This window comes from Nocardia neocaledoniensis (assembly GCF_003182135.1).
Taxonomy (GTDB): Bacteria; Actinomycetota; Actinomycetes; order Mycobacteriales; family Mycobacteriaceae; genus Nocardia; species Nocardia neocaledoniensis.
The window spans coordinates 1-57,671 of sequence record NZ_QGTL01000016.1 but is presented as its reverse complement, the minus strand read 5'-3'; the positions used below and the strand labels follow the sequence as shown (position 1 = coordinate 57,671).

The window sequence follows — 57,671 nt, the reverse complement described above, 5'->3', positions numbered from 1 at the left end:
ATATGAGCTGGCGCGGCGGCGCCGAAACCCTGGTGGCGTTGATCGCGGTGGTGGGCATCTGGACGTTCACCACCTTCGAGATCACGATGCTCGACGTCGAACGCAAGAGCACCCGGCTCGTCACGGTGGTGGTGATGGCGTTCGGCCTGTTCGCCAACGCGGGGATCGCGCATGCCTTCGACGACAGCCCGTGGCTGTTCGTGGTGCCGATGCTGGCCGCGTTGATCGGGCCGTGTGTCTACGCCGCGCTCACCGCGCCCGGCGACGCGCTGCGCGGGCATTTTCTGCGAGTACTGCTGTGGTTCGCCGTGTCTACCCCGCTGTGGTTGATCGGCGCGGCCGCCGAACCCCGAACACGCCTGTGGTTCTGGGCGGCGGCCGCCACGATCGACCTGCTGGGAACATGGTTCGCCCACCCGATCCCCGGGCGCCGGATCGACTCGCGCCGGCTCGAGTTCGACGCCGAGCACATGGTCGAACGGATGCGGCTGTTCCTCATCATCATGCTCGGGGAGACGGTGCTGACGCTGGGCCGGGTGATCACCGAACACCACGACGACGCCCTCGTCCTGACCCTCGCCCTCGGCTGCTTCGTGGCACTGGTGTGCCTGTGGCAGATGTACTTCGGCCGCGCCGAGCGCGAGGTGGTCCGCCACATCACCCACACCACCGACCCGATCGCCGCCGTGCACCTCGGGCTCAGCGCGATCTACGGGGTGGTGGCCGGACTGGTCATGTTCGCGGCGGGCGCGGAAATGCTGCTCGGTCACGCGCACACCGCGCCCGCCGGAATCGCGGGCGCGCTCGTCCTGACGGGTCCCGCCGTCTACCTGCTCGCCCAAGCCGTCTACTTCTACCGGGAGACGCGCAGCGACTGGCTCCCCCGGGTGGTCGGTGCCGCCGTGCTGATCGCCGCCGCGGTCGTCGCCTACCGCCTGCCGCCGTGGCTGGTCGTCGCGCTGCTCGTGCTGATTCTCGGCGGGCTCGCCGCGCGGCTCTCCCGGGCGAGTGCGTCCGGGACAGCCGCGCCCGCGTAGCACCGACCGCGATCGATCGATTTCCTTGCGTCTCGACCACTGAAGTGACATATACTATTAAATATATTTAAAGCCGATGGGTCGTTCCCGCGTCCCATCGACCTGTTGTCCATGCCAGGCATGGAGGAAGCGAGAGACCATGTTGCGATTCGACGGGAAGGTCGCCATCGTCACGGGCGGCGGCCGGGGGCTCGGCCGCTCGCACGCGCTGCTGCTGGCCTCACGGGGAGCATCGGTCGTAGTCAACGACTTCGGATCCTCGGCCGCGGGGCAGGGTTCCGACACCTCTCCGGCCGACGACGTGGTCTCGGAGATCATCGCGGCGGGCGGCAAGGCCGTCGCGAACTACGACAATGTGACCACCGGCGCCGAAGCGATCGTGCAGACCGCGATCGATGCCTTCGGGCGGATCGACATCGTCGTGAACAATGCCGGCATCAACCACATGACGCCGTTCGGGCCCGAGGCGATCGAGGGCATCCGCAAGCACATGGAGGTCAACTTCCTCGGCACGGCGGCGGTGACGGCCGCGGCGTGGCCTCATCTCGTCGCCTCGGGCGCGGGGCGCGTGGTCAACACCGCCTCCCCCACGCTTGTCGGCTTCGAACAGCAGAGCGCCTACGTCGCCTCCAAGGGCGCCATCTTCTCGTTCACCCGCACCCTCGCCATGGAAGCGCTGAAGGTCGGTATCCGCGTCAACGCGATCGCCCCCACCGCCTACACGCGCATGGCGGCGGAAGCGGAGATCCCCGACGATCTCAAGAAGAAGCTCGAGAGCACGATGACCACCGCGATGGTCTCCCCCACCGTCGCCTACCTCGCCCACGAGGACTGTTCCATCACCGGTGAGACCCTGCTCAGCCAGGGCGGGCTGATGCAGCGCTTCGCCCTGACCATGAACGCCGGCTACACCAACACCGAGGTCACCCCGGAGGACATCCAGAAGAACCTCGACACGATCCTCGACGACACCACCAGCAAGCCGGTGGGCATCATCGGGTCCGAGAACGAGGGTTCGCTGCTCGACCTGTTCGACTGAGAACGCACGACAGCCGTCTTCCCCCGGGCTGGATACGCCCGGGGGAAGACGGCTGTTTCGTTCGGCCGATCAGCTCAGATGCTTGGTGAAGAACGGCACCAGGCTCTCCAGCGCTTCGCTGGTCGGGCCGGGCTGGTCGTACAGGTCGTAGTGCGAGGCGCCCTCGACCACGACGAGCTGCTTGTCCTTCGACGCGGCACGCCCATACAGCTCCATGCTCAACCGCTGCGAGGCGAACGCGCCGACCTTGTCGCCGATCACGACGCACAGCGGCTGGGTCAGGAAGACCTCGACACGGTCGTAGGCGTCCCAATCCGCCAGCGCGGCCTGCCGACCGAAATTGAAGCTGGTCTTGCCGCCGGGAGCCTGCCCGCGATCGGTCTTGTAGTACTCGGTGGCCTCGACGATGTCGATATCGGTGACACCCGCCTGGGCGGCCGCTTCCGGCGACGGCGGGAGCAGGTCGTTGATCACCTGTGCCTGGCCCCGAGCTTCGGCGGTGCGCTGTGCGGCGATGGCCTCGAGCATGCCCATCGGGTTGTACTCCGAGAAGCCCTCCCGCATCAATCGGCCCACGTTGCTGCCGACCACGGTGCCCAGCGCCTTGATGCGACGGTCGATCTTCGTGGCCGCCACGGCGTAGCCCGCACCGCCGCAGATCGCGAGCACACCGATGTTGTCCGCGTCGACGTAGGGCAGCGTGACGAGATGGTCGATCACGAAGCTGAAGTCGCTGGTCCGGAAACCGGGATCCTCGACCGACCGCGGATCGCCACCGCTGTCACCCTGGAAGCTCGCGTCGAAGGCGGCCACGACGAAGCCCGCCTCGGCCAGCGCCTTGCCGTAGATGTTGCCCGAGGTCTGCGCCTTGCAACTGCCGGTCGGGTGCGCGGAGACGATGGTGGGATACACCTTCGACTCGTCGAAACCCGGCGGGAAGTAGATGTCGGTCGCGATGTCCCACGCCCAGCCCTTGACCTGCACCGTCGTGATGTCGTCTGCCATGACGTTCCTTTCCCATGCTGTAGCTGTTCACTGGCTACGACCAAAGCTACGGCGCTGCGGAGACCCGTAGCAGGGCAGAACAGTGCCTAGGAACGATCCTTCCCAGGCGAGGGCTACTCCGCGGACGTCCCCGAGATCTGCCTGATCAAGCACCCGACAGACGCCGCGACCGTGGGAGCACCGAGCGTCCGCGTGGCTGCGACAGTGATGCGGCGCACCGCCCTCGATGTCGGTCAGGGTACCGTTGGCGACCTCAGGTGCCAGGACTTCAGCGGCGTTCATGCGTGTAGAACTATCGGCTCGCGAAGTTGGATGCTTGATATGGTTCGTGTCGCCCTCACGATCGGCACTGCGCTAGCGATCTTGCGGCAACCCACCAGGGCGGCTGCGGGCTCTTCCCGGAAGCGACACCGGCCTGACCGCGCGCCGACCAACTCGGCCCGGTCTTCGAGGTCGAGACACCATATCGCCCAAGCGGTTTCGTTGGCTTCGTTTGTCGTATCGACGCCAGGGTATGGCCCCGCCTGTACGAGTCACCGAAGCGGTCCGTGACGACAACAGACGCGGACCGGGGAAGGAGTACCTGTGAGCACGGTCGCCGCAACTGTCGATGTGGACGTCCCGATCCGCACGGCCTACAACCAGTGGACGCAGTTCGAGACATTCCCGCAGTTCATGGAAGGAGTGGAGCAGGTCCGTCAACTGGACGACCGGCACACCCACTGGCGCATCCACGTCGGTCCCTCGACGCGCGAGTTCGACGCCACCATCACCGAGCAGCACCCCGACGAACGCGTCGCGTGGAAGTCCGACAGCGGACCCGATCACGCGGGCGTCATCACCTTCCACCGCCTCGACGACACCCATACCCGGATCACCGCGCAGATGGAGGTGGACCCGGACGGCTTCGTCGAAACCGTCGCCGACAAGCTCGGCGTGCTCGAGCACCGCGTGAACGGTGACATGAAGCGCTTCAAGCGATTCATCGAGGGCGAGGGACACGAGACCGGAGCCTGGCGAGGCGACATCCCACGGCCCGACGCCGGGATCTGAGCCGGTTCCGACCCGGCTTCGCCGGCAGAACGACGCCCCCTGCTCGCAACGAGCGGGGGCGTTCATCATTCACAGACCGACTCCGCCTCCGCGATGACCAGATCATCGGCCTCCTCGACCACTGGCTGGCCCAGAATTCGGTGGCTCCTCACCGAGCAGAACCGACGACTTGGGACCTAACGTCAGGCGCTCGAACCGGGAACCGATCCACAGCTCATAGCGTCCTGGCCCGAGCAGCTCGGCCTGAAGCGGTCCTACAACGACGAAACACGGATGGTAGTCGCCGAAGCGACACCATCCGTGTGCGTAAAACGTGTCCGGAGGGGGACACATTCGCTATCCACAACGATCGGTCTCACCCGTCGTCGCACGGCGAAGTCGCTAGCAGCCCAGGAACAAGTCGAGGGGACCAGTGGGCTCGCGATCGACTGAGAACGACGACCTTTCGACCGATTGCCCATCTCTCAGCCAGGTGGCTACGCGCCCACACAGCCCTCTTCCGCCATTCCAGCCAGTGTTGGCTGGACGGATCCTTGGAACGAATCCAGCGCGGCCGCCATCGCTGAGATTGACGCCAAGGCCGTCTGTGCGCCAGGTCCGAGGGGTTCTCCCTGTCGGCCTGACAGGATTTGAACCTGCGACGACCTGGCAACGGTTCCCGTTGACCCGAAGGTACCTGTTGGTACCCAATACTATTGGTAGTCAATATACTTCGCCTCATCGATGCGCTGGCCGATTCCCACCGTTTCCATCGAATCCGGTCAAAAATGCGTGTTTGTTGTGTCCCGCCGGATACTGCTCAGCTACTCACGGACCAGCAAGAATCGCCCGGGCAGTACTCTTTTGCTCGGCAGGCCTACCCTCCCGTCCATCTGCTGGCAGCCGTCTGTCTACCTGCAGTTCCCGGCGAAGGAGTGGCCACGCCCCTATCAGTTCGGTGTAGCCGGCGGCGCTGAGTTGCACCTGCCAGGTGTGCGTGGCGACGGCGTCCCGATAAGACGTGTGGGTGAGATCCCCCTGTGCGAAAAGACGAGACCGGGCGCGCCATCGTCCGTCGTGTCCGACCCAGGTGAACGGACTCTGTGTGTCATGTCGCCAACCGAGTTGCTCTCCTACCGCGGGATGGAGGGCCAACCAGGTCATCTCGACTGCGTCGCTGAAGTACTCATGTCCGTGCACGACGAGTTCTTGCGCTCCCCATTCGAGGTCCGGAGACTCGGGGTATTGCTGGGCGCCGTCGAAGTTCGGTTCCCACGGACATGCCTGGGGTCGAAGTAGAGGCCTGCTCGGTGAGTCGTGGAAGGTGTAGAGGGAGCGGTCCTCCTCAGGCAGGCCCACGTCGAGAATCCGCCAGCTACCGCTCTCGGCGAGAATGTGGTGGGTGCTGTTGAGGTAGCCGTCGATGTATCGCTCCGTTGCCAGGGCTGTCTCCGCGCACCATTGTCGGAAGTCGCGCGCGGGTGACGTTTCGGCTACGAAGGGTAGTGGCATGGTGTCGGGCATAGAGTTTGGCTGGATGCCGACCAGACGCTCGTCGATGAGACCGAGGTGATGGGATCTCGGGGACGGGATGTTGTTTAGCAGTCCGGCGTCGGCGAGTTCGGCGAGCACGGTTGCCAAGCCGCGGCGGCCGGCCATGTAGGCCCAGGGCCGGTAGCCAAGCCGCTGTTGACGGGTACTGAGCAGGTCAGCTTGTCCTTGATGACCCGCAGCGATCCACCGATCACTGCTGGAGGCGGCAACGCGTGCCGCCCGGTAGAGCACGGCTGGCACCTGCAGCTCCGACCATCGGGCCAGCAACTTCAGTACCTGATCGAAAGGTGCGACCAACTGCTGGGGATCATGCAGGTCCAGGTAAGGCACGCCGCGGTGATCCAGTTCGGGCATTGTTCGAGGCGCAGGTTTCGGCAGTACCAGGTTGTAGGCGGTCGGCAATATTTTGGCGCTCGGACGAGGTATTTCTATGCCATAGTCGTGGCCGACATTAGCTGCAAGGTCACGGCAGATACCGTCCGGACCGACCGCTGCTCTACCCACTGCCTCAGCCAACGCCGCTGACACTATCCTGACTCGCTCAATGGGTCGGGCCGTTATCAGGCTCAGCAGAGCGGCTTCCGCTCTCCAACCGCCGGTGTCGATTGCTTCAGCGAGAACCGGCTGGACTGATTCGCGGTGACGGTGGTGCAGAGTCTGCAGCGCCTGTCGGGCGCCGAAGTCGATCGGGCGGATCGGGTGGCCGAGGAATTGCATCACCCACCGCGCGAGCACCACCACGGGGTTAGTAGTTGTGACCGTGGTGAGGTCGATCGGGTTTTCGGTTCTCCCGACCGGCGGGGTGATGATTCTATCGAGATGGGACTCCACCTGCGGCCATGCTGCGGCGATGAGATCGTCCCCTGCGACAACTGTGATGATGCGCCGGATGTCATCAGGCGAGAGATTCCCTGACAGCGAGCCGGATGCGAGAGAGTTGGCGACGTCGTGCCGTGCGAGCCGCACAAGTTCTCGACGGCGGTCGGCGAGTGCCGCGCCGAGCAGAGCTAGTCGCGATCCTCCATCGGCGTGGCGCAACCATCCCCATCCGCCGGTGCGGCTCAACTCATCGGTGAGGGTGCGTTCAGCAACAACTACATCACCTGAGCGGGCTGCAAGTGCTATCAGGGTTCCCAATGCGGCCCCGCGTAGACCGATACGGGTGGCTTGCTCGATCAGAGCTCGCGCGGTTGCCAGAGGCACCGTACCTGTCGACGTCAGACGCTGGACAGTCTCATCCCAGCCTCCCATCGGTGCGGTGCCGGCAATCGAATCGGCCGTGCGCATCAGTGTCAGGAGTGATCCGGTCGAGTTAATCTGTGGTTGGTCCGATTCCACGCGTGGCGTACCCGAGGAGATCACGTCCGACGAAGCCTGGTGTGGGGCGTGAACTGGCAGAGGGATCGGGCAGACTGCCGCAGCATCCGTGAGTGTCCGCATAGCCGATCCATCGAGATCTTCGCGTGACTCCAGGGTCTCCTCGATGCGGGCAGGTGGCGCGGTCGCGATCGGATACAGCAGTCGAGCGGCGATGGTGGCCGCATCAGCAACCGGGATCTCGGGATGTCGACACGCGGCCCCTGTGATGGCCTCGATCATCTTCTCTTCACTGAGAACTCCAGCGTTGCACAGCCGTTCAGCCAGTTCGCACCCCAATGCCGGGCGTTGAACGAAGGTGAGTTCGAGCAGTCGCTCGGCGGCATCGGATGCCTGCAGCCCTGCAACATCGGCCGCTACCGCCAAGCGTTCGGCATACCGGCAGGCAGCGGAGTCGAACTCGACGGGTTCCAGCAATCCTGACGCGGTGGCCTCGGCGAGCCAGTCGACCCATTCGCTCAATTGCTGGTCGTGATCGCTTGCGCCGAGACTCATCGATGCTCGCACAGCCTGTTGGACGCACCGAAGCGCGGCATCGTGCTCCTGCGCGGCTGCCCACGCCTGCGCCTGGGCGAGATATCGAGTCGCCCGGCTGTACGGCTCATCGTGAAATGCGTCGATTTCGGTGTCGAGTCTTCTGAGCCATTCCACAGCCCATGATCGAGACTGGGGATCGGTGATCAACGCGGCCGTGATGACCGCCTGCCGTTGTTCGGGCGACCAATAAGATCTGCGGTCAAGATCAGTCCACGCAGTGTCATATTCGGCGAGAAGCCGCATCAGTCCATCATGTCCCCCGGACTTCACCGCGACCTTGATGGTGCGAGCCTGCAGGTCGCGGAAGACGCTCGACAATTCACTCAACGCCATAGAGTGCCGGTCGCGGCCGGGAGACAACTCGCGGAGTCGGATAATGGGACGCGCCATCGACGCGACATGAGGGGTCTCGTCGAGTCCGAGTTCTGCCAGGCGCTGCTGGCCTTCCAGATCGGCGAGCGCCCTCAGTGCCAGCCGCAAGCGCTCCCGATATGGGTCATCGGTCACGTTAGACGGGGCCAGCGGCTGCTCCAGGGAGGGATCTCGTTTCATCCTGCGCAGCCGGTACAGAGCTATCCACGTTCCGTAAGCGGACAGCCCCTCCTCCCGCGTGTAGCTTCGCGACGGCCAAGCTGGCACCGTCCCCGGCGGGACCAGGGCGTCGACCTCGGGCGAGGCGGAGTATCCATGCCGGACGAGGAGTTCAGCACTTGCTACACGGATTCCCAGTCCTACTGCATGGCCGGAGCCTGCCTCGGTGACATCTACATCGCTATCGTCTCCCTCTGATGTGACCCCAGCATCGATCGCTGCTATCTCACCAACGAGCTGTAGCACCCGCTCCGATACCCGGTCCTCCGAGGCCGCCTGTGCTCTGCGCAGCCGCGCGTTCGCTCGCCAGGACGGTCCTGCTTCGCTGTCGATCCGGGCTATGAGACGGTCGATCTCCATCTCATCACGGCTTTCCACCGCTCTGGTCAAACAGACCATGTGCGTGACATTGCGGCCGTATGCGCGGTCTTCCGCTTCGCCGTCATCGGTGAATCGATCATCTGAGGCATCAGTGATCGTGGCGGCGTTGTCTGTTGCGCGCGTTTCCGGCAGGTGATGGTCCAGTTCGGCGAGAACGGCGTCGGTGCCCGACAGCAGCCAGGTCACTTTGGCCCAGTCGGCGATCGCCGTATCAGATCGTCTCGCGGTGTCGCGAAGGCCTGTGATTCCGCCACAGGCGCGAACGATTTGCCGTGCGGCGTCGAAGTCACCCGCAGCGGCAAATTTGACGGCAAGCCGCACCGCATCGGCAGGTTCGACACGAAGAGTGTTGGCCCGCACGATGTGCTCAAGGGCGATCCGGCGGTCGCTCAGGAGAAGGGTTTTCGCCAACTCCGCGGTCTCAAGGACGTAGTCGCGTGCCCAGATTTCATTGAGGAATATCAGCAACGACACCAGCATAGGTGCGTCATCGATGGAGATGGCCGAGCGCATAGCCAGCAGCGTGTGATCGCGGACCGTTTCGATTGGACGTAGGTTCACCAAAGATTGCAGGAGCTTGTCGGGAGTCGCGAGCTCTAGAACACGGTCGTGTTGATGCGCCAAATATCGATGTGCGATCTCCTCCTCACCGTAGAGGCGCCACTCATCGTGTGCGTCGGCACAGACCTCGGCCAAGCGCTGGTGGAAGTAGCGATCACTGTCAGCGTTGACCGAGATGCCGACACGGGCCGTTTCCTCGACAAGGAACAGCCGGAAACTGTTGTGAATGAATTGGAGATCGTCGCCGGACTGGCGGAAGTACGCGGCCGTCGTCTCGGTGAACGTAGCGACGACGGCGGGATCCGCCCACGTCGCCAACCACGATGGATTGATCGGAACGCGCAGTCGCGCGACCATACCCAGCAGATCCCGAACCTCCGGATTCGACCCTACGCTGAGGAAGTATACACGATAGCGTGCTTGGATGTCTCCACCGTAGTCGGAAGCCTCGTGCAGGAGAACCCATGCCGACACTCGGCGTGCCTGCGGGTCTTGCTCTTGTAGTGCGGCCAATTCCTGGAGCAGATAGGTCAAGGCCAGTGGATGACCTTCGCCGACTTCGGCTGCCTTCTCGATCTGGTTGTCATACATCCAGGAGCCCACGCCGCTCAGCTCTATGAGTTGGCGCGACTCCTGAGCAGACAGAGGCGGCACGACGACCGTGCGACCGGGCAGCTCCAGGGCAGTGCGTATCTCGGGCCGCAGCATCGACACGCTCTGCGTGCCCAGGACGACGAAAACGCCCTTTGGTAGCGCCGCAGGTGCCGGCAGTTCCTCGATGAAGGACCGCGTCGGGTTCTGCTCCCGTGGTACGTGATCGAGGCCGTCGATCACGAGAATCGTCGGTTCCCGTCGTTGTGCCCACCGCCGCCCTGCCTGTTCCAGCTGATCAAGCAGTACTGCTCGACGGCTGTGCAGGTCGTTCGCGATCCCCCTGCGTGGCAGGCCGCGCGCCTCCAGAGCTAGCGATACGTCGTGCAGATAGCTGTCGGCTTCGCCGCGACTGCTGAGAGGATTCGGGGAGTCTGGCACGAAGGCGTAGTAGTAAACCACAGTGCCGGGTAGCTTCATGCTGGCCAGCAGCGTCGACTTGCCCGACCCTGCGGGGCCGATCAACGCCAGGTAGCCGCCGTCGAACTCGGCGATACGCTCTTCCAAGGCGTTTCGCGCGGCGTGGTTAGCTGTGTAGACCGCCGGGATCGGGAACCGGTGTGGATGCCGGTAGGCGAGCCGGTCGGTCCAGCCCAGCCGGTTCAGAAGCTCTTCACGGCTGAGTTGCTCGGGTCGCTCAGGCTCGCGGACAATATCCCACAGTGTCACCATAAGGTGTTCGACATCGTCGTCTACGCTTCCCTGGTCAGGCAGAAGTAGCGGATCAACCGCTTGTACTCCGAAACGCAGCTCCAATGCCCCGATGAATCCGACGAACTCCTCATCGGTGAGCGGGGTTATCTTCCGCAACGCCGTCCAGACCGGATCCCAATCCGTGACCGCAGGCAGCGTGGCCAGCTCACTCCACTGTAAGCAGCCAGCGGAAATTGCTTCCCGGACAGGGGAGATGCCGTGGATGACAAACCGCGCCAGGGTGTGGGGCACCGACGCCCTAGCCAGGCCAAGGGGAGTTTGACTGCCTGCAACAGAATTCGAAGCAATGTCGTTGCTGCACAGGTAAATCGTGAGAGGACCCGCCGTTGTCGTGCGTAGCCTCTGCCAAGCCGTCGCCAATTGCGTGAACAGTCCAGGCTTCGCAGGTCGACCTTTCTGGGCCTTCTCCCCTGTGGTGAGATCGCTCCAAGTGAAGGATCCTGGCACCTGCGACCATTTGACCTGAAGCGCGTGGCGGCGCCCCCCTGACTGGAACTGGAAGTCATCAGCGACCCCTGCGTTGGGGTCGGCGACTCGAATCCACTCCAGAGTGGCCAATTTTGCGAGAACGATGCGTGCTGCCAGCTCGAACTGGCCTCCGAAGCCGACCAGCGCAGCCACTTCGCCCTTGCTCGGTTCCACGTAACCCACCCCCATCGCGGTGTCTAGGTCCATCCTCGCGGTCAACAACCGTTCAGCGTAGCCCTTCAATTGCCATTGCATCGTCAGCGTTTCGAAACCGGTGCCGTACGATGGCAATGCAGTACAACAATCGCCTTCTTCCACCGCCGCAGACGAACACCCCGAGCCTCGCATCCACGTCGAGCAGAACAGAAGCTCGCTCATTCCGCCACTGCCGGTACTGCATTGACCGTCGGCGGTGGTCGCTGAACAGCCCCGGTGAGTCCAGCTGACCCATCGGTGTGACAGCCCAACCGGCGCGGCGTGAGCCTGTCCGCGGGCGCCTGCGCGACATGGCTGGAGCTGACTCCCAGCCTCTTGGTAGAGGGGGACCGTCGCGATCCGCAGCATGCGAACCGAGGAGGTAGCCACAAAGACTAGCCTTCGTCGCAGGGTAGCCTTCGCAGCGGGACTTGGACGCCCCATGCGTGCTGCAGACTCGATGCGGACATGGGCCTGGCGAACGTTCCAGTTCTCTGAGGCGCTCGTCTCTGGCCAATACTGCTTGCCATCATCGCCTTCCGTGACACCGCCGTGTCAATCCGTATTGATTCCGGTCAAACCGTCGGATTTCGGTGGCGCGCACAGAAACCGCGCTCCGCTGAGCGATGGCGTGGACAGTCTCGACGGCTTGTTGCCTGACATAATCAGTCTGCAAGTGGTGCCGTCATCCCGCCGCTGCGGCGTATGCCGCTCGCGCGAGGGTGCCGCGGCGAGACCGACTCCCGGTCTGACGATTGGCGCAGGCGTCGAGTCAGGCTGTCACCTAACATTGCAGCAGCCCCGTCTCTGACACGGCAGGAACGGGTTACGACTCGGTCGGCATCAATTCCGTCCTGAACGGTGTGTCAGGTGATTTCACGCAGGGTGGCGGAGTGTCCAGGCATCTCGCCGAGTTTCGCACCGGCGACGGCGTGCAGTTCGGCTCTACGATCCTCGGGGACCACACGCCGCAAACGCTGGCTCGGCCGCCTTCTCATGACGACCCACGGCCGCGTCGGTGCCTCCGGCAACGGAGGCGATACCCCGCGTCCTCACCTGACGATCCGGTCGAATCGCGCAACTTCTTGCAAGACCTCGATGTCGCGCGTCTTGCGCCACAGGTAGAAGGCCAGCAAGTAAGCACGCGACTTCAGCACGACAGTCGCGAGCGAACCGGCCACAGTGAGACCGAGGGATATCCATGTCAGCATGCCCCCAAGATCGACCGACAACCGTTCTACCACAACCTGGTCGACCCGGCTTCGCGATCAAAGCCCACTCCGCCCGTTTCACCTGTGGCGATGGTGTCAGCGAAAACCTGACAGAATCGGACGGTGCCGCGCAAGTATCGCAACACTCTGAAGGCTCACGCTCACGCCCTGGCCGAGTTGGGTAAGGCGCTCCTCACGCTCTCGACGTCGCATCGGAACGCGGCAGCGGTGGTGGAACGTGACGGGGCATCAGCGACCCCCGGAAAAGGCGAGCTTTCCGACTGGATCGCTACGTCCTCTGAGATCGCGGCGGCAGCTGAGCGGCTGCTGGCGTTGCAGGTCGAGCTAGCACGCACGTACGGCATGAGTTGGGACGAGGTTGCGAAGGTACTCGGCGTGAGCAGGCAATCGGCTTGGGAACGGTTCCACTCGCACGACAGGTGGAACCGTTCCCGCAGGGTCTCCCAGCTGCGGCGGCAGCAGAATGCGGCCATGTTCCGCAGAATGCGAGCAGGCAAGACCGACGACGCGGTGGCGATCCTAAAAGAGATGCTGCAGGTCAGGTCAGTAGACTGATCGGGGTCCAGAACCCCAGGCCCCTGAGGGCGAACCCGTTCAGATCGATATCACACGACCGTCGGAGGCGGTAAGTAGCCTGTCGGTGTGCCTGATGCCCGTCCGCCCATTCCAGCAGCACTTCGCCGTGAGGTTCTTGTCGAGGCTGGACATCGATGTGCGATTCCCACCTGCCGCCAGCACCCGGTTGAGATCGACCACATCGTCGAGTGGACCAAGGTACGAAGCCACGAGTTCGACAACCTCATTGCGCTGTGTCCCACCTGCCACGCCCGCAAGACGCGTGGTGAGATTGACGTGCTGTCAATGAAGCAGTACAAAGTCAATCTGGGGGTCTTGGCATCGCGCTATAGCGACCTGGAATTGAAGCTCTTGCGGTTCCTGTTCGACTACGCCCCGGGCCGCGGAACACCCATGATTTCCGATGGCATGACGTGGGTGATCTCGGACCTGCTGTCCGACGGAATGGTCCAACTTCGCGATGACCGTTGGATACTCCCGTCCGGCCGACCTGACGGACCCAATCCCCTTCAGCTGCACCGCGACCTTCCTCAGGGGAGACCGGCGCGCTTCGTTTCGTTGACAGAAAAGGGTATTGACCTGGTCGAGCGGTGGTTCGGTGGTAAGCCGGTAGACATCGTCGCATGGGAGGAGTTCGAAGCCAGAATCGCATCAGACCCCGACCACCCAATGCATCGGATCTCCAAACCCGTCGAGAACACACACGCGTCGGCTGATACTGAACAATCCGCGGAACCGTGTGCGACCGGTTTCGATACCAAACGCTCCGACGAGCCCGAGCCAGAGGTTGATTGAATCGCCAGATGTCGGCCACGAACTCGGTGGTAACGGGCAGGGTCCGAGGGTTAGTCTCCCGGCCGCTCAGAACAAACACCCGCCCCAACCAGGCGACCAAATGCACAGATTCGAATATCCATACTCCCATCCATGACCAACTTCTGATTAGCTGGCCATTTGCCTTGCATCGGATTCCTTCGGCGTGTCGCGCTCCGACACGCCGAAGGCGAGGCGAGCTCGCGGGCGACATGTCCACGCACTCACTCAGAATCGAGGAAAGTTGTGAACCGCTTTTGAAGTAGGCCGTGCAGCTGTCGAACACGCCAAATCGCCGCCGGTTCGGCCCGACAGCGGCCTAAACCAGCCGGTAGACCACCCTTTATGGACGACGTCCGAGTATCCCGCTGTGACCGTTTTGGTGACCGTTTTGAGGGTGATGAGCCGGTATCCAGGGTGATCTCCGGTGACGACAGCGGCCCCGCTTCGGAATTCTCCGAAGCGGGGCCGCAAACGAAAAGCGCTGCTACACGCTACTTTTCACACAATCGACAGCGTCACTTCTGCGCGGCCTTGAACTCGCGACGACGCCGGTGCAGGATCGGCTCGGTGTAGCCGTTGGGCTGCTTGGTGCCCTCGAGGACCAGTTCCTTGGCGGCCTGGAAGGCGATGGAGGCGTCGAAGTTCGGGGCCATCGGGGTGTAGGCCTTGTCGCCGGCGTTCTGGCGGTCGACGACGGGGGCCATGCGCTCGAGGCTGGCGATCACGTCGGCTTCGGTGACGATGCCGTGGCGCAGCCAGTTGGCGACCAGCTGGCTGGAGATGCGCAGGGTGGCACGGTCTTCCATCAGGCCGATGTCGTTGATGTCGGGCACCTTGGAGCAGCCGACGCCGTGGTCGATCCAGCGGACGACGTAGCCCAGGATGCCCTGGGAGTTGTTGTCCAGCTCCTGGCGCTTCTCCTCGTCGGACCAGTCGGTGGACTGGGCGAGCGGGATCTCCAGGATCTGGTCGACGGTGGCGCGGGGGCCGCCCTTGGCGATCTCGGACTGACGCTTGAACACGTCCACCTGGTGGTAGTGGGTGGCGTGCAGGGTGGCGGCGGTCGGCGAGGGCACCCACGCGGTGTTGGCGCCGGCCTTGGGGTGGCCGATCTTCTGCTCGAGCATGCCTGCCATCAGGTCGGGCATGGCCCACATGCCCTTGCCGATCTGGGCCTTGCCGGGCAGGCCCTTGGCCAGGCCGGTGTCGACGTTCCAGTCCTCGTAGGAGGTGATCCAGGTCTGGGTCTTCATCTCGGCCTTGCGGACCATCGGCCCGGCCTCCATGGAGGTGTGGATCTCGTCGCCGGTGCGGTCCAGGAAACCGGTGTTGATGAACACCACGCGGTCCTTGGCGGCCTCGATGGAGGCGGCGAGGTTGACCGTGGTGCGGCGCTCCTCGTCCATGATGCCGACCTTGAGGGTGTTGCGGGTCAGGCCGAGGACGTCCTCGATCCGGCCGAACAGCTCGTTGGTGAACGCGGCCTCGTCGGGGCCGTGCATCTTCGGCTTCACGATGTAGACCGAGCCGGTGCGCGAGTTGAGGCGCTGGGTGTCGCCGTTGAGCGAGTGGATGGCGATCAGCGAGGTGATCAGGCCGTCCATGATGCCCTCGGGCACCTCGTTGCCCTCGGCGTCGAGGATCGCGTCGGAGGTCATCAGGTGGCCGACGTTGCGGACGAACAGCAGCGAGCGGCCGTGTAGCACCAGCTCGGAACCGTCGAGCGCGGTGAACACGCGGTCGGGGTTCATGGTGCGGGTGAAGGTCTTGCCGCCCTTGGTGACCTCTTCGGCCAGGTCGCCCTTCATCAGGCCGAGCCAGTTGCGGTAACAGACGACCTTGTCGTCGGCGTCGACCGCGGCGACCGAGTCCTCGAAGTCCATGATGGTGGTGAGCGCGGACTCGAGCACGATGTCCTTGACACCGGCGGTGTCGGTGGAGCCGATCGGCGAGTTCGCGTCGATCTGGATCTCGATGTACAGGCCGTTGTGCTTGAGCAGCACCGAGGTGGGGGCCTCGGGGTCGCCCAGGTAGCCCACCAGCTGCGAGGGGTCGGCCAGGCCGATGTCGGTGCCGTCCTCCAGGCCGACCTCGAGCTCGCCGTCGACGATCTTGTAGTACGACGAACCGATGTGCGAACCGGTGATCAGGGTGACGGCGTCGTCGAGGAAGTTACGGCCCCACTCGATGACCTTGTCGCCGCGCACGCGGTTGTAGCCGGTGCCCTTCTCGGCGCCGTTGGCCTCGGAGATGGCGTCGGTGCCGTAGAGCGCGTCGTAGAGCGAACCCCAGCGCGCGTTGGCGGCGTTGATCGCGAAACGCGCGTTCATCACCGGCACCACGAGCTGCGGGCCCGCGGTGGTGGCGATCTCGGCGTCGACGTTGCCGGTGCCGATCTGGAACGGCGCGGGCTCGGGCCGCAGGTACCCGATCTCGGTGAGGAACTGCTTGTAGGCGCCCTTGTCGTAGTTCGCGCCGGGGCTCTCCTGGTGCCAGGCGTCGAGCTTGCCCTGGATCTCGTCGCGTTCGGCCAGCAGGGCACGGTTGCGCGGGGCGAGGTCGTTGACGACCTGCTCGGCACCGGCCCAGAACGCGGCGGAATCCACACCGGTACCGGGGAGCGCCTCGTTCTCGATGAAGTCATGGAGAACGCTGGCCACCTGGAGCCCGCCGACCTGAATCCGCTCTGTCATCTACTGCCTCACTTTTGAGATAGCCGGGTGGGAAAGTCGATGTCATGTTACCCGTGGGTAGTGCTGACACCTCGTGTGGGTACGAACGCCCCAGGGGCTTCGACCATTCCGCCACGCCGAAGCGCCGGGTCGACGCGGTGGGCGTGGCGGCTCACCTCTTGATTGTAGGCACCGCCCAGAATAATGTACTGACCGGAACATTTACCGGCCGAGTGGAGACACCGTGACCAGCGCGCGACCCGACGAGCCCGTGGCTCCGGTGCGCCGCCGCGGCAGGCCGCGCGCCACCGAACGCGGGGCCGCCGACACCGGAGCGCGCATCCGCGCCGCCGCCCTCGACCTGTTCGCCGAGCGGGGGTTCCATGCCACCGGCGTCGCCGAGATCGGAGCCAGGGCCGATGTCCAGCGCGGCGCGCTGTACTACCACATCGGTTCCAAGGAGGAGCTGCTCTGGGAGATCCTCGGCGACTACACCCGCCTGTTGCTCGCCGACGCCGAGCGCATCGTCGACCGGGGCGCCGAACCGATCGAGACCCTGCGCCTGCTGATCCGCAGCCACGTGGAGCTGATCGTCACGCACCGGCGCGCGGTCGCGGTGCACCTGCGCGACGGCGACGCGCTCACCGGTGCACGCGCTGCCGATCTGCAGCGACTGCGCGATCGGCTGCAGCGCCGGTGGCAGGACGCGCTCGACGCCGGCTACGCGGCGGGACAGCTGCGGACCGCCGATCACGTCGTCACCAACGGCCTGCTCGGCATGCTCAATTCGCTCGGCTACTGGTACCGCGAGCGCGGCACGCGCTCCCCCGCCGAGATCGCCGACATCCTCACCGACACCGTCCTGTCCGGGCTCACCGCCACGGGCGCCGACACGAAAGGCTGACCATGGCTTGGGATTTCGAGACCGACCCGGAGTACCAGCGCAAGCTCGACTGGGTGGCGGAGTTCGTCCGCACCGAGGTCGAACCGCTGGATCTGCTCTACCCCAACCCCTACGACCGGACCGACCCGGAGATCCGGGCGCTCATGCGCCCCCTGCAGCAGCAGGTCAAGGAGCAGGGCCTGTGGGCCTGTCACCTCGGCCCCGAACTCGGCGGACCGGGATACGGGCAGCTCAAGCTCGCCCTGCTCAACGAGGTGCTCGGCACGTCGATGTGGGCGCCGCTCGTCTTCGGTTGTCAGGCACCGGATTCCGGCAACGCCGAGATCCTGGCGCACTTCGGTACGCCGGAGCAGAAGGAGAAGTATCTGCAGCCGCTGCTCGACGGCGAGATCGGCTCCTGCTACGTCATGACCGAACCGACCGGCGGCTCGGATCCGACGGCCTTCCGCACCACCGCGGTCCGCGACGGCGACGAGTGGGTGATCAACGGCGAGAAGTGGTTCAACTCGGCCGCCGAGTTCGCCACCTTCCACATCGTGATGGTGGTGACCGATCCGGACGCCGAACCGCACCTGCGGCTGTCGATGTTCATCGTGCCCGCCGACGCGCCGGGTCTGGAACTGGTCCGCAACTTCACGGTGCCCGGCTTCAGCGAACACGAGGGCCACCTGCGGTTCACCGATGTCCGGGTGCCCGCCGACCACCTGCTCGGCGCGGAGGGCGCCGGGTTCGTCGTCGCGCAGACCCGGCTCGGCGGCGGGCGGGTGCACCACGCCATGCGCACGGTCGCGTTGGTGCGCAAGGCCTTCGACATGCTGTGCGAGCGGGCGGTGTCGCGGCCGGCGCGCAAGGGTGTGCTGGGCGGTTTCCAGATGACCCAGGAACGCATCGCCGACAGCTGGATCCAGATGGAGCAGTTCCGGCTGCTGGTGCTGCGCACGGCCTGGCGCATCGACCAGGCCGCCGACTATCGGGCCGTCCGCAAGGACATCGCCGCCATCAAGGTCGCGATGCCGACCGTGATGAACGACATCGCCCGCCGCGCGCTGCACCTGCACGGCGCGCTCGGCGTGAGCACCGACCTGCCGTTCCTGGACATGACCACCTACGCCGAGGTGATGGCGATCGCCGACGGGCCCACCGAGGTCCACAAGATCACCCTGGCCAAGGAGGTACTGAAGAACTACGCGCCCGCCGACCCGGTGTACCCGAGCGGCTACCGTCCGGCACTGCGGGAACAGGCCCGCGATCTGGTCGCGCGCCGGCTCGAACACGAGGTCGGCAACCACTGAACCGGGCCGGTCAGCGGCTCAACACGCGGTCGGCGGCGCCGGTCGAGGTCCCCGACATGCTGGTGCGCACGAACTAGCCTTCCCGGCATGGGTGGTGTCAGCGAACCCGGGGACGACAGCACTGACCGAACACCTGCCGGGACCGCGCACGAGGCGGTCCCGGCGCATCCGGTCGCCGACCGGCGCTCGGTCAACCTGCCCGTGTTCCTGTTTGCCGCGGGGATCGTGCTGGCCTTTGCGCTGTGGGCATTGGCCTCGCCGTCGAGCGCGGAGACCGTGGTCGGCGAGGTGAAGACCTTCATCTCGACCTGGTTCGGCTGGTGGTACTTCGTGCTGGCCACGGCCATCCTGGGGCTGGTCGTCTTCCTCGGCGCCAGCCGCTACGGCAAGTACCGGCTCGGCCCGGAGGAATCGCGGCCGGAGTACAGCCTGTTCTCCTGGACGGCCATGCTGTTCGCGGCGGGCATCGGCATCGACCTGATGTTCTTCTCGGTCGCCGAGCCGGTCTACAACTATCTGCGCCCGCCGCTGGGCGAGCCGGGCACCGATCAGACCGCGCGCGACGCGGTGACGTGGACGATCTTCCACTACGGCGTCACCGGCTGGGCGATGTACGCGCTGATGGGCGGCGCACTGGCCTACTTCGCGTTCCGGCACAACCTGCCGCTGACCATCCGCGCGGCGCTCTACCCGATCTTCGGCAAGCGGGTGCACGGCCGGTGGGGCGACGCGATCGACGTGGCCGCGGTGCTCGGCACCATCTTCGGCATCGCCACCTCGCTGGGCATCGGCATCGTCCAGCTCAACTACGGCCTGCACCAGCTGTTCGGCATCTCGCAGGGCAAGGCCGCCCAGATCGGGCTGATCGCGCTGTCGGTCGCGATCACCACGATCTCGGCCACCACGGGGGTCGACAAGGGCATCCGGCGGTTGTCCGAGCTGAACGTGATCATGGCGATCGCGCTGCTGATCTACATCCTGGTGGCCGGCCGCACCGATTTCCTGCTCAACGGGCTCACCCAGAACGCGGGCGACTACCTGTCGACCTTCCTGGACCGGACCCTCGACACCTTCGCCTGGGAACGCAATCCGGAATCGCCGAACGCGCCCTCGACCTGGCTGGACAGCTGGACCCTGTTCTTCTGGGCGTGGTGGGTGGCGTGGGCGCCCTTCGTCGGCCTGTTCCTGGCCCGGATCTCGCGCGGACGCACGCTGCGCCAGTTCGTCTTCGGCGTGCTCGTCGTGCCGTTCAGTTTCACGCTGATGTGGATCTCGGTGTTCGGCAACAGCGCGCTCGAGGTCGCCAGGGCAGACCGCTCCTTCGCCGAGCAGACCGCGGCCAGGGCCGAACTCGGTTTCTACTCGCTGCTCGAGAAGTATCCCGGCGCCACCTTCCTGCTCGGCATCGCCACCGTCACCGGCCTGCTCTTCTACGTGACCAGCGCAGATTCCGGCTCGCTGGTGATGGGCAACTTCACCTCGAAACTGCCCGACCCGATGGCCGACTGCGCACGCAGTACCCGCATCTTCTGGTCGGCCGCCATCGGCCTGCTGACGCTGTCGATGCTGTTCGCCGGCGCCGGTGGCTCGATCACCACGCTGCAGAACGCCACCATCATCATGGGCCTGCCGTTCTCGTTCGTCCTTGCCCTGATCGGCATCGCCATGCTGCGTGCCGTGCGCAACGAGTCCTACAAGATCGACAGCTATCGCGCCTCGCTGCCCAAGGCGATCGCGGCGGGGCGTGGACCCAACGACTACAGCAGCTGGCGGCGCAGGCTCATCGCCACCGTCCACTACCCCGGGCCCACGGCGACCAGGAAATTCGTCACCAACACCGTCGTGCCCGCGATGCGCGAGGTCGCGGCGGAGTTCGACCGGATGGGCGTCGCGGCCGCCGTCGACGAATCCGAGCAGCACGAAGGTCTGCCCTCGCCGCGCCTGGTCGTGGACCAGGCGAACGAACCACGCTTCGAGTACATGGTGTGCCCGGTCTCGGCGCCCGCGCCGACCTACGCGGTGCTCGCGCAACGCGCCGGTGACCGCTACTTCCGCTGCGAGGTGTACCTGTCCGAGGGATCGCAGGGGTACTCGCTCAACGGCTACACCCGCGAGCAGACGATCGGCGACATCCTCGACCAGTACGAGCGGCACCTGGGCTACCTGCACCTACGCCGCACCGCCACCGATCACCACGAGCCCGAATCCGGCGACGTCGACACCTCCGACAGCGAACTGTGAAGGGACCAGCCCATGAGTGAGACCCTCTACATCGACGGCGCCTGGCGGCGCGCGGCGTCCGGCCGGACCCGCGACATCCGGTGTCCGGCTGACGATTCCCTCGTCGGCGTGGTGGCCGAGGCCGGCGCCGAGGACACCGTCGCCGCCATCGCCGCGGCGCGGCGGGCCTTCGACGAGGGCTCGTGGCGCCGGACCTCGGCCGCCGAACGCGGCGACCTGTTGCTGCGGGTCGCCGACGCCATCGACGATCGGCGCGCCGATTTCGTCCGGGCCGAGACCCTCGACACCGGCAAGCGGCCCTACGAGTCCGACATCGACATGTCCGACATCGCGCACTGCTTCCGCTATTTCGGCAAGCTCGCCGCCGAGGACGCGGGCCGGGTGGTCGACGCCGGGTCGCCCGATGTCGACTCCCGGATCGTCTACGAACCCGTCGGCGTCTGCGGCTTGATCACCCCGTGGAACTATCCGTTGCTGCAAGCCGCGTGGAAGATCGCACCCGCGCTCGCGGCGGGCAACACCTTCGTCCTCAAGCCGGCCGAGCTCACCCCGCACACGGCGATCCTGCTGATGACGGTCCTCGACGATCTCGGGGTGCCGCCGGGCGTGGCCAATCTCGTGCTCGGCGCCGGCGCGACGGCAGGCGCCCCGCTGTCGTCGCATCCGGACGTCGACCTGGTCTCGTTCACCGGCGGCCTGGCCACCGGTAAGGTCATCGCCCGCGAGGCCGCCGCCACCGTGAAGAAGGTGGCGCTCGAGCTGGGCGGCAAGAACCCGAACGTCGTGTTCGCCGACGCCTGCGACACCGACGAACGGCTCGCCGCCTGCGTGGACAACGCGCTCAACGCCGCGTTCCTGCATTCCGGCCAGGTGTGCTCGGCGGGCGCCCGGCTGGTGATCGAGGCCTCCGCGCACGACCGCTTCGTCGACGAGCTGGTGCGCCGTGCCGAACAGATCCGCCTCGGCCTGCCGTTCGCCGAGGGCACCGAGACAGGACCGCTGATCTCTGCGGCCCACCGCGACAAGGTGCACGCCTATGTCGAGCAGGCCCGCGCCCAGGGCGCCGTGATCCGCACCGGCGGCGCGTTCGCCACCGGCGACCAGGGTTCGGGTTCCCTCGACAACGGCTGGTTCTACCTGCCGACCGTCATCGACGAGGCCACCCGCGCCATGGCGTGCGTGCACGACGAGGCGTTCGGCCCGACCGTCACCGTCGAGACCTTCACCACCGAGGACGAGGCGGTCGCCATCGGCAACGACACCGAGTACGGCCTGGCCGGCGCCGTGTGGTCGGCCGACGCGGCGCGCGCCCGGCGCATCGCGGCGCGGCTGCGGCACGGCACGGTGTGGGTCAACGACTTCGGGCCGTATCTGCCGCAGGCCGAATGGGGCGGGTTCGGGCATTCGGGGGTGGGCAGGGAGCTGGGGCCGTCCGGGCTGCACGAGTACCGCGAGGCCAAGCACGTCTACGAGAACCTCCGGCCGGGCGTCACCGGCTGGTTCGCCGATCGAGGGGAGCAGCAGTGACCGAGTTCGACTACGTCGTCATCGGTGGCGGTTCCGCGGGCGCCGCCGTCGCGGCTCGCCTTTCGGAGGATCCTTCCGTGACGGTCTGCCTGCTCGAGGCCGGGCCCTCCGACGTCGGCGACCCGGCGATCCTGCGCCTCGATCGCTGGATGGAGCTGCTGGAATCCGGCTACGACTGGGACTATCCGATCGAGCCGCAGGAGAACGGCAACTCCTTCATGCGCCACGCCCGCGCCAAGGTGCTCGGCGGTTGCTCCTCGCACAACAGCTGCATCGCATTCTGGGCGCCGCGCGAGGACCTCGACGCCTGGGAGCACGAGCACGGCTGCACGGGGTGGGGCGCGGATTCGGTGTTTCGCCTCTACACCGCGATCGAGACCAACGACGCGCCGGGTGAACATCACGGTCGCGGCGGGCCGGTGCACATCATGACGGTGCCGCCGGAGGATCCGTGCGGCGTCGCGGTGCTCGACGCGTGCGAGGCCGTCGGCATTCCGCGCGCCGAGTTCAACTCCGGTCGCACGGTCGTCAACGGCGCCAACTTCTTTCAGATCAACCGGCAGGCCGACGGCACCAGGGCCTCGTCCTCGGTGAGCTATCTGCACCCGATCCTGGACCGGCCCAACCTCACCGTCCGCACGGGCGCGTGGGTGAAGAAGATCGTGCTCGAGAACGGGCGCGCCGCCGGGGTCGACCTCACCGACAACGCGTTCGGGCGCACCACCAGGATCGGCGCCGGACGCGAGGTGATCCTGTCCGCGGGCGCCATCGACGGCCCGAAGCTGCTCATGCTCTCGGGCATCGGCCCGGCCGATCACCTGCGCGAACACGGGATCGAGGTGCTCGTCGACTCCCCCGGCGTCGGCGCGCATCTGCAGGACCACCCGGAAGGGGTGATCGGGTTCGAGACGACCAGGCCGATGGTGCGCACCTCGACGCAGTGGTGGGAGGCGGGCATCTTCACCACCACGGTCGACGGCCTCGACCGGCCCGACCTGATGATGCACTACGGCAGCGTCCCGTTCGACATGCACACGCTGCGCCAGGGCTACTCGACCGCGGAGAACACCTTCTGTCTCACCCCGAACGTGACCCACGCCCGGTCACGGGGCACGGTCCGGCTGCGCTCGCGCGATTTCCGGGACAAGCCCCGGGTCGATCCGCGCTACTTCACCGACCCCGAGGGCCACGATCTGCGCGTCATGATCGCCGGGCTGCGCAAGGCGCGCGAGATCGCCGCCGCGGCGCCGCTGGCGGACTGGGTGGCCAGGGAGCTGTATCCGGGTCCGTCGGTGCACTCCGACGCCGAACTGGCCGACTACATCCGCCGCACCCACAACACCGTCTATCACCCGGTGGGCACGGTCCGGATGGGTTCGCCCGACGACCCGATGAGCCCGCTGGACCCGCAGCTGCGCGTCAAGGGGGTCGCGGGATTGCGGGTGGCCGACGCCTCGGTGTTCCCGGCGCACACGACGGTGAATCCGAATATCACCGTCATGCTCGTCGGTGAACGCTGCGCCGAACTCGTGGCCGCCGACCGAAAATAAATCACCCGACAATTCCGGCGCCATATGTCACCATGATTTCCACGCGGCCGATCGCACCGGGCGAGGCCGCCGGAGCAGTACGGAGAGGAGGAGACGATCGTGGAATACCCTGTGCGCCAGCATGAGTCAGGGATCGCGGCGCTGGTCGCCGATACGGCGGCCAAGCCGCGGCGCAATGCCGAGAGCGGTCGTCTCCTGATCGCGCGGCACTGACGCCCGCATTCTTTTCCCTTTCTCTGCTCATTCTTTCTGTGAAACATGGTGATCCCGATGTCGCTTCGTCATGCCGTCGTGCCGGTGGTGCCCACCGCCGAATCCTGGATACACAGCCGCGTGCTGGTGCTCAACGCCAGCTACGAGGCGCTCGACGAGATCACCGCCGACCGGGCGGTGACCCTGCTGCTCAGCGGCGCCGCCGAATCCGTGATCGACCGCGCTCCGCGATTCCCGATCCGCTCCCAGCGGCTCGAGGTCGCCCTGCCGGAGACGATCCGGCTGCTGCGCTACGTCTATCTGGGCCACCTGGCTCCGGTGGGCGAGGACAGCCGCGCGACGCTGGCCGCGGTCCTGCGCCGGGACAAGCACCGCTGCGGCTACTGCGACAGCTGGGCGCAAACCGTCGACCACATCCGCCCGCGCAGCAGGGGCGGACCGAACACGTGGGGCAACCTGATCGCCTGCTGTGGGCCCTGCAATACGAGCAAGGCCGACCGCACGCCCGAAGAGGCGGGCATGCGGCTGCTGTGGGAGCCCAAGGCCCCCGACCCGCTGGCTCGCACCCAGCGCCGGATCTGGAAGGAGTACGCACCGTGACCACCACCGAACTCGCACTGACCGAACTGCTCACCCTGTCCGATTCGGGCCGGTGGCACCGGGCCGCGTGCCGGGGCGACCCGAACCACGAGGCGTGGTTTCCGTACCCGTCGCAGGACTTCGACTACGCCCGAGAGATCTGCGCCGGGTGCCCGTTGCTCGCGGGGTGCACCGAGTACGCGGCGCGCACCGGTCAGTCCGGTGTCTGGGGCGGTCGTGAGTACGACCGCGGCCGGGTGATCCGCGAATGAGGCGGTGGGGCCGGGTGTCCGTGGTGACACCCGGCCCCGTCGTGTGACCAGGGCGATAGGCACCGGCATGCGCCGTGCGACGGCGTCGATCGATGTCCTTAAACTTGCCGCGTGGGTACTCATCGCAGCGCGGCCAGATCTCGGGGAATCAGCAAGGGTCCGGTGATCGCTGCGGCAGTACTCGTGCTGGTCCTCGTGGCCGTGTTCGCCTGGTTCCAGCTCAGCGATCGGGCCGCCAGCAGCGACGACGCCGCGGCCGCGGAATGCGTCGAGGGTCCGGCGGCGCTGGATGTCACCGTCGATCCGGCGATCTCGGGTCCGGTGCGCGCCGCGGCGGATCGGTTCAACGCGAGCAAGCCGCGGGTGCGCGACCATTGCGCGCAGGTGCGGGTCGCGGTGCACCCCTCGGCGGCGGTCGCCGCGGGCTTGGCCGACCTCGCCGCCTGGGATCCGGCGCTCGGCGCGAAGCCCGGCCTGTGGGTCGCCGATTCCAGCCGTTCGATCGAGCAGGTCCGGGTGCCCGGATTGATCGAGGGGACGCCCGCCTCCATTGCGACCAGCCCGATCGTGCTCGCGGTCCCCGACGCGCTGCGGCAAGCCCTCGAACAGCATCACGTCGCGTGGGCGGATCTGCCTCGCCTGCAACAGGGTTCGCTCGACGAGGTCGGGCTGTCGGGCTGGGGCGGGCTGCGGATGGCGTTGCCCGCCGGAGACGCCACCACGGCGGCGGCCGCTGCCGTGGGCGGCGCGGTGTCGGGCACCGACCCGCTCACCGCCGAGGCCGCGGGGTCCGGGCAGGTCGTCGCGGCGATCTCCGGGCTCGCGGCCGACGCCGAGGAACCCGCCGACCTCGCCTCGGCGATGGCGGCGGTCAGCGCCGACCCGAGCGGCGACGCGGTGCACGCCGTGGCCGCGACCGAGCAGCAGCTGCGCACCGGCGGGCTCACCGCCTTCCGGCCCGTCGGCACGGCGCCGCTGGCCGACTATCCGGCCGCGCTGCTGTCGGGTCCGTGGGTGGACAAGACGCAGAACCTGATCGCGTCGCGGTTCATCGACTTCCTGCGCGCCCCCGAGCAGGCGGGTGCGGTGGCCGCCGAGGGCTTCGGTCCAGCCATCGGCGCCGCGCCGGCGAACCCGGACAAGGCGGCGCTGGAGAAGGTGCGCTCCACGCTCGCGAATCCGGTGCTCGGCGTGAACGCCACGGTGCTGCTGGATGTGTCGTCGTCGATGGGTACCGCGGAGGGCTCCACGACCCGGCTCGCGAACGCGGGCGCCGCGGTCGCCTCGACCCTGACGGTGATGCCGCCGGACTTCGGGCTGGGCCTGTGGACGTTCGGCAAGAACCTCGCCGGCGCCGACCCGTACAAGGTGCAGGTGCCGACCGCGCTGCTCAGCGACACCCAGCGCACTGCCGTCGGCTCGGCCGTCACGAGTGTGAAGGCGTCCCAGAACAGCACCGACCAGGCCTATCCCAGCCTGCTCGCCGCCTACCGCGCCGCGGTCGCGGCCTACTCCCCCGGTCGCACCAACTCGATCCTGGTGATCACCGACGGGCCCGACGACGACTCGACCCTCACCGGTCCGGCGCTGATCGAGCAGATCACCGCGGCCACGTCGGCGAAGACCCCGGTCCGGGTCGACGTCATCGTGATCGGCGGCCAGGGCACCCAGACCCTGCAGACCGTCGCCACCCAGACCGGCGGCACCTACACCCGCCTGCCCACCAGCAACGACCTCGGCTTCGGCACCGCGGTCGTCAAGGCGCTCACGACACCCTGACCGCTGACGAGGCGACAGGGTGGAGCCCACCCGCCGGACGATCCGGGGGTCCGCCGGGGCCGACCGCCGCCCCACGTCACGATGCCACCGTCAGCGCGGTGAAACACGCACCAGCGCACCGGATTCCATCGCGACCCACAACTGGCCCACCGCGTCGACGGTGAGACCGTGCGGCTCCGCGCCCGGCAGCGAGAGGTGGTCGAACTGGCCGTCGGTGGACAGGCGGCCGAGTGCGCCGCTGCCCCATTCGGTGAACCACAGCGCACCGTCGGGACCGCTGACGATCGCGTGCGGGCGGGCGTCGCGGTCCGGCAGCGCGAATTCGGTGACGTGGCCATCAATGGTGATGCGGCCGATCGCGCCCGCGCCGATCTCGGTGAACCACAGGGCGCCATCCGGCCCGGCGGCGATGCCGACCGGCGCGGCGGCCGGCGTCGGCAGCGGGTGCACAGTCAGTTTCAGGTCCAGGTCGACGCGACCGACGGCATTGCCCTGGTTCACCGTGAACCACAGGGCGCCATCGGATCCCGCGGTGATCATCGACGGCATCCCGTCGACCGCGACACCGGTCACCGATCCGTCGGCGCCCAGTCGGCACACCCGCCCGGCTGCCAGTTCGGTGAACCACAGCGCGCCGTCGGGACCGGTGCACGCACCGTAGGGGCCGCGCGCGGGCACGCTGGTCACCGTGCCGTCGGTGGCGATGCGGCCGAGCCGGTCGCCCTGGTATTCGGTGAACCACAGCGCCTCGCCCGGTCCGGGAACGATCACCGTGGGGTGCCCGTCCGCCTGCGGCAGCGAATGAGTGCGTACGTCGCCGTCGCTGTAGCGCCCGATCGCGCCCTGCGCGACCAGGGTGAACCAGAGTGCGCCGTCCGGGCCGAGGGTCACCCCGTACGGCGCGCCGGGCACCTCGACAACTTCTGTGATCTCAGCCAAAGTCCTGAATTCCCTTCTGAATTCCGCGGAAGCGGCGGCGCAGCGCGCGATCGTGCGAGACCACGACCACCGCGCCACGGTAGTCGTGCAGCGCGCGCTCCACCTCGTCGACGAGCGTCAGCGACAGGTGGTTGGTCGGTTCGTCGAGCAGCAGGAGATCGTGTTCGCCCGCCAGCACTTTCGCCAGCGCCAACCGGCGCCGTTGCCCTTCCGACAGGGTGCCCACCGACCGGTCGAGCAGCTCGGGCGCGAACAGTCCGGTCGCGAGCAGGGCCGCGCGGCCCAGACCGTAGGTTTCGACGACCGTGCGCTCCGGATCGAAGCGTTCCTCCTGACGCAGGTAGCCCACCCGTCCTGGCGCGTCCGCGTGGAGGGCGTCGAGCAGGGTCGACTTGCCCGCGCCGTTGGGGCCGTGGATGAGCAGCCTGCCGCGGGCGCCCAGTGTCACCGGCCCGATCCGGAATTCCGGCCGTGCGCCCGTCGTAACGAAATGCCCACGGAAACACAGGGGTTCGGGCGGACGGGGCACCGGATCGGCGCGCAACCGGCGCAGCCGCTCGGCGGTCTGCCGCACCCGCGAGGCGACCGAGCTCTGCACCCGGCCCGCGTTGCGGTCGTAGGCCATCTTGTTGTTGTCACTCATCGCGCGTCCGTGCGCCACCCGCTGGGCGGTGCCGGTCGCGAACTCCTCCAGTCGCGCGATCTCCGCGCACCACTGCTCGTAGTCCTGTTCCCAGCGCACCCGGGCGGCGGCCTTCTCCGCGAGGAAACCGCTGTAGCCGCCCCCGAAGCGGGTCAGCCCGCCGTCGGCGACCTCGAGCACCGCGGTGACCACCCGGTCCAGGAAGACCCGGTCGTGCGAGACCAGGACCACGGTGCCGTGATGGGTGCGCAGGCGCTCCTCCAACCAGGTCAGCGCGTGCTCGTCGAGATGGTTCGTCGGCTCGTCCAGCAGCAGCACCTCCGGGGACGCCGCCAGCAGACAGGCCAGTCCGAGGCGGGCACGTTCGCCACCGGAAAGGCTGTCGAGCGAGCCGTCCCGCGCGATCGCGCCCAGGCCGAGGCCGTGCATGGCGGCCTCCACCCTGGCATCGGCGGTGTAGCCCTCGCGCGCCTCGAACCGGGTGAGCAGGTCGCCGTAGCGGTCCATGTCCTGGGCCTCGGCGGCGGCGTGCAGGCCGCGTTCCAGCTCACGCAACTCCGCCAGGGCGTCGTCGATCGCGTCGGCGACGGTGACGCCGGACAGGGTCTGCGCGAGATGGCCGACACCACCGTCGGCGCAGACGGTGACCGTCCCGGCGTCGGGTCGGTCGACGCCAGCCAGCAGCCGCAGCAGGGTCGATTTGCCCGACCCGTTCTCGCCGACGATCCCGATCCGCTCACCCGGCCGGATCGTCGCGGTCACGCCATCCAGCACGGGCCGGTCCGCGTAGGACTTCGACACCGCGCGCAAGGTCATCTGAGTGGCCAAGCAGTACTCCAATCGCAACTCGTGTAGCTTTAAGCTAGCAATAGTTCGCCACTAACGCAACAGGAGTTGTTTTTGGAACCGCAACGCCGTCCCGGCGGCCGCAGCGCGCGGGTGCGCGAAGCCGTGCTCGACGCGACCGTGGCCGAGCTCGCCGAACACGGATACCTCGGCCTGACGATCGATGCCGTCGCCCAGCGGGCCGGGGTCCACAAGACCACCGTCTACCGGCGCTGGCGAGGACCGGAAGGCCTGGTCGCCGACGCGCTCGAACGGGCGCTGGGTCAGGCGTGGCCGATCCCGGACACCGGCGACTTCGTCGGCGACCTGCGCGGGCTCACCGCGCTGCTGCGCGACAGCTTCGACGACCCCGAGGCCGCTCCCCTGGCCACCGCGTTCATCATCGCCGGCATGCACGATCCGCAGGCCGCGGCGGCGCTGCGCGCGTTCTACGAAGCCAGGCATCGGGACGCGGCCGTGATCGTCGAACGGGCTGTCGCCCGGGGTGAACTCGATCCCGGCGTCGATGCCGTCGAGATCATCCGGATGGCGGTGGCACCGGTGTTCCATCGGCTGTTCATCACCCATGAGCCGGTCACCGCGGCGGATGCCCGCCGGGCGGCCGACGCGGCGGCGGCGCTGGCCACCCTCCCCGTAGGCGACTAGCAGGCCGGACGCGAACGGGCCCCGCCGACACCTCGTCGGCGGGGCCCGTTCGGCGGCGGATCAGTCCTCGTACGCGTCCAGCGGCGGGCACGAGCAGACCAGGTTGCGGTCACCGAACGCGCCGTCGATGCGGCGCACCGGCGGCCACACCTTCGGCCGGGTGTGGCCGAGCCCGCGCGGGAACACCGCGACCTCCCGGCTGTACGGGTGATCCCAGTCGCCCACCAGGCTGGCCGCGGTGTGCGGGGCGCCGCGCAGCGGGTTGTCGGTCACCGGCCACACGCCGGCGGCGACCTGATCGATCTCGCCGCGGATCGCGATCATCGCGGCGATGAACTCGTCGAGTTCTTCCAGGTTCTCGCTCTCGGTGGGCTCCACCATCAGCGTGCCCGCCACCGGGAAGCTCATGGTGGGGGCGTGGAAACCGTAGTCGGCGAGGCGCTTGGCCACGTCGTCGACGGTGACGCCGGTCCGCTTGGTGATCTCGCGCAGGTCGAGGATGCACTCGTGCGCGACCATGCCGTTCTCGCCGGTGTAGAGCACCGGGAAGAAGGCGTCGAGGCGGCGGGCGATGTAGTTGGCCGAGGCGATGGCGGTCAGCGTCGCCGACCGCAGGCCCTCGGCGCCCATCATCCGGATGTAGGCCCAGGTGATCGGCAGGATCGAGGCCGAGCCGTAGGGAGCGGCCGAGACCGCGTGTGAACCGGCCTCGCGTGGGTCACCGGGCAGGTACCGCTCCAGATGGGAACGGACGGCCACCGGACCGACACCCGGGCCACCGCCGCCGTGCGGGATGCAGAAGGTCTTGTGCAGATTCAGGTGGCTGACATCGCCGCCGAAGCGGCCCGGACGGGCGAGGCCGACCAGCGCGTTCAGGTTGGCGCCGTCGACGTACACCTGACCGCCCGCGTCGTGCACCAGGGCGCACAGCTCGGCGATCTCGTGCTCGTACACGCCGTGCGTGGACGGGTAGGTGATCATGATGCAGGCCAGCCGCTCGGCGTGGTCGGCGATCTTGGCGCGCAGGTCGTCGAGGTCGACGTCGCCGTTCTCCCGGCACTTCACGACCTCGACCCGCATGCCGACCATGGCCGCCGAGGCCGCGTTGGTGCCGTGCGCGCTGGAGGGGATCAGGCAGGTGTCGCGGTGGTCGTCGCCGCGATCGAGGTGGTAGCGGCGGATCGCGAGCAGACCCGCGTACTCGCCCTGGCTGCCCGCGTTGGGCTGCAGGCTCACCGCGTCGTAGCCGGTGATCTCGGCCAGCCACTGCTCGAGGTCACCGATGAGCTGCAGGATGCCCGGCACGTCCTCGGTGGGCGCGAAGGGGTGCAGGCGCGCGAACCCGGGCCAGGTGATGGCCTCCATCTCGGCGGTCGCGTTGAGCTTCATGGTGCACGAGCCGAGCGGGATCATGCTGCGGTCGAGCGCGATGTCCTTGTCCGAGAGCGAACGCAGGTAGCGCAGCATGGCCGTCTCGGTGTGATGGCGGGTGAAGGCCGGGTGCGTGAGGTAGTCCGAGGTGCGGGTCTCGATGGTGGCGGGCTGGTTGCCCGCGCCGGACTCCGGCGCCTGCGCGGTGCCGAAGGATTCGATCACCGCGGCGACGTGGGTGTCGGTGGTCGCCTCGTCGCAGGCGATGGCGACATGGTCGGCGTCGACCAGGCGCAGGTTGATGCCCTGCGACTTCGCTTTCGCGACAACGGCTTCCGCGGTGCCGGGCACGTGGGCGAGCACCGTGTCGAAGAAGGTGTCGTGGACGAGCGCGGCGCCGAGCCCGGCCGCGACCGCCGCCGCGTGCCCGTGCACCCGGCGCGCGATGGCGCGCAGGCCGTTCGCGCCGTGGTAGCTGGCGTACATGGCGGCGACGATGGCCAGCAGCACCTGCGCGGTACAGATGTTGGAGGTCGCCTTCTCGCGGCGGATGTGCTGTTCGCGGGTCTGCAGCGCGAGGCGGTAGGCGGGCGCGCCGTCCGCGTCGACCGAGACGCCGACCAGACGGCCCGGCAGCTGCCGGGCGTACGCGGTCCGCACCGCGAGATACCCGGCGTGCGGACCGCCGAAGCCCATCGGCACACCGAACCGCTGGGTGGTGCCGAAGCACACGTCGGCGCCCTGTTCACCGGGCGGGGTGATCAGGGTCAGCGCCAGCAGGTCGGCGCCCGCGGCCACCAGCGCGCCGCGCTCGTGGGCGGCGGTGAACAGCGCGGTGTGGTCGACGATCCGGCCGGACGCGCCGGGGGTCTGCACGATGACACCGAAGAACTCGCCCTCGGGCAGCACACCGGCGGACAGGTCGGCCTCGACGAGCTCGATGCCAAGCGGCTCGGCCCTGGTGCCGATAACGGTCTTGGTCTGCGGGAACAGGTCGGTGTCGAGGACCAGCCGGTTCGACTTGGACTTGCCGGCGCGGCGCAGCAGCGTCATCGCCTCGGCGGCGGCGGTCGCCTCGTCGAGCATGGAGGCGTTGGCGACGTCCATGCCGGTCAGGTCCGACACCATGGTCTGGAAGTTGAGCAGCGCCTCGAGCCTGCCCTGGCTGATCTCGGGCTGATACGGCGTGTAGGCGGTGTACCAGGCCGGGTTCTCGAGCAGATTGCGCACCAGCACCGGCGGGGTGAGGGTGTCGTAGTAGCCGAGGCCGATCATCGAGGTGGCGACGGTGTTGGCGTGCGCCAGCGCGGCCAGTTCGGCGAGCACCTCGTGCTCGGTGCCGGGCGCGGGCAGCGCGCCGAGACCGGACTCGTCGAGGATCGTGGCGGGCAGTGCCGTGGTCGCCAGCGCGTCGAGGGAGTCGACGCCGACGGTCTCGAGGATCCGGGCGAGCTCGCCGGAATCGGGTCCGATGTGGCGGTCGGCGAACGAACGGGTCACGGCTGCTCCAAGGTCGGGCGGGTCGACCACGCGGTCGACGGGTTCCAGCCCTCCCCCTCTGTCGTGGCGCCTGAGAGATTCGGTGACCCGACCGCAGGCGGCCGTGCCCCTTTCCCCGTGGGCGGGCAGCCGGATGCCACCGCTTTCCAGAGGCGTCGAATCACCGTGCGGTCCCTGTTGCCTGAGAGATTGACGGGGAGGTGCTGCTCCTTCGGCGCCCGGACTCGGCTGAACCCAGGACTCTCCCGCACGGCGGCGACGCACCATCGAGTCTAGAGGCAGCAAACCCCCGGCCGCGCCACCAGGGGCGCGCCGGGGGTGTAGCGCTCGTCACGTCCGGACTAGCCGGTCTTGCGGTTCTCCCGCGCCTTGCGCCGGTAGGACAGTTCGTCCTCCGGGCGGTCGGTGATGGCCGTGGCCCGCTCGGCCGGGAAGTCGGCGATCGCTCCGGTCAGTTCCCGCATGGCGCCGCTGACCGCGATGCCGAAGACGCCCTGCCCGCCCTGCAGTAAATCGACGACTTCCTCGGGCGAGGTGCACTCGTAGACCGAGGTGCCGTCGGAGAACAGTGTGATCCCGGCCAGGTCAGGGACGCCCCGGCTGCGCAGATGATCGACCGCGATCCGGATGTTCTGTAAAGAGATGCCCGCGTCCAGCAGCCGCTTCACGATCTTGAGGACGAGGATGTCCTTGAACGAGTACAGCCGCTGACTCCCCGACCCCGCGGCGCCCCGGATGGACGGCACGACCAGCCCGGTCCGGGCCCAGTAGTCGAGTTGGCGGTAGGTGATGCCGGCGACCTGACACGCGCTCGGCACCCGGTAGCCCACCAGATCGTCCGGAACCGAGTCGTCCGGGAACAAGCCAGGCTGCACCACATCCTGCGATTGCTCTTCCACTGACCACTCCTTGCTCTGCCGACGTTCTCGAAGTACCGGAGTCACGACGGATGTTGCCCGACTTTCGAGATTACTCCTGCCATTGTCGGACGCGCAGGGTTGTCGCACCAAGCACCGCACGCGGCGATTCCCTCGACCTCTACTTCAGGTCTAGAAGATCGTGATGTGACTCAGCTGTCGGTGGCCTTGAAGTCGTCGGGCGAGACCGACTCCAGGAACTCCTTGAACTTCTCCACCTCGTCCTCGCGCTCGTCGGGCATCACGAGCCCGGCCTCGGCGAGCACCGGCTCCTCGGCGAAGATCGGGCAGCCGACCCGCAGCGCGATGGCCACCGAGTCCGACGGCCTGGCCGAGACCCGCAGGTCGCCGTCGAAGACGAGATCGGCGTAGAAGGTGCCCTCCTGCAGATCCACGATCCGCACTTCCTTGAGGGTGTGCCCCAGTTCGGTGATCAGGATCTTGATCAGATCGTGGGTGAGCGGACGGATCGGCGTGACGCCCTCCTGCTCGAGCACGATCGCCGTGGCCTCGGCCTGTCCGATCCAGATCGGCAGGTACCGCTCGCCCGCCGCCTCCCGCAGCAACAGCACGGGCTGGTTCTGTGGTTGCTCGACACGGATGCCGATGACGCGCATCTCACTCACGCCTGCACCTCGCTCATCCTGTCCTCCCAATACTCGCCACCGACGGGCACGACCGCTTGCCCCGCTCGCCGTACCCACGAGTCTAGGCGAATTCCCGGCCGCGCAACGAGGACGATCGAGCCGAAATCCGCGTGTTGCTCCGGTGATACCGGATCCGGCGCCCGGGTGTGTCAGTTGCCGAGCGCGGCCCGCACGGCCGCCTTCACCAGTGCCGCGTGCAGGTTCAGCGACAGCGCCGCCAGCTCGCGGACGGTCTCCTCGGCCCTGGCCCGCGCGTCGGCGTCGCGGCTCTTGGCGATCGGCGCGGCGATCTGGGCGACGAGGGCCGCCTCACGGTCGGCGGCCAGCTTGAACGCGCGCAGATGCCGGGCCTCCAGCCCGAATTCGGCCATCGATTTGGCCGCGTTGGCCAGCGTCACCGCGTCGGATTCGAAGAAGCCGCCCGCGCCGGGCACGATGAGGCCCGCGCGCACGAGGTCGTCGAGGAACCGGTCGTCGATGCCCGCCTTCTCGAGGAGATCGGCGCGTGTGAGCCGCACCGCGACCTCCACCCGGAGTTCCTCGGGCGTGATCTCGCCGGGCACCACCCCGAGCCGGCGCGGCGGCGCCGGTTCGGCCGCGGCGTCGCCGTTGTCGGAGCGCGCGGAGCCGGGTACCGACGACCCGGCCTCCGCGGCGCCGTGGCGCGAATGCGCACGGGCGCGCGCCTCACGCACGCCCAGCGTCGCCGCGCCGCTGTCGATCGCTTCCAACTGCTCCTTGATCACCTTCAGCGGCAGGTACTGATCGCGTTGCGCAGTCAGCACGAAACGCAGCCGTTCGTAGTCGGCCACCGAGAAGCGGCGATACCCCGACGGCGTGCGTTCCGGCCGGATCAGGCCCTCGGACTCGAGGAACCGGATCTTGGAGATGGTGATGTCAGGAAAATCTGGGCGCAACAGGTCGAGCACGGAGCCGATCGACATTCCTCCGCGCGCCCACTGCGCCGCCCCAGTCACAGCACTGCGCCCTTCGCGGACTCCAGCACCGTAGGGGTCATCGCGACCCCGCGCCCGACGCCGATTCGTTCGCCTGCGCGCGCGGACCGGTCAGGAAGACCAGCCGGAACTTGCCGATCTGGACCTCGTCGCCGTTCTGCAGCTCCGAGGAGTCCACCGGCTCCCGGTTGACGTAGGTGCCGTTGAGGCTGCCCACATCGACGACCTGGAACGAGTCGTCGTCCTGACGGAACTCCGCGTGCCGACGGCTGACGGTGACGTCATCGAGGAAGATGTCACTGTCAGGGTGGCGGCCGGCCGAGGTGGTCGGCTGATCCAGCAGAAAACGCGAGCCCGCGTTCGGGCCGCGCTTGACCACCAGGAGGGCCGCGCCGACCGGCAGGCCCTCGACGCCCTGAACCGGCTGTTCGCCGGTCGGCTCTCCGGAGCGCGACGCGTCGACCTCGTTGAGGAAGTCCGCGCGGAAGACCGACGTCGTCTCGGCCGCGGTCTCCCCGTAACCCGGGTCCCTGTTCTCGCTCACCGTTTCTCTCCTCCTCGAACCTGATTATCCATGCAAGCAGGTGCTGTATTCCGGCGACACGACCGGCGCGATCCCATCGCCAGGAAAAGATCCCGGCGTCGATTCCCCGACGTATCCGCTTGGCTTTGACCGTACCCTGCCGGGGCGTGCCCGTGCAGGGAGAACTGTGAAGGCTGCTTCAGCCCCCGATAACTCCTTGATAACCCGCCGCATCCAGCAGTTCGGCGAGGGCGGAATCCAGCGCCGCCGCATCGTCGAAGGCGAGCTCGAACAGCCAGCCCTCATCGTAGGGATCGGAGTTGAGCGTCTCCGGCGCGGACACCAGATCCTCGTTCACCGCAACGACTTTGCCGCCCAGCGGGGCGTAGATGTCGGACACGCTCTTGGTCGACTCGACCTCGGCGATGCTCTCGCCCGCCGTGACCTCCTTGTCGACGTCGGGCAGTTGGACGAACACGACGTCACCCAGTTGTGACTGGGCGTAGTCGGTGATGCCGACACGAACCGCCGTGGGGCCGGTCCGCCGCACCCATTCGTGCTCCTCGGTGTAGCGCAGATCCTCAGGGGTCCGGGTCACAGGACGTCCTTTCGTCGTGAACGTTGCACGCAACAGTATCGACTAGCTCCCACGGTGCGGCACAGGCGGTATCGATCGCGCGACGGCGACCGCCAGCCCCGCGTAGAGCACCCCGGTCCACACGTACAGCGCGGTGCCCCAGATCAGCAGTGCCCAGCCGAAGGCCCAGCCGAAACCCGCCCCCGCCCAGTCCATCTCCCCGGTGAGCAGCCAGGGCAGCGCGGACATGAGCGCGAAGGTGGCGGCTTTGCCGAGGTAGATCACCTCCGGTGCGGGCAGCTCGCGCCGCTTGTACACCGACAGGGTGAGGGTGAGCACCAGGTCGCGGCCGATCAGGATCACCGCGATCCACCACGGGATGAGCCCACGTGCGACGAACGCCACGAGCGTCGTCACGAGGTATAGCCGGTCGACGAGGGGGTCGAGCAGCGCCCCCAGGCGCGAGGACTGGTCGAGCAGCCGGGCGAGTTTCCCGTCGAGGAAGTCGGTGAAGCCGCTGGCGATCAGCAAGGCGAACGCCCAGCCGTCGGCCCGCTCGACCAGCATCAACCAGAGGAAAACGGGGATACCGATCAGCCGGAGCAGGCTCAGCACGTTGGGCACGGTCAGGATGCGGTCGCTGAACACGCCACCCGGTGTGGTGTCGTTGGTGTCCGGCGTTCCCGATTCGGTTGCCACGCCCCTGCATACCGCACCGACCCCCACCCGCGCCATCCGCACACGCCGAAATCCGGCAGGCGCGCGCCTGCGCCGGGCGATTCGCGGTGCCGATTCCCCCGGCTGACCGCTAACCTGGGCGGTTGTGTCCGACAGTGGTATAGATCTGCGCTCCTACGTCTCCGCCGAGGACGCACGCGAACGCGGGCGCGCGGCCCGTGCCAGGGTGCCGGTGCGCACGCGCGACCGGGCCGCCGAGAGCCCGCGGCGGCCGACGGTGCTCGAGTTCGTCCAGGCCAGCAACGCGGGCCGGATCGACCGGCTGATCCCGCTGCGGATCGGCCGCATGGCCGCCTCGCCGTTCACCTTCTTCCGCGGCGCCGCCGGACTCATGGCCGCCGACCTCGCCGCGGGCCCCGACAGCGGCCTGCCCGCCCAGATCTGTGGTGACGCCCACGCCGCGAACTTCGGCCTCTACGGCACCCAGCGCGGCGAGATCGTCATGGACATCAACGATTTCGACGAGACGATTCTCGGACCGTGGGAATGGGACCTCGAGCGCCTCGCGGCCAGCCTCGTGCTGGCGGGCCGCGAGAGCGGCGCCGACGCCGACGACTGCCTGCGCGCCGCCCGCGACGCCGCCAAGTCCTACCGGCGCACCGCCGCCGACCTCGCCGAGATGCCGTTCCTGCAGTCGTGGACCGCGATGCACGACGAGTCGATCCTCACCGAGGCCAAGGCCGAGGACCTGCTCGACGACTTCAAGAAGGCCGCGAAGAAGGCGCGCAAGAACACCAGCGCCAAGGTCGTGGCGAAGTGGACCGAGCAGCTCGACGACCACGAGACCGACATCAGCAAGCATCGCTTCGTCAGCGATCCGCCGATCCTGACCGCCGTCGACGAGCGGGTGGCCGAGGCGGTGATCGACGGGCTGGAACGGTACGCGGGCACCATCCGCGAGTCGCGCCGCAATCTGCTGGCCCGGTTCGCGGTCTCGGACGTGGCTTTCCGCATCGTCGGGACCGGCAGCGTGGGCCTGCACAGCTATGTCGCGCTGCTGCACGGCAACGACGGCGAGTCGCTGGTCCTGCAGGTCAAGCAGGCCAATCCGTCCTCGCTGGCCCCCTTCCTCCCGCCGGCCGCGCCCCGGCACGAGGGCGAGCGGATCGTGGTCGGGGCGCGCAGCGTGCAATCGGAGACCGACATCCTGCTCGGCTGGTCGACGCTGCACCTGGACCGGCAGATCCCGGTGATCGTGCGCCAGTTCCGCAATCTCAAGGGCAGCATCGACCCGGCGGGGCTGTCGGCCGACGATCTGGACGACTACGGGCGGCTCGCCGGCGCGCTGCTGGCGCGGGCGCACGCGCGCTCGCTCGACCCGCGCACCCTGGCCGGCTATCTCGACGACGACGGCGAGGAGTTCGACGACGCGATCGCCGCCTTCGCGGTGCGCTACGCCGACCGGACCGAGGCCGACCACGCCGAGCTGGTCGCCGCGGTCGACGCGGGCCGGATCGAGGCCGAGCCGAGCTGAACGCCACGCCGGTCCTGACCGGCATCGGCCGGTCATCGAGCTACGATGTACGCCAACGGTTCTCGGCCCGCGGCGCCAACGACCCAGAAGGGCGGTCCCCATGCTCGTGCGCGTGCAGAACGCGGCAGGCACCGATGCCGAGCTCGCACTGATCGACTGGCTGCGCACCTGGAAGGATCCGGCCAGCCCGCACGGTGTCGCCACCATCAACTGCAGCCTGTTCCACGACGACCGGCTGCACCATTTCGACGCGGTGGTGTGGACGCCGACCAGCTGCGTGGTGATCGAGGCGGAGACCTTCACCGTCGCGCAGGACGGCGTGCTGGAGATCCCACTCAACGGCCCGTGGATGGTCTCCGGCGAGCCGGCCCAGTTCGCGGGCGGGGAGAAGTCGACCCCGCTGGAACGGTCACGGGAACACACCTTCGCGCTGCAGGACTATCTGGCCGCGCGCGGGCTCGGGCAGCGCGCGGTGCACGGTCTCGGCGTCATCGTGCCGCAGCCGGGCGCCCAGATCGATGTGCACCAGGGCTGGAGCGACCCGAGCTTCGACGTGATCGTCACCGACGATCCGCACCGGCTCGAGCGGTACTTCGAGGTGCTGGCCGAGAAGGAACACAATCGCTGGACCGCCAACGACATCGCCATCGCGTTCCGCGGCCTGGGCATCCTGCCGTATCTGCCCGCCCCGCAGGATCTGCTCAACGAGGGTTTCCTCGGGCCGATCGATGTCACCCTCTGGCACGGCGGCCCCACCCAGGCGCAAGCCGAGCAGTACGCCGAGGAACAGGCCGAGCTCGAACGGCAGCTGCAGTCGCGCGGTCTGGTCGCGCCCTGGTACAGCCCGTGGAAGCTCTATCCGCGCGTCGGCGGCGATCTCGACTTCGGTCGCGCGTTCCTGCGGATCACCCTCGCCATCGGCATGATCGTGGCGATCGTGTGGGTGCTGTGGTTCATGGTCACCGCGGTACTCACCTACGGCCCGGCCTGAGCGGTTCCGCTACCGTCGGGGCGTGTTCGACGAGGCTCCCGCGCGTGCGGTCACCGTGGCCCGCGCGACGGCGATCGGTGCCGGCGCCGCGGTCACGGTCGCGCTGCCCCTGACCTTCCCCGACGACGGCGGGCCGACCGCGTTCGACACCACGATCGCCGAGCCCGTCGCGTCCGCGCTCTCCCCCGGCGCCGCCGAAGTCCTCGTCGCGCCGAGCGACGGCCCGGTGGTCCTGCTGCTGTTGCTGTGCGGTTGCGCGTGGTTCGCCGCACGGCGGGAGTGGCGGCGTGCGGCGACCATGCTGGTGGTGCCCGAGGTGATCCTGGCGGTCAACACCTGGCTGCTGAAACCGTTGTGGGACAGGCGGATCGAGGATTACCTCGCGTATCCGAGCGGGCACACCGTCCATCTGGTGGCGGTCGCGACGACCTTCGCGTGCCTGATCACGAGCACGACGGCGCGGATCGTGGTCGCGGCGCTCACCGTGCTCGCGATGCTCGTGATCACCCCGGGCATGGTCGAACTCGGCTACCACCACCCCACCGACGTGCTCGGTGGGGCGGCGGCGGCCGCGGCCATGGCGATCGGGCTGTGCCTGCTCGCCCGCCCGCGCACCCGGGCCGGCGACGACTAGGTGCGGTCGAAAACGCTGGCGTCGTGCAGCATTTCGGCGCGCAGCATGGTCTCTGGCACGCCCATAGCCTCCACCAGAGTCAGCGCGTCCGGGCGCAGCCGGTCGACGAGTTCGTTCACGCCGCGCCGCACCGACTTGGCCCGCTCCACCGACATGAACCGGTGCATGATGTACCAGGCCAGGTTCTCCTCCAGCGTCGCGTACACGTAGAGATCGCAGACGGTTTCGGCGAGCTCCTTCGCCTCGGGGTCCTCGATCTCGGCGATCCCGTCGACGAATTCCTCGAGCACCAGCCGGTCGATGTGCGCGGAGCCGGCGGCCAGGATGTGGTCCTGGGCGTTGTTGAACGCCTCGAAAGGGCCTGTGTCGGCGGCCCTGGCGCGCAGGCGGTGCGCGGCGGTGCGCAGCAGGTAGTCCTCGCGATCGGCGAACAGCTGCAACTGGACCGAGCGCTTGGACAGGTCGCCCTCGTCGACGGACTCGTCGGAGCGGTCACGCAGGGTCTGGATCAGCTGGCGCACACCGGTCTGCTTGCGCACCACGTCACCGGCCATGGTGGCGGCGAAGCGCACCCAGCCCAGCGCGTCGAGGTCGCGGACCTCGTCGGAGTAGGCGGTGAGCAGTTCCTTCGCGACCAGCTGGGTCAGCACGACGTTGTCGCCTTCGAAGGTGGTGAACACATCGGTGTCGGCCTTGAGCGTCACCAGGCGGTTCTCGGTGAGATAGCCCGCGCCGCCGCACGCCTCCCTGCACTCCTGGATGGCCCGGGTGGCGTGGCGGGTCTGGGCGACCTTCAGGCCGGCCGCGCGCTTCTCCAGGGCGCGCTGGGCGGCCGGGTCGGTTTCGCGCCCGGACTGGATCAGGTCCATCCGGCGCACCAGGTCGTTCTGGGCGAAGGCCAGCGCGAACGACTTCGCGACCAGCGGCAGCAGCCTGCGCTGGTGGCTGCGGTAGTCCATCAGCAGCGTCTCGGCGCCGGTGTCGGGGTCGGCGAACTGGCGCCGCGCCAGGGCGTATCTGACCGCGATGCTCAGCGCGACGCGCGCACCGGCCGCGGCGGCGCCGCCCACGCTGACCCGGCCGCGGACCAGGGTGCCGAGGGTGGTGAAGAAGCGGCGGCTGGGATTCTCGATGTCGGAGGTGTAGGTGCCGTCCGGCGCCACGTCGGCGTACCGGTTGAGCAGGTTCTCCCGCGGCACCCGGACCTGGTCGAAGACGATGCGGCCGTTGTCGACACCGGGCAGACCGCCCTTGAGGCCGTCGTCGTAGGTGGTGACGCCGGGCAGGTCGGCGCCGAGTTCGTCGCGGATCGGCACCAGCAGACAGTGCACGCCCTTGTTCTCGCCGCCGGTGATCAGCTGGGCGAACACCGCCGCCATCCGCGCGTGGACCGCGGCACCGCCGATGTAGTCCTTGCGCGCCGACGGGGTCGGGGTGTGCACCACGAATTCCTGGGTCGCCGGATCGTAGGTGGCGGTGGTCTCGAGGTTCGCGACATCGGAGCCGTGCCCGGATTCGGTCATCGCGAAGCAGCCGAGCAGGTCCAGGGAGATCAGCCGCTTGATGTACTCGCGGTGCCGTTCGGTGCCGAGGTTCTCCACCGCGCCACCGAACAGTCCCCACTGCACACCGGATTTCACCCACAGCGACAGGTCGGCGTAGGCCAGCATCTCCAGACTGGTGACCGCGCCGCCCGGATCGCCGGTGCCGCCGTGCTCGGACCGGAAGCCGCGTTCCGGGTAGCCGAGGGTCGCGATGATCTTCATCTGGTCGAGCACGCGCGCCCTGGCCGCGTGGATGTCGAGTTCCGGGTCGCCGCTGAAGCGTTCGTCGGCGAGCTGGGCTCGCGCCTGGTCTCGCAGCGCGCGCCACGGTCCGTCCAGCGCTGCGCGGAGATGTTCTGCCGTCGTCGTTGTGCCGGTAGCCATACCCCCGACACTAGCCCCGACCGGGCCGGTGACGGCGCCGACGAAACTCGCGTCACAAAACCCGCGCCGACCCCTTGCTCGCCGATTGAACACTCGTTTAGTATATTGAACATGTGTTCAGCCAACAGCCCGTACCGCAAGGACCCTCCCCTGATCTGACGACCGCGGCCCGCATTCGCGATACCGCGATCGACCTGTTCGGCGACCAAGGTTTCGGGGTCGGCGTCCGGGCGATCGCCGCGGCGGCCGGCGTCTCACCCGGCCTGGTGAACCATCACTTCGGTTCCAAGGACGGCCTGCGCGCCGCCTGTGACGACCGCGTGCTCGAGATCATCCGCGACGAGAAGCTGCGCGTCATCCGTTCGTCCGGTCCCACCGGGATGCTCAACGCGATGGCCGAGATCGAGATGTACGCCCCACTCGTGGCCTACATGCTGCGCAGTTTCCAAGCCGGCGGCTCGCTCGCGGAATCGCTGCTCGAGCACATGATCGCCGACGCCGAGCAATACATGCAGACCGCGGTCGAGGAAGGTCAGCTCAAACCGAGTCGCGACCCCGCGGCCCGGGCCAGATACATCGTGCTCTGCCATGTCGGAGCCATGAACCTCTATCTGCAGATGCGAAGTCAGCGCGAGGGAAAGCTCGACTACCGCAAGGCGATTCGGGAACTCTCCGAAGAGATCACCTTTCCGGCGCTCGAGCTCTACACCCAGGGCATGCTGACCGATTCGACTCTGCTCGACAGCCTCAGCGAGGAGTAGACGATGCCCTCCCCCACCACCGATCGGGTCATCGATGTTCGTGACCTGCGCAAGAACTTCGGCCGCTTCACCGCGCTCGACGGCCTCGACCTGCGGGTCGGCCCCGGTGAGATCCACGGTTTCCTCGGCCCCAACGGCGCGGGAAAATCCACCACGATCCGCGTGCTGCTCGGCGTCCTGCGGGCCTCCGGCGGCGAAGCGTCGCTGTTCGGCCGCGACCCGTGGACCGACGCGGTCGCCCTGCACCACCGGATCGCCTATGTCCCCGGCGATGTCACGCTGTGGCCCTCGCTCTCGGGCGGCGAGACGATCGACCTGCTCGCCCGGATGCGCGGCGGGCTCGACGAGAACCGGCGCGCGGAACTGATCGAGCGTTTCGAGCTCGATCCCACCAAGAAGGCCCGCACCTATTCCAAGGGCAACCGGCAGAAGGTCGCGCTGGTGTCGGCCTTCTCGGCGAACGCCGATCTGCTCGTGCTCGACGAGCCCACCTCGGGCCTGGATCCGTTGATGGAACAGATCTTCCAGGACTGCGTCCGCGAGGCCGCCGCCCGCGGGGCGACGGTGCTGCTGTCGAGCCACATCCTGTCCGAGGTCGAGCACCTGTGCGACCGGGTGACGATCATCCGGGCCGGGCGCACGGTCGAGTCCGGTTCACTCGATCAGCTGCGGCACCTGAGCCGCACGGCCATCACCGCCGAATTGATCGGCGACCCAGGCGATGTCGGCGCGCTGCCCGGAGTCGACGACGTCGAACAGGACGGCTCGACCCTGCGCTGCCAGGTCGACGCCGAGCATCTGGGCGCGCTCATCCGGGTACTCGGCGACGCGGGGGTGCGCAGCCTGACCAGCGCGCCGCCCACGCTCGAGGACCTGTTCCTGCGCCATTACCACGTCGAGGCCGACGGCGCGGCGGCGACCGAAGCGGCGGTGCGGGCATGACCACCCTCGCCGCGACACCCGGCTTCCTGCATTCCACGCGGACCGCGAGCGAGTTCGCGGGGACGGGCCAGATGCTGCGCCTGTTCCTGCGCCGCGACCGGATCATCGCGCCACTGTGGTCGCTGCTGATCGGGCTGATGCCCGCCCTGCAGATCGTCTCGATCAAAGACCTCTACGCCAGCCAGCAGCAGCTGGACAGCTTCGCGGCCACGACGGCGGCCAGTCCCGCCCTGCTCGCCATGTACGGTCCGGTCTTCAATTCCTCGCTCGGCTCCATCGGTACCTGGAAGGCCGGGGCGATGTATTCGATGATCGCCATCGCCGCCGTGCTCACGGTGATCCGGCACACCAGGGTCGAAGAGGAGACCGGGCGCGCGGAGCTGGTCGGCGCGACCAGCATCGGCCGGTTCGCCGGTCTCACCGGCGCGCTGCTGCTCACCTTCGGCGCCTCCGTGGTCGCCGGAATCGCCTGTACCGCTTCCCTGTCGGCCGCCGACCTGCCGACGGCGGGCTCCCTCGCCTGGGGCCTGGCGCTGGCCGCCTCCGGCATCGTGTGGGCGGCCGTCGCGGCGGTGGCCGCCCAGCTGAGCAACGGCGCGCGCATCGCGCGCGGTGTCGCGCTCGGCACGCTGGGCGCCGCGTTCGCCGTGCGCGCGGTGGGTGACGCGGGCAACGGTGTGCTGTCGTGGTTCTCGCCGCTGGGCTGGTGTCTGCAGATCCGGCCGTACGCCGGGGAACGCTGGTGGGTGCTCGTTCCGCTGGCCGTCGTGGGCGCCGGCGCGACGCTGCTGGCCTATCAGCTGTTGCGCACCCGCGATCTCGGCGCCGGGCTGCTGGCCGAACGCCCCGGCCCGGCGACGGCGGGTGGCGCGCTGGCCGGTCCGGTCGGCTTGGCCTGGCGGCTGCAGCGCGGGTCGATGCTGGGCTGGACGGTGGGCTTCGCCCTGTACGGCCTGCTGATCGGCGGCGCCGTGAACAGCATCGGCGGCATGCTCGACGACAGCGGCACGCTGCAGGACGTGGTCACCTCGATGGGCGGATCGACCGACCTGGAGAAGTCGTTCATCGCCTACGCGATCACCATGCTCGCCGCCGCGGCGGCCGCCTACTCGGTGTCGTCGGTGCTGCGACTGCACGAGGAGGAGAGCACCGGGCGCGCCGAGACCGTGCTGGCCGCCGCGGTCGGGCGGACCGGGTTCGTGGCGAGCCATCTGCTCTTCGCGATCGCCGGACCCACTGTGGCCCTGCTGGTTTCGGGCCTGGGCATCGGCGTGGTGTGGGGCGCGACCGACGGCGACGTCGTGGGCAAGGTCGGTGATTCGCTCGCCGCGGGGGCCGTGCAGCTGCCCGCGGTCTGGGTGATCACCGCGATCGCGCTGGTGCTGTTCGGCGTGGTGCCCAAGTACGCGACGCTCGCCTGGGCGGTGCTCAGCGCGACGGTGGTCATCATGCTGCTCGGTTCGCTGGGCACGTTCCCGCAGTGGCTGATGGATCTGGTGCCGTTCGTGCACCCGCCCAAGCTGCCCGGCGGGGCGTTCGACATCGTGCCCGTCGCCTGGTTGCTCGTGGTGGCCGCGGCCGGGATCGCCGTGGGCCTCATCGCCTTCCGCCGACGCGATCTGCGCTGAGCCGGACGCGGGGTGCCGGGCTCAGCTCGGCACCCCGTGCGGGCCGGTAGCGACAAGTTGTCCGAAACTCTCGGTTACTGAAAGCGGCTGTCACACATACCCTTTGACCTGCGACGACAGGTGACCATTCCCACACGGCCAGCGGGCGCCACGCGCTTGCCCAGCTAGGTTACTGACGAGTACGGTTAGCGCAGCCGGGACGACGCAGTGCCCGGTTTCACTGATGCCCGCATCCACCGCCGCATGCCGGATCACTGTTGCACGACACCGTGTTTCGACGAATTCTTCAGGAGGGGCGATGGTTTCCTACATCGTGACAGGCGGTACGGGATTTCTGGGTAGGCGCGTGGTGCGGGGGCTGCTCGCGGCCGACCCCACCGCGCTCGTGCACGTGCTGGTGCGCGCCGAGTCGCTGGCCAAGTTCACCGCGCTCACCGCGCAGCATCCCGACGGCGATCGAGTGTTCGCCCTGGTCGGGGACCTGACCGCCGAGGGGCTCGGGCTCGGCGACGAACCGCCGCGCGCCGATCACATCCTGCATCTGGGCGCGGTCTACGACATGACCGCCGACGAGGACACTGCGCACGCGGCCAATGTCGCGGGCACCCGCTCGGTGCTGGAGCTGGCGCGCAAGCTCGACGCCGTGCTGCACCACGTGTCCTCGGTGGCCGTCGCCGGTGATCATCGCGGCAAGTTCTTCGAGGAGGACTTCGACCTCGGCCAGAACCTGACCTCGCCGTATCACCGCACCAAGTTCGCCGCCGAGAAGCTCGTCCGCGAGGCCACCGACGTGCGCTGGCGGGTGTATCGCCCGGCCATCGTGGTCGGCGATTCGCGCACCGGCGAGATGGACAAGATCGACGGCCCGTACTACTTCTTCCAGGCGATCGCGGCGCTGGCGGCGCTGCCCGCCGAACTGCCGTTGCCGCTGCCCGATCTGGGCGCGACCAACGTGGTCCCGGTCGACTACGTCGCCGAGGCCATGGTGCGGCTGGTGCGCCGCGAGGGACTCGACGGGCGCACGTTCCACCTGGTCAATCCGAAGCCGCAGCCGTTCGGTGAGATCTACCGCGCGCTCGCGAGCGCCGCGGGTGGGCCCGCCGGGATCGGCACGGTGCCGGGCAGCGCCCGCGCGCTGAGCGGGCTCGGGCACGTCCCGGGCGCGCACGCCGTGCGGGACTTCCTGTTCGAGCAGGCCGGGATCCCGGCCGAGGTGGCGCCGCATGTCGGGTTCACCGCGGAATTCGTCGCCGATTCGACCCGCGCCCAGCTGCCCGGGCTCGACGTGCCCGCGTTCGACACCTACGCCGCGCGGCTCTGGGACTACTGGCGGGCCAACCTGGACCCGCATCGCGGGCGTCCGGCCGCCGACGCCGATCGGCTGGCGGGCCGGGTCGTGCTCATCACCGGCGCGTCCTCGGGGATCGGGCTGGCCACCGCGCACGCGGTGGCGCGGCGCGGCGCGACGGTGCTCATGGTGGCGCGTGGTGCCGAAGACCTCACGGCCGCAGCGGAATCCGTGCGTGCCGACGGCGGGACCGCCTTCGCGTATCCGTGCGACATCACCGACGCGGCCGCGGTCGACGAGCTCGTGGCCGCACTGCTGCGCGAGCACGGCCACGTGGACTACCTGGTGAACAACGCGGGCCGCTCGATCCGCCGCTCGGTCGCCAATTCGGTGGACCGGATGCACGACTTCGAGCGCACCATGGCGGTCAACTACTTCGGCGCGGTGCGCCTGATCCTGGCCCTGCTGCCCTCGATGCGGGAGCGGCGTTTCGGGCACATCGTGAACATCTCCTCGATCGCGGTGCAGACCAAGGTGCCGCGGTTCGCGGCGTACGCGGCGAGCAAGTCGGCGCTGGACAACTTCAGCGAGATCGCGGCGGTCGAGAACCGCGGCGCCGGAGTGAGTTTCACCTCCATCCGGATGCCGCTGGTGCGCACGCCGATGATCGCGCCGACCGATCTGTACCGCGCGCTGCCGCTGCCCGACCCGGAGCGGGCCGCCGACATCGTGGTCCGCGCGCTGCTGGAACGACCCGATCGGATCGATACGCCGGTCGGCACGTTCGCCCAGGCGGTGGAGATGTTCCTGCCCTCGCTCAAGCGGTCGATCCTGCACACCGGTTTCCGCCTGTTCGGGGAATCCACCGCGGCGCAGGGCAAGCAGGCCGCCGTGCCGGTCGTCGCCGAACCGGCCGAACCGGAGGCGCCGAGCCGCAACGCGCTCACCGTGCTCGCGCCGGTGCTCACCCCGCTCATGGTGATGCCGAGCCCGGCCGCGCGGATGAGCCGGATGCTGCCGGGCGTGCACTGGTAGGACGGCGACGTTGCGGGCCGGTCACGATCGTGACCGACCCGCGCGCTCAGCGCAGGTGGGTGCGCGCCCAGGCGGCCAGGGTCGTCGGCGTGGTGGTCGCGATCGAACGTGGCTGCTCGGCGACGAATCCCGAGCTCAATCCCGCGGACATGCCCGCGATTCCGTCGATCTGGCCCGCACCGAGCCCGGCCTCGCGCAGCACGCCACGGAACTGCTCGTCGCTGATCGGGACCGGTGTCACGTCGTGGCCGAGTTCGGCGCCCAGGATCTTCGCGACCTGCGCGAAGGTCAGATCTTCCGGCCCGTGCACGGCCTGCACCACCCGGCCCGACCACGCGTCCGAGAGCAGGCGGGCCGCGGCCACCTCGCCGATGTCGCGGGGGGCGACCCACGGCATCACGTGCTCGAGCGGCCACGGTGTCGACAGGGTGCCCGCCCTGATCTCGTCGAGCTGGGTGAGCAGGTTGGTGAAGAAGTACGCGCAGCGCAGGTGCAGCACGGACGCGCCGGTGGCGTCGAGCAGTTCCTCGGTGCGGGCCAGGCCGTCGATCTCGCCGGCACCGCCGCGCTTCTCGGCGCCGATGCTGCTGAGGAACACCGTGGCCTCGATGCCGTTCTCGGTGATCGCCCTGGCGGCCGACTCCCCCATCCGCGCGTAGCCCGCGACCGGGTCACCGTCGACGAGGGCGGGCGGGTCGACCCAGAAGAGCCGGTCCGCGCCGCGGGTGGCCGCGACGACCGCCTCGGCGTCGGCCTGGTCGGCTTGCACCACGTCGACGCGAGCCCGGAGGGCGCGGTCGAGGCGAGCGGGGTCGCGCATCAGGAGCGTGGGCCGTACGCCCGCCTGGATCAGCAACTGGACCACCCGCGAGCCCACATGCCCGCGCGGGGTCGTGACGACAATCCTCTTCTCTCGTGTTCGCATACCGCCCACGCTACGGCCGATCGCGGTCAGTTCTCGGCCGCGATCGGGCGCAGCTCAGGGAGCGGGCACCGCGGGAGTCCGGTAGGGGCGGCCCGCGTCGATGAGCGTGCGGGTGGCGCGCAGGTCGCGGGGTCGCGCCATGGCCACGGCGCCGACGGGGATGCTCTGGTGCAGGGCCGTGACCAGGAACTCGCCGCCGTCGAGGTCGCCGTCGACGATCAGCTCGTTGTGGGGGTGGAGCCAGCCGGCGAACTGCAGCGACCGGCCGTGCTGATCGGTCCAGCCCCACGGGACCTCGGCGGTGGCGGCGGGCAGACCGAGAATGGACATCGCCGCCGCCGCGCCGGCGCTCATCGCCGAATTCCAGTGCTGCGGGCGCTCATAGGCACCGCGCAGTGGGTGGTAGACCGTAGTCGCGTCGCCCGCGGCGAAGACGTTGTGCGCGGAGGTCCGGTGGTGGTGGTCGACGACGATGCCGTCGTTCACCGTGATCCCGGCGGCTTCGGCCAGGGCGGTGTCGGGAACCGAGCCGATGGCGACCAGGGCCGCGGCCGCCGACCAGGTACGGCCGTCGGCGGCGACCGCGGTGACGCCGCCGTCGGCGTCGACCAGATCCGTGGTCACGACGTCGTTCTCGACCCGCACGCCGTGCTCGACGTGGCGGCGTCGCAGCAACGCCGAGACCGGGGCGGGCAGCACCCGGTCCATCAGCTCGGAGCCCGCGTTGAGCAGGGTCACCCGCGCTCCGAGGCCGCGGGCGGTGGCCGCCACCTCGCAGCCGATCAAGCCACCGCCGATGATCAGCAGCGAACCGCCCGTGGTCACGGCCGCCCGGAGTGCCTCGATGTCGCCGCGGCCGCGCAGGGTGTGCACCCGTTTCGACCCGGTGTCCAGCGTTCTGGCTCGCGCTCCGGTCGCCAGGAGCAGGCTGTCGTAGCCCAACGTCTCACCGGTGGCCAAGCGCACGGTCGCACGGTCGGTGTCGACGGCCTCGGCGGTGACGCCGGGGCGCAGATCGATCCGGCTCTCCGCCCAGAACGCCGCCGGTTTCAGTGCCGCGCGCTCGATCGTGCCGGTACCGGCGAGCAGGTCCTTGGAGACCGCGGGCCTGCGGTAGGGCAGATCCGGTTCGGCGCCGACGAGCACGATCTCGCCCGCGAAGCCTTCGCGCCGCAGCGTCTGCGCGGCGGTCGCGCCGGCGACACCGGCGCCGACGACGACGATCCGCTCGCTCATCCGCGACTCACCTCGTGCATGTCGAAATCGGCTTTGGCGGCGCCGCAATCGGGGCAGGACCAGTCCGCGGGGATGTCGTCCCAGCGGGTGCCGGGTTCGATGCCGTCCTCGGGCCAGCCCAGCGCCTCGTCGTACTCGAAGCCGCACTGCGCGCAGCGGAACAGCCGGTAGTCGTTCATCGCGAAACCTCCTCGGTCGCTGTGAAATCGGGCTTCTCGCGCACGCCGCAGTCCGGACAGCACCAGTCCTCGGGGATCGCCGACCACGCGGTGCCGGCGGGGAATCCCTCGCGGGGCGCGCCCTGGCGCTCGTCGTAGCGGTAGTCGCAGACGGGGCAGAGGTAGACGGTCATCAGCGGGCTCCGTACTTCGCCAGGACCTTGTCCCGCTTGGCGGGCTGGATGTTGACGCGGGTGATGTCGCCGTCGTAGTGCGCGAGCACGCGCGGGTCCATCACCTTGCGCCACAGCGGGGTCAGATAGGCCAGGCCGATCAGGCTGGCGTACCCACTGGGCAGCTCGGGCGCGCCGTCCATGTGGCGCAGGGTCTGATAGCGCCGGGTCGGGTTGGCGTGGTGGTCGCTGTGGCGCTGCAGGTGGTACAGGAAGATGTTGGTGACCAGGTGGTCGGAGTTCCAGCTGTGCTCCGGGGTGCAGCGCTCGTAGCGGCCCGAGGCGGTCTTGCGCCGCAGCAGCCCGTAGTGCTCGAGATAGTTGACGGTCTCGAGCAGGGAGAAACCGTACACCGCCTGGATCAGCAGGAACGGCAGGATCACCGGGCCGAACACCGCGACCAGCGCGCCCCACAGCACCACGGTCATCAGCCACGCGTTGAGGACGTCGTTGTGGATCGTGAAGGGGCCCTTGCCGAGCCGCTCGAGGCGGGTGCGTTCCAGTTCCCACGCCGAGGTCAGGCTCCCCCACACGCTGCGCGGCAGGAACGTCCAGAACGATTCCCCGAAGCGGGCGCTGGCCGGGTCCTCGGGGGTGGAGACCCGCACGTGGTGACCGCGATTGTGCTCGATGTAGAAGTGGCCGTAGCCGGTCTGGGCGAGGGTGATCTTCGACAGCCACCGCTCCAGCTCGTCCTTCTTGTGCCCGAGCTCGTGCGCGGTGTTGATGCCGATCCCGCCCATGGCGCCGATGGTGAAGGCCAGGCCGATCTTCGAGACCAGGCCGAGACCGCCGTCGATCCCGAGCCAGGACAGGTCGTCCGCCGTCCACAGGTAGCAGGCCAGGACCAGGCTGATCAGCTGCAGCGGGATGTAGGCGTAGGTGCACCAGCGGTAGTACCGGTCGTTCTCGAGCGCCTCCATCACCTCCTCCGGCGGGTTCTCGCCGTCGGGACCGAAGAAGCGGTCCAGGATCGGCAACAGGACGTAGAGCAGGATCGGGCCGAGCCACCACCAGACGGGGGCGACCGCGCCCCAGCCCAGCTGGTGGAAGGTCCACACGAACGCGCACGCCAGCAGCGCGGCGCTGGGCGCGATCAGGCCGAACAGCCACAGATAGCGCTTGGGGTCGCGCCAGTGCAGCACCGCCGCCGACCCGTCGTGGCCGATCCGAGATGTCGTCATCCATGTTCTCCTGCCGCCGGGACACCGGCACTATTGTTGCCGCGTCCGTTTACACATTTGGCTGATGTGTTCTAGTGAAGACAGTCACTATCGATTTGTCAATAATCGATCCGAAACCAAGAGACATGTACGATCGTTTCCGTGACCGAATCGCCGAACTTCCACGCCGAGATGCGGCAGCTGTTGCGCGACCGCATGCTCGATGCCGCCCGGGCCATGGTCGTCACCGAGGGCTGGGGCGCGGTCAACATGTCGCGCGTGGCCAAGGAGGTCGGGATCAGCCGTCCCGTCCTCTACAAGGAGATCGGCACCAAGCAGGCACTCGCCGACGCGCTCATCGAGCGCGAGCTGGGCATCTATCTGGCGGGCATCGCCGACACGCTGACCGAACACCCGGCCGACCCCCTCGCCGGCATGACCGCCGCCGCCGACTACACCCTGCGCAACGCGGGCGACAACACCCTGATCAAGGCGGTGCTCGCGGCGCGCGCCGAGGCCGACACCGCGCTGCTGCCCGCGCTGCTGAGCGAGCCCGAACCGGTCCTCGGCCGGGCGGTCGCCGCGCTCACCGGCACGGTGCGCGAGCGCTACCGGCTCACCGCGCTGTCCGACGACGAACTCACCTCGGTCGTGGAGATCATGGTCCGGCTCACGCTGAGCCACCTGTTCCAGCCGACCGGCAGCGTCGACCGCGCGGTCGCGCAGATCAGCACGGTCCTGTCCGGCGTGCTGCCCGCCGCCTGAGCGGCGGGCAGTCCAGGCTCACAGCCGTGCGCCCACCTGTCCGGCGGCCACGGCGAAGGCCCAGTCGTAGGCGCCGTGCGCGGTCGGGAACACACCCCCCGCGCAGACGGGATCGCCTGCGGTGCAATAGTTCTCGGCGCGATCCGCGTAGAGCGGCGCCACCGTGCCACCGACGAGGCGCAGCGGGTCACCGAACAGCAGCACCGCGACGATGCGCGGGGACAGCTCCGGCGGCAGCACCCAGATCCCGGGCAGGACGGTGGCCGCGGCGGATCCGAGCACCCCGTGGGTGACCACCGCGCCCTGGGAGTAGCCGACGAGGACGAAGCGCTGCTCGGGGCAGGCCGCGGCCTGTGCGAGGACGTGCGAGGTCATCGCGCGCGTACCGTCGCTCACCGAACTGGGCACCAGCAGGTCGGCCGGATACTCCACCCGGTGCGCGGAGATGTCCACCGGTAGCTGCCTGCTCAGCACCGCATAGAGCGGATCGCCGACGGCGGCCCCCAGATAACCGGGTTCCTGTGTGCCACGGGCGATCACGACGTCGATCGAGGCGCAACTGTGCGCCAGCGCGATCGACCCCTGGGACGTCGCTGTCCCGATCCCCGCCGCCAGGAGCACCACCGACAGCGTCCGCGCCGCCCGTCGTGCGAATCCGGAAATGACCTTTCGAGAGTTCATGGCACCCACCCACTCACGCCGTTGTGAGAATCAGCGAGCGATCACTGTCCACCACAAGGGTTTTCGTCGCTCACCAAGGGGATACCCGCGGACTCGCATCGACACGGCGTGGACTCGGCATCTGTTGCGCCACGGCCGGGTCTCGGATCACCTGCGGCGCAAGGCCGCTCGGGTCAGTGCTTCTTGGGCTTTTTCTTCTTCTTGGGCTTGTCGTGATCGGGTTCCCACTCGTAGCCGGGAACGCCGCGCTCGCAGTAGGAGTTCTCGACGAGGACGTCACCCTGGTCGCGCTCGCACCAGCGTTCCGTGCGTGAGCAGGAGGTGGCGCCGAGACCGGCGAGGACCGCGAGGACGAGCACGGCCGCGCCGGTGCGCGTACGGATAGGCATAGAAGACCTCTCTGCGTGAAACCTGGCTGGTCAGGGCGTTTCCAAGACTTACCCCCGGCCCCGACGCACCAATGCTACGTTCCCGGGTATGTCGAGCACAGTCCCAGAGAGCATCGAAGATTTCACCCCCGACGCGATCGTCGTCGGCGCCGGGCTCGCGGGCCTGGTCGCCACCCATGAACTGGTCCTGGCCGGACGCAAGGTCCTGGTGGTCGAGCAGGAGAATCGCGCCAACCTCGGCGGCCAGGCGTTCTGGTCGCTGGGCGGCCTGTACTTCGTCGACAGCCCCGAACAGCGCAGGCTCGGCATCAAGGATTCCTACGAGCTGGCCCTGCAGGACTGGCTGGGCTCGGCGGGCTTCGATCGTGACGACGAGGACCGGATGGCGCGTCGCTGGGCCGAGGCCTACGTCCGGTTCGCCACCGACGAGAAGCGGGATTACCTGCACGCCCTGGGTTTACGGGTCACCCCCCTGGTCGGTTGGGCCGAACGCGGCGGCGGACTGGCCGGCGGGCACGGCAACTCCGTTCCCCGGTTCCATCTCACCTGGGGCACCGGCCCGGAGGTCCTGCGCGTGTTCCTCGAACCCGTGCTCGCCGGTGAGGCACGCGGCCTGGTGCGCTTCGCGTTCCGGCACCGGGTCGACGAGCTCGTCGTCACCGACGGGGCCGTCACCGGGATCAGCGGCAGCGTGCTCGCCCCGAGCGACACCGAGCGTGGCGTGGCGTCGAGCCGGGAGGTGGTGGGCGAGTTCACCTTCCACGCGCCCGCCGTGCTGGTGAGCTCCGGCGGGATCGGGCACGCGCACGACCTGATCCGCCGCAACTGGCCCACCGAACGCCTCGGCCCGTGCCCGGAGACGATGATCTCGGGCGTTCCCGCCTATGTCGACGGGCGGATGCTCGGCATCTCGGAGCAGGCCGGCGCCGCGCTGGTCAACCGCGACCGGATGTGGCACTACACCGAGGGCATCAACAACTGGGATCCGGTCTGGCCCGATCACGCCATCCGGATCATCCCCGGACCGTCGTCGCTGTGGTTCGACGCGAACGGAAACCGCATGCCCGCACCGTGTTTCCCCGGCTTCGACACCAACGCGACCATGCGGCAGATCCTCTCGACCGGGCACGACTACTCGTGGTTCGTGCTGAATCAGACGATCATCGAGAAGGAGTTCGCGCTGTCGGGCTCGGAGCAGAATCCCGACATCACCGGCAAGGACCTCAAACTCACGCTGCGCAGCCGCGTCGCCAAGGGCGCGCCGGGACCGGTGGAGGCGTTCAAGCGGCACGGCGTGGATTTCGTGGTCGCCGACTCGCTCGCCGAACTGGTGGACGGGATGAACGCGATCGCGCGCGGCCCGCAGCTCGACGCGGCCGCGCTGGAGCGCCAGATCGTGGCCCGGGACCGCGAGGTCGCCAATCCGTTCGGCAAGGACGCGCAGCTCGCCGCGATCACCAACGCGCGCAAGTACTTCGGCGACAAGGCCGGGCGGGTCGTCAAACCGCACCGTATCCTCGACCCGGCGCACGGTCCGCTCATCGCGGTGCGCCTGAACATCCTCACCCGCAAGACCCTCGGCGGTCTGCAGACCGATCTGGACTCGCGGGTGCTGCGGCCGGACGGCTCGGTGTTCCCCGGGCTCTTCGCCGCGGGCGAGGTCGCCGGTTTCGGTGGCGGTGGCGTGCACGGCTACAACGCGCTCGAGGGCACCTTCCTCGGCGGCTGCATCTTCTCCGGGCGGGCGGCCGGACGGGCGATGGCGACACGTCCGGCGGGCTGAGCCGGGGCTAGTGGGCGCGGCCGTGCCGGGGCACCAGGGTGCGCGCCGCTTCCTTGGCGACCTCGGCCAGCGCCCTGGCCAGTCGCGCGGTGTCGAGGGCGCTGCGGTCACCGTGCAGGCTGCCCGACAGGGAGATCGCGGCCAGCGCGGCGCCACGCCCGCGGATCGGCACCGCCACGCACCCGACTCCCGGCAGCGACTCCTCGGTGTCGACGGCCACGCCCTGCCGATTGCGGATGCGGGCCAGTTCGCGGTGCAGCTCGGCCCGGTCGACGATCGTGCGCGCCGTGCGCGGGGCGGTGTTGCCGCGCAGGGAGGCGTCGGCGATCCCCGGTTCCAGGGTGGCGAGCAGCGCCTTGCCGACGGCGGTGCAGTGGGCGGGCAGCCTGCCGCCGACCCGGGTGGGCACCGCGGCGTGGCCGCGGGTGCCCGCGCGGTCCAGGATCAGCACCTCGCGGCCGTCGAGCACGGCGAGGTGCCCGATCAGGCCGGTGCGCTGGCTGAGGTCGTACAGCAGCGGCCCGACCACTTCCCGCAGTTCGTTGTGTTCGGCGGCGAGCCCGCCGAGTTCGAGCACGCGCAGCCCGAGCCGGTAGCCGCCGGGCGTGTGGGCGAGCCAGCGCAGCCGGATCATCTGGTCGAGGATGCGGTGCACCGTGGAGCGTGGCAGGCCGGTGCGTTCGGCGAGGCCGAGCAGAGTGAGGGTGGGGGTGGTCGCGTCGAACGCGTCCAGGATCAGCGTCATCCGCTCGATCATCGACGTCGGCGGCGCCCCGGTCGCGCGGCCCGATCCGGTCCACAGGTCCTCGGGCGCCGGCTCGGTCACGATCTCGACCGTCATGTGATCCAACCTCCACAGTGTGTAGCGGATACAGACTAGAGCCGTTCGCCCCGCCTACGCACCATTTCGCTGTACCGTCCGGTTCATCGGGGTCACCGGAAGCCGCCTGCCGGTCAGCCCGCCGCCGGTCGGCGCCAGAATCGCGGCGATGTCGGCGATCGCGTGCGCGGGCGCGGACTCCGGCGCCGCGTGGGTGAAGGGCACGCCGTCGTCGCCCGCCACGCAGACCACGGGGTCGAACGGAATCCGTCCGAGAACCGGGCAGTGGCGATCGAGCAGCACGCTCAACGCCCGGCTGACCGCAGTCGCCCCGCCCGCGCCGAACGGGGTGTGCCTGGTGCCGTCCGAAGCGTCGTACCAGGACATGTTCTCGACGATGCCCGCCACCCGCTGCCCTGTCTGCGCCGCGACCGCGCCCGCCCGTTCGGCGATGCGGGCCGCCGTGCGCTGCGGGGTGGTGACGACGAGGAGTTCGGCGGCAGGCAGGAGCTGGGCCAGCGAGATCGCGATGTCGCCGGTGCCCGGCGGCATGTCGATCAGCAGGACGTCGAGCTCGCCCCAATAGACGTCGTGCACGAACTGCCCCAGCGCACGGTGCAGCATCGGACCACGCCAGATGACGGGCGCGTTTCCCTCGGCGAACATACCGATCGAGATGACCCGGATGCCGAAGGCGGTGGGCGGCATCAGCATTCGCTCCACCACAGTCGGGGCGGTGGTGATGCCGAGCATCGCCGGGACCGAGTGCCCGTGCACGTCGGCGTCCATGACGCCCACGCGCAGACCCCGCCGGGCGAGCGCGACCGCCAGGTTCACGGTGACGCTGGACTTTCCGACGCCGCCCTTGCCGGAGACGACGCAGTACACCCGAGTCGCCGTGTCCGGGGCGGTGAGTCCGTTCTCCGCCTCCGCGGCCGGACCACGCAGCCGCAGCCGCAGGGCTTGGCGCTGGCCCTCGCTCATCACACCGAAGTCGATGTCGACGCCGGTGACGCCCGGAAGCGCGGTGACCGCGGCACGGATGTCGGCGCTGATCGTCGCCCGCAGCGGGCACGCCGCGACGGTCAGCAGGACCCGGATCTCGACGTGACCGCGCGCGTCCACCTCGACGGCGTCGATCATGTCCAATTCGGTGAGGGGACGGCCGATCTCGGGATCGTGGACGGCGTCGAGGGCGGTGACGACCTGCGGCGGGGTCGGGGTGGTCCGGGGCATCGGCATCCGTCAGCCGCCCACGCTGGCGCGCAGCATGTCCACGCGGTCGACGACTTTGACGCGCTCACGCCCCTCTGGCTCGCCGAGTGCGCGCTCGTGCGCGTCGAGGCGGTACCAGCCGTCCCAGGTGGTGAACGAGATCCCGGCGGCCAGCAGGAATTCGAGTACCGCGTCCGGATCGGGGTGCGCGGGACGTGTCAGTGTCCGCCGGTCGGCCAGCAGGCAGGCGACGGTCTCGTTGGCATCGCCCTTCGTGTGGCCGATGAGACCGACCGGGCCCCGTTTGACCCAGCCGGTCACATAGACGCCGGGCAGCGGTTCCCCGTCCGCCAGGACTCTGCCCGCCCGGTGCGGAACGGTGTCGGTGTCCTCGTCGAAGGGGAGGCCGGCCACCGCGGCACACCGATATCCGACGGCGCGGTAGATGGCCTGCACGTCCCACTGCTTGAACTCGCCGGTGCCCTTGACGTTGCCGGTGCCGTCGAGCTGGGTGCGCTCGGTCTT

Annotated in this window: 46 protein-coding genes, 1 pseudogene and 1 riboswitch (1 of these 48 running past the window's edge); of the genes and pseudogenes, 23 read left to right on the top strand and 24 right to left on the bottom strand. The window is 68.5% G+C overall.

The features are described from left to right. A protein-coding gene (locus DFR69_RS30380) for a low temperature requirement protein A (RefSeq protein WP_110041199.1) crosses the window boundary here: on the top strand, positions 1-1,037 show its 3' portion. It extends 109 nt beyond the left edge of the window; only the last 1,037 of its 1,146 coding nucleotides appear in the window; the start codon falls outside the window, past its left edge; the stop codon is at positions 1,035-1,037. A 139-nt stretch (positions 1,038-1,176) separates the two neighbouring features. Continuing rightward, positions 1,177-2,076 carry an SDR family NAD(P)-dependent oxidoreductase gene (locus DFR69_RS30375; protein WP_167456462.1) on the top strand — a complete coding sequence of 300 codons (900 nt, stop codon included), beginning with the start codon at positions 1,177-1,179 and terminating at the stop codon, positions 2,074-2,076. Between the two features lie 69 nt (positions 2,077-2,145). Here DFR69_RS30375 and DFR69_RS30370 read toward each other — a convergent pair whose 3' ends face one another. Continuing rightward, positions 2,146-3,081, bottom strand: a complete 936-nt coding sequence (locus tag DFR69_RS30370; RefSeq protein ID WP_110041118.1) for an alpha/beta hydrolase — start codon at positions 3,079-3,081, stop codon at positions 2,146-2,148. A 585-nt stretch (positions 3,082-3,666) separates the two neighbouring features. On the opposite strand from DFR69_RS30370, the gene DFR69_RS30365 reads away from it, so the two are divergent. Then, positions 3,667-4,134 carry an SRPBCC family protein gene (locus DFR69_RS30365; protein ID WP_110041117.1) on the top strand — a complete coding sequence of 156 codons (468 nt, stop codon included), beginning with the start codon at positions 3,667-3,669 and terminating at the stop codon, positions 4,132-4,134. Positions 4,135-4,941: 807 nt separating this feature from the next. Here the strand turns inward: DFR69_RS30365 and DFR69_RS34245 are convergent. Continuing rightward, positions 4,942-11,265, bottom strand: a complete 6,324-nt coding sequence (locus DFR69_RS34245) for an ATP-binding protein (RefSeq protein WP_146229466.1) — start codon at positions 11,263-11,265, stop codon at positions 4,942-4,944. Positions 11,266-12,194: 929 nt separating this feature from the next. Then, entirely contained in the window at positions 12,195-12,353 is a 159-nt protein-coding gene (locus tag DFR69_RS34690; RefSeq protein WP_167456461.1) for a hypothetical protein, read from the bottom strand. 123 nt (positions 12,354-12,476) lie between these two features. Between DFR69_RS34690 and DFR69_RS30350 the strand changes: the two genes are divergently transcribed. Continuing rightward, entirely contained in the window at positions 12,477-12,929 is a 453-nt protein-coding gene (locus tag DFR69_RS30350; protein WP_110041114.1) for a hypothetical protein, read from the top strand. Between the two features lie 87 nt (positions 12,930-13,016). Further along, positions 13,017-13,745 carry an HNH endonuclease gene (locus tag DFR69_RS30345; RefSeq protein WP_110041113.1) on the top strand — a complete coding sequence of 243 codons (729 nt, stop codon included), beginning with the start codon at positions 13,017-13,019 and terminating at the stop codon, positions 13,743-13,745. 536 nt (positions 13,746-14,281) lie between these two features. Here DFR69_RS30345 and DFR69_RS30340 read toward each other — a convergent pair. Then, entirely contained in the window at positions 14,282-16,459 is a 2,178-nt protein-coding gene (locus DFR69_RS30340) for a malate synthase G (RefSeq protein WP_110041112.1), read from the bottom strand. A gap of 223 nt (positions 16,460-16,682) precedes the next feature. Here DFR69_RS30340 and DFR69_RS30335 point away from each other — a divergent pair, with 223 nt between their 5' ends. The 8 genes from DFR69_RS30335 (at position 16,683) to DFR69_RS30300 (ending at position 26,795) form a co-directional block, all read left to right on the top strand. Then, on the top strand, positions 16,683-17,342 hold the full coding sequence (locus DFR69_RS30335) for a TetR/AcrR family transcriptional regulator (protein ID WP_110041111.1): 660 nt from the start codon (positions 16,683-16,685) through the stop codon (positions 17,340-17,342). Between the two features lie 2 nt (positions 17,343-17,344). Continuing rightward, on the top strand, positions 17,345-18,634 hold the full coding sequence (locus DFR69_RS30330; RefSeq protein WP_110041110.1) for an acyl-CoA dehydrogenase family protein: 1,290 nt from the start codon (positions 17,345-17,347) through the stop codon (positions 18,632-18,634). Between the two features lie 87 nt (positions 18,635-18,721). Beyond that, a complete protein-coding gene (gene betT / locus DFR69_RS30325) occupies positions 18,722-20,875 on the top strand; it encodes a choline BCCT transporter BetT (protein WP_110041109.1) in 2,154 nt (717 codons plus the stop codon). Positions 20,876-20,887: 12 nt separating this feature from the next. Then, positions 20,888-22,402, top strand: a complete 1,515-nt coding sequence (locus tag DFR69_RS30320) for an aldehyde dehydrogenase family protein (protein WP_110041108.1) — start codon at positions 20,888-20,890, stop codon at positions 22,400-22,402. After that, entirely contained in the window at positions 22,399-23,952 is a 1,554-nt protein-coding gene (locus DFR69_RS30315; RefSeq protein WP_110041107.1) for a GMC family oxidoreductase, read from the top strand. Before DFR69_RS30320 ends, DFR69_RS30315 begins: the two co-directional genes overlap by 4 nt. 270 nt (positions 23,953-24,222) lie before the next feature. Further along, positions 24,223-24,765 carry an HNH endonuclease gene (locus DFR69_RS30310; protein ID WP_167456460.1) on the top strand — a complete coding sequence of 181 codons (543 nt, stop codon included), beginning with the start codon at positions 24,223-24,225 and terminating at the stop codon, positions 24,763-24,765. Then, positions 24,762-25,016, top strand: coding sequence for a WhiB family transcriptional regulator (locus DFR69_RS30305; RefSeq protein ID WP_110041105.1), 255 nt, complete (start codon positions 24,762-24,764; stop codon positions 25,014-25,016). The genes DFR69_RS30310 and DFR69_RS30305 overlap by 4 nt, the downstream gene beginning before the upstream one ends. A gap of 111 nt (positions 25,017-25,127) precedes the next feature. Further along, complete coding sequence (locus tag DFR69_RS30300; RefSeq protein WP_208644073.1) at positions 25,128-26,795, top strand: VWA domain-containing protein; 1,668 nt, start codon at positions 25,128-25,130, stop codon at positions 26,793-26,795. Positions 26,796-26,885: 90 nt separating this feature from the next. Here DFR69_RS30300 and DFR69_RS30295 read toward each other — a convergent pair whose 3' ends face one another. Together DFR69_RS30295 and DFR69_RS30290 are read right to left on the bottom strand one after the other, a co-directional pair. Further along, entirely contained in the window at positions 26,886-27,734 is an 849-nt protein-coding gene (locus DFR69_RS30295) for a Vgb family protein (protein ID WP_110041104.1), read from the bottom strand. Beyond that, positions 27,727-29,205: an ABC-F family ATP-binding cassette domain-containing protein gene (locus DFR69_RS30290; protein ID WP_308633283.1), complete on the bottom strand. Its 1,479-nt coding sequence runs from the start codon at positions 29,203-29,205 to the stop codon at positions 27,727-27,729. Before DFR69_RS30290 ends, DFR69_RS30295 begins: the two co-directional genes overlap by 8 nt. A gap of 72 nt (positions 29,206-29,277) precedes the next feature. On the opposite strand from DFR69_RS30290, the gene DFR69_RS30285 reads away from it, so the two are divergent. Then, positions 29,278-29,868, top strand: coding sequence for a TetR/AcrR family transcriptional regulator (locus DFR69_RS30285; RefSeq protein WP_244198536.1), 591 nt, complete (start codon positions 29,278-29,280; stop codon positions 29,866-29,868). A gap of 60 nt (positions 29,869-29,928) precedes the next feature. On the opposite strand, the gene gcvP is transcribed toward DFR69_RS30285, so the two are convergent. The 7 genes from gcvP to DFR69_RS30250 all read right to left on the bottom strand — a co-directional run bounded on the left by gcvP (position 29,929) and on the right by DFR69_RS30250 (position 37,058). Beyond that, positions 29,929-32,739, bottom strand: a complete 2,811-nt coding sequence (gene gcvP, locus DFR69_RS30280) for an aminomethyl-transferring glycine dehydrogenase (protein ID WP_208644072.1) — start codon at positions 32,737-32,739, stop codon at positions 29,929-29,931. Positions 32,740-32,897: 158 nt separating this feature from the next. Then, positions 32,898-32,997, bottom strand: a riboswitch (glycine riboswitch). Between the two features lie 83 nt (positions 32,998-33,080). Further along, positions 33,081-33,638, bottom strand: coding sequence for a MerR family transcriptional regulator (locus DFR69_RS30275; protein ID WP_110041101.1), 558 nt, complete (start codon positions 33,636-33,638; stop codon positions 33,081-33,083). Positions 33,639-33,808: 170 nt separating this feature from the next. Beyond that, complete coding sequence (locus tag DFR69_RS30270; protein ID WP_019046780.1) at positions 33,809-34,282, bottom strand: bifunctional nuclease family protein; 474 nt, start codon at positions 34,280-34,282, stop codon at positions 33,809-33,811. A 170-nt stretch (positions 34,283-34,452) separates the two neighbouring features. Then, positions 34,453-35,247, bottom strand: a complete 795-nt coding sequence (ftsR, locus tag DFR69_RS30265) for a transcriptional regulator FtsR (RefSeq protein ID WP_110041100.1) — start codon at positions 35,245-35,247, stop codon at positions 34,453-34,455. A 70-nt stretch (positions 35,248-35,317) separates the two neighbouring features. After that, on the bottom strand, positions 35,318-35,803 hold the full coding sequence (odhI, locus tag DFR69_RS30260) for an oxoglutarate dehydrogenase inhibitor Odhl (protein ID WP_110041099.1): 486 nt from the start codon (positions 35,801-35,803) through the stop codon (positions 35,318-35,320). 178 nt (positions 35,804-35,981) lie between these two features. After that, entirely contained in the window at positions 35,982-36,380 is a 399-nt protein-coding gene (gene gcvH, locus DFR69_RS30255; protein ID WP_110041098.1) for a glycine cleavage system protein GcvH, read from the bottom strand. A gap of 42 nt (positions 36,381-36,422) precedes the next feature. Further along, positions 36,423-37,058, bottom strand: coding sequence for a CDP-alcohol phosphatidyltransferase family protein (locus tag DFR69_RS30250; protein ID WP_110041097.1), 636 nt, complete (start codon positions 37,056-37,058; stop codon positions 36,423-36,425). Positions 37,059-37,182: 124 nt separating this feature from the next. Here DFR69_RS30250 and DFR69_RS30245 point away from each other — a divergent pair, with 124 nt between their 5' ends. From DFR69_RS30245 to DFR69_RS30235, 3 genes are all read left to right on the top strand, one after another. Continuing rightward, positions 37,183-38,571, top strand: coding sequence for a DUF2252 domain-containing protein (locus DFR69_RS30245; RefSeq protein ID WP_110041096.1), 1,389 nt, complete (start codon positions 37,183-37,185; stop codon positions 38,569-38,571). Between the two features lie 100 nt (positions 38,572-38,671). Further along, complete coding sequence (locus tag DFR69_RS30240; protein WP_110041095.1) at positions 38,672-39,562, top strand: nuclease-related domain-containing protein; 891 nt, start codon at positions 38,672-38,674, stop codon at positions 39,560-39,562. A gap of 22 nt (positions 39,563-39,584) precedes the next feature. Then, entirely contained in the window at positions 39,585-40,196 is a 612-nt protein-coding gene (locus DFR69_RS30235) for a phosphatase PAP2 family protein (RefSeq protein ID WP_244198535.1), read from the top strand. Here the strand turns inward: DFR69_RS30235 and DFR69_RS30230 are convergent. Further along, positions 40,193-42,124, bottom strand: a complete 1,932-nt coding sequence (locus tag DFR69_RS30230) for an acyl-CoA dehydrogenase family protein (protein ID WP_110041094.1) — start codon at positions 42,122-42,124, stop codon at positions 40,193-40,195. The genes DFR69_RS30235 and DFR69_RS30230 overlap by 4 nt on opposite strands. Positions 42,125-42,237: 113 nt before the next feature. Between DFR69_RS30230 and DFR69_RS30225 the strand changes: the two genes are divergently transcribed. From DFR69_RS30225 to DFR69_RS30210, 4 genes are all read left to right on the top strand, one after another. After that, positions 42,238-42,885, top strand: a complete 648-nt coding sequence (locus tag DFR69_RS30225) for a TetR/AcrR family transcriptional regulator (RefSeq protein ID WP_110041093.1) — start codon at positions 42,238-42,240, stop codon at positions 42,883-42,885. Positions 42,886-42,888: 3 nt separating this feature from the next. Further along, positions 42,889-43,827, top strand: a complete 939-nt coding sequence (locus tag DFR69_RS30220; protein WP_110041092.1) for an ABC transporter ATP-binding protein — start codon at positions 42,889-42,891, stop codon at positions 43,825-43,827. Beyond that, a complete protein-coding gene (locus DFR69_RS30215; RefSeq protein WP_110041091.1) occupies positions 43,824-45,455 on the top strand; it encodes an ABC transporter permease in 1,632 nt (543 codons plus the stop codon). The genes DFR69_RS30220 and DFR69_RS30215 overlap by 4 nt, the downstream gene beginning before the upstream one ends. Positions 45,456-45,753: 298 nt before the next feature. Beyond that, positions 45,754-47,778 (top strand): SDR family oxidoreductase, encoded by a 2,025-nt coding sequence (locus DFR69_RS30210; RefSeq protein ID WP_110041090.1) that lies wholly within the window; start codon positions 45,754-45,756, stop codon positions 47,776-47,778. A gap of 46 nt (positions 47,779-47,824) precedes the next feature. Here the strand turns inward: DFR69_RS30210 and DFR69_RS30205 are convergent, their stop codons facing one another. The 5 genes from DFR69_RS30205 to DFR69_RS30185 are packed head-to-tail and all read right to left on the bottom strand — an operon-like array spanning position 47,825 to position 51,514. After that, positions 47,825-48,703, bottom strand: a complete 879-nt coding sequence (locus DFR69_RS30205) for an NmrA family NAD(P)-binding protein (RefSeq protein WP_110041089.1) — start codon at positions 48,701-48,703, stop codon at positions 47,825-47,827. A gap of 54 nt (positions 48,704-48,757) precedes the next feature. Beyond that, entirely contained in the window at positions 48,758-49,939 is a 1,182-nt protein-coding gene (locus DFR69_RS30200; RefSeq protein ID WP_110041088.1) for an NAD(P)/FAD-dependent oxidoreductase, read from the bottom strand. Further along, positions 49,936-50,118, bottom strand: coding sequence for a rubredoxin (locus DFR69_RS30195; protein ID WP_110041087.1), 183 nt, complete (start codon positions 50,116-50,118; stop codon positions 49,936-49,938). The genes DFR69_RS30200 and DFR69_RS30195 overlap by 4 nt, the downstream gene beginning before the upstream one ends. Then, positions 50,115-50,291, bottom strand: coding sequence for a rubredoxin (locus DFR69_RS30190; protein WP_110041086.1), 177 nt, complete (start codon positions 50,289-50,291; stop codon positions 50,115-50,117). The genes DFR69_RS30195 and DFR69_RS30190 overlap by 4 nt, the downstream gene beginning before the upstream one ends. Next, entirely contained in the window at positions 50,291-51,514 is a 1,224-nt protein-coding gene (locus DFR69_RS30185) for an alkane 1-monooxygenase (protein WP_110041085.1), read from the bottom strand. Before DFR69_RS30185 ends, DFR69_RS30190 begins: the two co-directional genes overlap by 1 nt. Positions 51,515-51,655: 141 nt before the next feature. Between DFR69_RS30185 and DFR69_RS30180 the strand changes: the two genes are divergently transcribed. Beyond that, positions 51,656-52,258: a TetR/AcrR family transcriptional regulator gene (locus DFR69_RS30180; protein ID WP_110041084.1), complete on the top strand. Its 603-nt coding sequence runs from the start codon at positions 51,656-51,658 to the stop codon at positions 52,256-52,258. A gap of 18 nt (positions 52,259-52,276) precedes the next feature. Here the strand turns inward: DFR69_RS30180 and DFR69_RS30175 are convergent, their stop codons facing one another. Both DFR69_RS30175 and DFR69_RS30170 read right to left on the bottom strand, forming a co-directional pair. Continuing rightward, a complete protein-coding gene (locus DFR69_RS30175; protein WP_110041083.1) occupies positions 52,277-52,939 on the bottom strand; it encodes a cutinase family protein in 663 nt (220 codons plus the stop codon). Positions 52,940-53,112: 173 nt separating this feature from the next. Next, the gene (locus DFR69_RS30170) at positions 53,113-53,328 is read right to left on the bottom strand and encodes a hypothetical protein (RefSeq protein WP_110041082.1); all 216 of its coding nucleotides are present in this window, start codon (positions 53,326-53,328) and stop codon (positions 53,113-53,115) included. An 88-nt stretch (positions 53,329-53,416) separates the two neighbouring features. Between DFR69_RS30170 and DFR69_RS30165 the strand changes: the two genes are divergently transcribed. Then, the gene (locus DFR69_RS30165; protein WP_110041081.1) at positions 53,417-55,111 is read left to right on the top strand and encodes an FAD-binding dehydrogenase; all 1,695 of its coding nucleotides are present in this window, start codon (positions 53,417-53,419) and stop codon (positions 55,109-55,111) included. A gap of 7 nt (positions 55,112-55,118) precedes the next feature. Here DFR69_RS30165 and DFR69_RS30160 read toward each other — a convergent pair whose 3' ends face one another. The 3 genes and pseudogenes from DFR69_RS30160 to DFR69_RS30150 all read right to left on the bottom strand — a co-directional run. Continuing rightward, a complete protein-coding gene (locus tag DFR69_RS30160; RefSeq protein WP_110041080.1) occupies positions 55,119-55,952 on the bottom strand; it encodes an IclR family transcriptional regulator in 834 nt (277 codons plus the stop codon). Between the two features lie 54 nt (positions 55,953-56,006). Further along, the gene (locus tag DFR69_RS30155; RefSeq protein WP_208644071.1) at positions 56,007-57,167 is read right to left on the bottom strand and encodes an Mrp/NBP35 family ATP-binding protein; all 1,161 of its coding nucleotides are present in this window, start codon (positions 57,165-57,167) and stop codon (positions 56,007-56,009) included. Positions 57,168-57,176: 9 nt separating this feature from the next. Beyond that, positions 57,177-57,671 (bottom strand): annotated as a pseudogene (locus DFR69_RS30150) (pyridine nucleotide-disulfide oxidoreductase); the annotation flags it as partial.

Coding starts and splice junctions, on each gene's coding strand:
- DFR69_RS30375 (WP_167456462.1), top strand. CDS start 1,177: ATGTTGCGATTCGACGGGAAGGTCGCCATCGTCACGGGCGGCGGCCGG.
- DFR69_RS30370 (WP_110041118.1), bottom strand. CDS start 3,081: ATGGCAGACGACATCACGACGGTGCAGGTCAAGGGCTGGGCGTGGGAC.
- DFR69_RS34690 (WP_167456461.1), bottom strand. CDS start 12,353: ATGCTGACATGGATATCCCTCGGTCTCACTGTGGCCGGTTCGCTCGCG.
- DFR69_RS30340 (WP_110041112.1), bottom strand. CDS start 16,459: ATGACAGAGCGGATTCAGGTCGGCGGGCTCCAGGTGGCCAGCGTTCTC.
- DFR69_RS30330 (WP_110041110.1), top strand. CDS start 17,345: ATGGCTTGGGATTTCGAGACCGACCCGGAGTACCAGCGCAAGCTCGAC.
- betT (WP_110041109.1), top strand. CDS start 18,722: ATGGGTGGTGTCAGCGAACCCGGGGACGACAGCACTGACCGAACACCT.
- DFR69_RS30320 (WP_110041108.1), top strand. CDS start 20,888: ATGAGTGAGACCCTCTACATCGACGGCGCCTGGCGGCGCGCGGCGTCC.
- DFR69_RS30310 (WP_167456460.1), top strand. CDS start 24,223: ATGTCGCTTCGTCATGCCGTCGTGCCGGTGGTGCCCACCGCCGAATCC.
- ftsR (WP_110041100.1), bottom strand. CDS start 35,247: ATGTCGATCGGCTCCGTGCTCGACCTGTTGCGCCCAGATTTTCCTGAC.
- DFR69_RS30240 (WP_110041095.1), top strand. CDS start 38,672: ATGCTCGTGCGCGTGCAGAACGCGGCAGGCACCGATGCCGAGCTCGCA.
- DFR69_RS30230 (WP_110041094.1), bottom strand. CDS start 42,124: ATGGCTACCGGCACAACGACGACGGCAGAACATCTCCGCGCAGCGCTG.
- DFR69_RS30220 (WP_110041092.1), top strand. CDS start 42,889: ATGCCCTCCCCCACCACCGATCGGGTCATCGATGTTCGTGACCTGCGC.
- DFR69_RS30215 (WP_110041091.1), top strand. CDS start 43,824: ATGACCACCCTCGCCGCGACACCCGGCTTCCTGCATTCCACGCGGACC.
- DFR69_RS30210 (WP_110041090.1), top strand. CDS start 45,754: ATGGTTTCCTACATCGTGACAGGCGGTACGGGATTTCTGGGTAGGCGC.
- DFR69_RS30205 (WP_110041089.1), bottom strand. CDS start 48,703: ATGCGAACACGAGAGAAGAGGATTGTCGTCACGACCCCGCGCGGGCAT.
- DFR69_RS30200 (WP_110041088.1), bottom strand. CDS start 49,939: ATGAGCGAGCGGATCGTCGTCGTCGGCGCCGGTGTCGCCGGCGCGACC.
- DFR69_RS30195 (WP_110041087.1), bottom strand. CDS start 50,118: ATGAACGACTACCGGCTGTTCCGCTGCGCGCAGTGCGGCTTCGAGTAC.
- DFR69_RS30190 (WP_110041086.1), bottom strand. CDS start 50,291: ATGACCGTCTACCTCTGCCCCGTCTGCGACTACCGCTACGACGAGCGC.
- DFR69_RS30185 (WP_110041085.1), bottom strand. CDS start 51,514: ATGACGACATCTCGGATCGGCCACGACGGGTCGGCGGCGGTGCTGCAC.
- DFR69_RS30175 (WP_110041083.1), bottom strand. CDS start 52,939: ATGAACTCTCGAAAGGTCATTTCCGGATTCGCACGACGGGCGGCGCGG.
- DFR69_RS30170 (WP_110041082.1), bottom strand. CDS start 53,328: ATGCCTATCCGTACGCGCACCGGCGCGGCCGTGCTCGTCCTCGCGGTC.
- DFR69_RS30165 (WP_110041081.1), top strand. CDS start 53,417: ATGTCGAGCACAGTCCCAGAGAGCATCGAAGATTTCACCCCCGACGCG.
- DFR69_RS30160 (WP_110041080.1), bottom strand. CDS start 55,952: ATGACGGTCGAGATCGTGACCGAGCCGGCGCCCGAGGACCTGTGGACC.
- DFR69_RS30155 (WP_208644071.1), bottom strand. CDS start 57,167: ATGCCCCGGACCACCCCGACCCCGCCGCAGGTCGTCACCGCCCTCGAC.